Here is a 41,267-nt window from a genome sequence, read left to right on the forward strand (position 1 = left end):
AGTGCGCGGCCGTGGTAACGGCCAGTCACTGTCCATATCCATTGCAGCCTCGAGTCTGACAAAAAATATGTGTGGCCAAAACCATACCACAAGGGCTGTCGGCAAACGGATCTTTATGACGGTTTGATGAAATAATTAAAATCTGGCAAGGTGACGGCCATCGTGCTTTCAGCAGGTTGAACTTCTGACTTTCTGTATTACGATGCTTAGCTAAGTCAGCCGATGCAATGCTGATGTTTCGTGAGGCGCCCCCCAGGAACGAAGTGGGAGTTCGAGTTGAAGAAACGGGCCACCGTGATTTGTCGCAGAGGTAAGCGAATTCTCCTGGTAGCACGCAGTCAGTCGAAGTGGGCACTACCGGGCGGCATATTGAAGCGCGGCGAACATCTGATGGAAACCGCGCTACGAGAACTCAGGGAGGAGACCCGGCTCTCCGGTAAGGCAGCCAGGTATCTGTTCGACATTCGCGGCAAGCAGAAACACCATCACGTGTTCTCCTGCGAAATTCCCAGGCAGGCCAAGGCGCGGCCGAGCAGCGAGATCGCCAGATGCCGCTGGGTCCATCTCGACGACATCCCGCGCCTCGCAACGAGTGGGCCAACGAGCGATATTCTGCGGCTCGTCAACCAGCGGCGCAGGAAGTAACGCCACAGCTTTCGCCGCGAGGAATTGAGCGCTCACAGCGCTCAATTCAAGTGCATCTGTCTTCCATCGGCGCGGCCCGCGCCCCTCACCCACGCTTCGCGCGTATCAAGCGTTGTCGTCGCCTTTGGCCGGACGGCCTGTCTTCACGGTTTCAAGCGCGGCGATGGCGGCCAGTAGTCGCTTCTGTGGGGCCGATTCCAGCAATTGCAGGCCCGCGCGCAGTATCTCGCTCTTTTTCACCGCAACCCCGGCGTCGAGGCACTTGCGCTTGAGGAGGGCGATGCGCTGATAGTCCGCCTTGGGCATGGTGAAACTGTCGCGCACGACTTTTTCTTTCTTCACGCGCTTGGTCTTGACCTTTTCGGCAGCTGCAGGAGCCGCTGCCTCTGCTGGGGCGCTCGCGGGTGTCGCCGCTTTGGATGCGGATTTTTTGCGGCTGGGCTTGCTCGTTTGTGCTGCCTCAACCAGCATGGCCGCGCCGTTCTGTTCCTCCCCGGTCGCGGGTGATTTCGGGAAGTGGAACGCCTTTTTTGTGGGCTTGCGCGTGGTCGCTGTAGTCATGTCGGTCTCTCCGGTCTGAAAACTGTATAAACAGTATATACGGTTTATTCCGGCATTCCACTCATGCCGTAACGCGCACGCGAACGTCTTCCGGGAGCCCTCGCTAACACGTCCTCTGAATGGTCGCGTCGCCATCCATAAGTCCGCTACTGCGATCGACTCCAGTGTCACCCAATCGTCACATTGCGATCGTAAGGTCCAGCGCATCGATAACGATTTTAAGGAGTCCGGGATGAAACTCAGTCTGTATGCGATTGTCGTTCTCGCGCTGGGCGCGAGCGTGGCCCATGCCGCGGATATTACCGGCGCGGGCAGTACCTTCGCGGCGCCGATCTACACGAAATGGGCCGACGCCTATCAGAAGTCGGGTGGCGGCAAGGTGAATTACCAGGGCATTGGTTCGTCGGGCGGCATCAAGCAGATTCAGGCCAAGACCGTCGACTTCGCGGGCTCCGACGCGCCGCTGAAGGACGATCAGCTGGCCAAGGACGGATTGTTCCAGTTCCCGACGGTGGTCGGCGGCGTCGTGCCGGCGATCAACGTGCCAGGCGTGAAGGCCGGCGAAATCACGCTGTCGGGCCCGGTGCTCGGCGACATCTACCTCGGCAAGATCAAGAAGTGGAACGATCCGGCTATCGCCGCGCTGAACCCGAAGGTCAAGCTGCCTGACCTCGACATCGCCGTGGTCCGCCGCGCCGACGGTTCGGGCACCAGCTTCATCTGGACGAACTACCTCTCGAAGGTCAACCCCGAGTGGAAGAGCAAGGTCGGCGAAGGCACGACCGTGAACTGGCCGACGGGCACGGGCGGCAAGGGCAACGACGGCGTCGCCGCCTTCGTGCAGCGCCTGCCGGGCGCGATCGGCTACGTCGAGTGGGCGTACGCCAAGCAAAACCACATGGTTTATGCCGCGATGAAGAACGAAGCGGGCGCGGTCGTTCAGCCGGGCACCGAAACGTTCAAGGCCGCCGCCGCCGGCGCGGACTGGAAGAAGTCGTTCTACCAGATCCTCACGAACGAGCCGGGCAAGGACGCATGGCCGGTTGTCGGCGCGACCTTCGTGCTGCTGCACACGGCACAGGACAAGCCGGACCAGGGCAAGGAAACGCTCAAGTTCTTCGACTGGGCTTTCAAGAACGGTGCTTCGGCAGCCGATAGCCTCGACTACATTTCGCTGCCGGATTCGGTCGTCGCCGAAATCAAGTCGCAGTGGAAGGACAAGGTCAAGGACGCGAGCGGCAAGCCGATCGCGCCATAACGCGAAATGCAATGCAGGCGCGCGTATGGCGCACGCGCGCCTGCATTCAGCCACGTTTTTAATCTTACGCAGTTACCCAACGTCAGTCGCCCGCAGGCGCGATCTCCAGACGATAACCCACACCGTAGATCGATCGAATCATGTCCTGGTCGGGCCGGATCGACTGGATCTTGCGCCGCAGGTTCTTGACGTGCGAATCGATCGTGCGGTCGGCGACCACACGGTGATCGTCGTAGAGCGCGCGCAGCAGAAAGTCCCGTGCGTAAATGCGGCCAGGGCCGGAATGCAGTAGCGCAAGCAGACGAAATTCGATGGGCGTGAGGTGCAGATCCCGGCCGTCCAGGCGCGCGGCGTGTTGCGCGACGTCGATCGAAAACGGCGACGGCACAGTGCCTTCCGCTTCCTGGTGCGCTCGCGCCAGCAACTCGGCGCGCCGCAGGATCGCCTTGACGCGCGCCACCACTTCCCGCGGGCTGAACGGCTTGCACACGTAGTCGTCGGCACCGAGTTCGAGCCCGAGCAAACGGTCGATTTCGTCCACGCGCGCCGTGATGATCATCACGGGAACGGCGGAGAACGTGCGCAGTTCGCGGCACACGTCGAGGCCGCTGCGTCCGGGCAGCATCAGGTCGAGCAGCACCATCGACGGTTGATGCTCGCGCACGTAGGGCACGACCTCCCGGCCGTCCGCAATGATCGTCGTGGCGAAATCCTCCTTCGCGAGGTAGTCGGCGAGCAGGGCTGCGAGCTTCGGCTCGTCTTCGACGACGAGGATGGATGGCCGCATGGTCGGATCAATCATGATGCGTGTTCAGGCGAGGAAGTTGAACGAGGATGCGCAGCCCGCCAAGCGGGGAGCGTGATGCCTCGATGGTGCCGCCGTGTTGCTCCACGATGTGCTTGCACAATGCGAGTCCGAGACCCGCGCCGCCACTTTGCCGGCTGCGCGATGGATCGACGCGGAAGAACCGGTCGAACAGATGGGGCAGCAGCGGCGCGGGAACCGGCGGGAACGAGTCCTGGACATCGACATAAATATGGTTGTCGTTCGACGTGACCGAGATCCGCACGCGGCCGCCCTCATTGGTGTAGCGCAGCGCGTTTTCCAGCAGGTTTTTCCACAGCTGCGTGAGGCGATAGGGATCGCCCGAGAGCGTCGCGCGAGCATCGTCGCAATCGAAGTCCAGCGTGATTCGCTTCGCTGCGAGCCGCTCGCGAAAGACGTCGCATGCGGCTTCCACGATCGGTACGAGATCGAGCGGCACTTTCTCGAACGAGAGCTGGCCGATGTCCGCTAGCGAGAGTTCGTAGAGATCGTCGATCAACTGGCTGAGCATCGCTACTTCGGACTGCAGAGAAGCGATGGTCGCGGCGTCGGGCCGGCGCACGCCGTCTTCGATCGCTTCGAGTTCGCCGCGCAGCACCGAAAGCGGTGTGCGCAACTCGTGCGAAATATCGGCGATAAAGTCGCGCCGGTCGCTTTCGGCTTTTTCGAGCGACGCCGCGAGCCGGTTGAAATCGCTCGCGAGCATTTGCAGTTCGTCGCGGCCCGTGGCTGGCACGCGCGTGGCGTAGTCACCGCCCGCGAGGCGATGCGTGGCGGTGACGATCCGCTTGATCGGCGTGAGCAGCGTGCGCGCGAGGATGATCGACACGGCAGCGCAGAGCAAGGTGGTAAAGCCTACGATGATCCACGTCGCCTGCGTCTGGCGGTCCTTGAAGCGCTGTTCCGCCTGATTGATGAGCGACGTGGGTCCCGCCACCGCGATCCAGCCCACCGTTTGACCCCTGACGCGCAGCGGATGGCGGACGGCCTCGGGCGGCGGGGGTGGCCCCTCGCTCGCGACGACCTTCATGTCCGCGTCGTAGAGCATGTAGGGCGGTCGAAACGTCCGCGAGTGCTCGGCAAAGCCTGGGGTGAAGGGGCCATCCTTACCGCCTTCGTCGTGGAAGCCGCCCGGCGCATCGGGCGGACGGGCGTCGCGCGGCGGCTCGCCCGGCGGCGGGCCGCCATCGAATGGGGGCCGGCCTCGCGTGCGAGCGCGAACGAAATCCCAATTGCCGTGCTGCGCATACGAGGCTTCCAGCTCCTGTTCGAGCGCCGCCAGATCGTTCGCGCCTTGCTCCTGCAGAAAATCCACGAAGCCATATTCGAAACTCGTCCGGACCGCGATGCCCATGGCCACGGCGGCGAGCACGCAAGCCGAAAGAATCGCGAGGAAGAGTTTGGAGGTGACGCTGACTTTCATGACGGATTCAGCAGAAGGCAATAAACGTGAGTGCGCGCAAATTCGGCACTATTTTCGCCTGAAGCGTACCGTAAGGTGGGCGTGGCCCGTCCGAATCCTTATTTTCTCCAGATTTCCCTTCTTTTTCCTGCACGGTTGTTCCGTATGATCCGCTGCAGATCGAAGCGCTTGCATGCCGCTCGTGCGCGCGATCTGGCTGGAATGACGTGCATGACACAGGAAGGGACAGATCGATGGACATACACGTGCTGCTTGTCGAACCCGATCAGGCATATCGGGACGACCTGCGTACCTATTTGCAGCGTCAGCAGATCGCCGTGTCAGTGCTGTATGGCGTCGAGCGACTGGAACAGCGTCTCGCGCGAGAAACGCCTTCGCTCATCATCCTTCGGCATGACGCGCTGAAGATCGACGGCATTGCAACGCTACGCGCGCTGCGCGAGCGAGGGTGGCTCACGCCTGCGATCATCGTGAGCGAATCCGGCGACGTGGCCGACAAGGTGCTCGCGTTCGAATTCGGCGCCAACGACTATATGGTCGATCCGTTCGATCCTCGCGAACTGCTCGCGCGCATGCACCACGCGTTGCGCTGCAGGATCGATTACCCAGCGTCGCCGCGCAGGGAAACGAAATACGTCTTCGACGGCTTCGAACTCGACGCCATCGACAATCAACTGTTCAGGGACGGCCGCAAGATCCCGGCTCCGCCCCTCGTGCTCGCCGTGCTCGCGGTGTTCGCCGCGAATCGGCTGCGGCCGCTGTCGCGCGAGCGCATTGTGAACATGATCGATCGCAATTCGTCGCTTCATGCGCGCAGCGTCGACGTGGTCGTTTTCCGCCTGCGCAAGCTGCTCGGGCTGTCGCCGTGCGGCCGCCAATATATTCAAACGCGTTACAGGGACGGCTATGTTTTCTGCCCCGACGACGCGCTTCCCGACCAGGACCTGGCGGCTGCCCGCGGATGAAAAAAAACCCGGCGTTTTCGCCGGGTATGCAAAGAGTTGGAGGTATAGCACCCTTCATCCACGGTTGAGGCATACCGCGCAATGTCAGGTGAGACCAGCGTAGCAGATGATTTCGCATTTTCGAACTTCAGAACCATTGCTATTTCTTAACGTGTAACCGGTCCTGTAACGTTCGCGCACGCTGGCGTGGCGTGGAAGAAATGTACGGAAAAATCCTGTAACCCGGAACCGGCGCCACGGTGGCAACATGCGTGTCCATAGCCTTAACCCGCAGAAACCCTGCCGAACCCCGATCAGACACGCAACGATGCAACACCTCGACCGTGAGAGCCACGCCCAGCACGACGCAACGTGTCCCTCCCTGGCGCGCGAGCAAGCACGCAGCGCGGCGTTTGTGATGTCGCCGGCGCTTGGGGATTCGCTGAATCTGTTGCTCATTGCGCACAATCTCGTGCTCGCGGGCTGGCAGGTGGAAATATTCGGTAATCACGCGTGGTCGCTTGCCCGCTGGTTCCCGCACTTGTCGATGAAGCCGGCGCTCGGCGAGGAAGAAGCACGCGATCGGCTAGCGGATTTCGGCGTCGTCGTGCAGATGCACCGCGACCGGCCGCTCAAGCAACTACGCGCATGGCATCCGGGCTTCGTCGATCTGCACGATGTCGAATACGCGGACGACGGCCGCTGTATAGCGCACCGCTTCGCGGCGTTCGCGGCGCGTCACTTCGGATTGCCAACCGTCGAGATTTCGAACGGTATGCGCGCGCCGCCGGAGCTTCAGCACCGCCGCCACGCCCAACGCGTAGCGGTGCACCCGGAGGCCAGCACAGCGGACAAGCGCTGGCTGGCGCGCCGTTTCATTGGCCTCGCCCAGCGTTTGAGCGGGGAAGGTTTTGCGCCTGAGTTCGTCGTTGCCGACGGCGAGCGCTCGCGCTGGCTGCCGCTTGCCAGCACCGCACCGCCGTTGTGTTCGTTTCGCGAGACGGCTGACCTTGCAGCGTGGCTTTACGAATCGGGCTGGTTTATCGGCAACGATTCGGGCCTGGGCCATCTCGCTTCGGCACTCGGCATCCCGACGCTGACCGTGTTTCGTCGGCGACGCGTCGCGCAGCGCTGGCGCCCTGGATTTCAGTGCGGCGAGATCGTGCTGCCGCCGTGGTGGGTGCCGACCGCTGGCCTCAAGGAAAAGTGGTGGCGCGAAGCGATCTCGGTGCGACGCGTGCACCGCGCCTTTCGGGTACTGCGCGAACGGGTGGCGTTGCCGGCCTGAAATTGCCTTCGCGGTAACGCATATCGGCGATCGAGGCAAGCATCGAATCAATGATTAGTGTTACTAACGTTTACCGCGCCGGAATCTTCCGGCCCACCTTCGCATGGACATGAAATTCCAGATCCAGGGCAGTGTTGCGGTGGCGTTGCCGCCGCCAATCGGCGACAGCCTTATTGGGCTCGTTCTCGTCAACAACCTCATTCGAAACGGCTACCGGCCCATCGTGTTCGGCTGGGTGGCCGAGCAGCTCGCGGCCTGGTTTCCCCACATGACGGTGGGGTATCAGGCGGCGTATGCCGGCGCGTTCGACACGGTCATCGAACTGCGCCGCACCGAGTTCGGGCCGATGCTGAGCCGCTCGGGCAAGACGCTTTGTCTGGCCGAACTGCCCGAATATGGCGGCGGGAAGCACATGGTCGACCGCGTGGTCGACATTGCCGTGAATGTGCTCGCGTTACGCGATGTGACGCATTCGAACGGCCTCGTCGTGCCGCCCGGCGTGCAGCGCGGCCGCTTCGCGGATCGTGTCGTGATCCATCCCACCGGCAGCCACCGCGAAAAAATGTGGAGCCGCGAGAAGTTTCTCGCGCTCGCCCACGAACTCAGCCGTGCGCACCTGCATCCGAGCTTTCTCGTCGCGCCCGGGGAGTTTGCGGCCTGGCGGGAGAGCCAGGCGCAAGGGCACGAGGTTCACTCACTGCCGCGACTCGAGGACGTGGCGACCTGGATCGCCGAGTCCGCGTGGTTCATCGGCAACGACTCGGGGCTCGGTCATCTCGCTTCGTCGATCGGAGTCCCCACGCTCACGCTTTTCATGCGGCGCGGACTGGCGCGCACGTGGCGCCCGCGCTGGGGGCCTGGCCACATCGTATTGCCGCCCAACGTCATACCGTTCGGCAATCTCAAGGAGCTTCTGTGGACAAAGCTGCTCAGCGTGGGTCGTGTCATGGCGCACTTTCAGGCGCTGCAGTCGCGTTCATGAGCGCGAGCCATCAAACGCGGCGGTTTTGAAGTATTGGATCGATCAACTGTAGAGGAGGGGATGCCATGAAACTCGGCGTTTCCTGCAACGTGATGAAGCATAGCGGCGGCATGGAGCGCTACGCGAGAGACCTTGCGCGCGGCATTGCCGAGCGCGGCTTTCGCCCCGCCTATTTCGCGCGCAGCCTCGACCATGCGCTGCCCGAGTACGCGATGGTCGAGCCGCATCGCATCAACGTGTCGTTTTTGCCAGGCAAACTGCGCGATGCCTGGTTCTCCTGGCGATTGCGCCGCGCGAAGCGTGTAGCCGCCGTGGACATCATGATCGGCTGCAACCGTGTCGACAGTTCGGATATCGCCGTGTGTGGCGGCACCCATCGTGGCTTCCTGCGCGCAACGGGCCGCAGAACCAAGCTTACCGACCGTTGGCAGATTGCACTGGAGGAACGCCTGTACGCCAACGCGGCGATCATTCTGGCGCATTCGCCTTTGATGCGTGACGAACTGATCGAACTGTACGGAATCGACGAGGCCAAGGTGCGCATTCTGCGTCCCCCCGTCGACACAGCGCGCTTCACGCCTGTCGATACCGCTGCGCGCGCATCGCTGCGCAAGCGGCTCGGCTTTCAGGACAACGAGTGCGTGTTGCTGTTTCCTTCGAGCAGTCACATGCGCAAGGGCCTGCCGCTCATCGAGGCAGCCGCGCGGGACCTCAAGGAACCCGTCGTCGTCGCAGTAGCGGGGCGGCCGGTGGGCAGCCTCTCGCCGCACGTGCGTTACATCGGCTTTCAGCGCGAAATCGAGGACTGTTATCGCGCTGCCGACTTCACGATCCTGGCTTCCGCTTACGAGCCTTTCGGGTTGGTGGGTATCGAATCGGTGATGTGCGGCACGCCTGTGATCATTCCTTCGACGATGGGTTGCGGCGATGTGATCGCCACACAAGCGAAGCACGTCTTCGAGCGAGGAGACGTGCGATCGCTGCGCGAGGCGATCAGGCGCGCAATTGCCAGCCAACCCGCCGAGATGGAGAAAGGCAAAGCCGTGCTCTACGACGCCAGCGTGGCCGGGCACGTCGATTCACTGCTTTCGTTAGCCAGCCAGGTGCATACAGGTTGGGGTATCAGCGCCGTTGGCGCCCAGCGCGGCGCCGCTTCGGCGCTGGGTCTGAACGCGACGGTCAGTCCGCGTTCACACTGACCGCCACGTCCACCCGATGCTCGCCGCCGCCAAGAATGACGCCGCGCAGCAGCGACACGTCGGTGTAGTCGCGGCCGATGGCGAGCGTAACGTGGCCTTGATCGGCGAGCACGTCGTTGGTCGGATCGAGATCGATCCAGCCTGCCGGGGGCGCAGAGAGTGCGGACGGCGCCGGGGGTACGTAGAGCGACACCCACGCATGCGAGGCGTCCGCGCCGATCATCGGCGGCGCGCCTTCGGGCGGGTCGTTGCGCAGATAGCCGCTCACGTAGCGCGCGGCGAGCCCGATCGAGCGCAGGCAGCCGATCATCACCTGGGCGAAGTCCTGGCACACGCCATGGCGCAGTTCGAACGCGCGCGCTGCGGGTGTGTCGAACGCCGTTGCCGAGGGCAGGTACTCGAAGTCGGCATGGATGCGATGCATCAGGTCAATCGCCCCGGCCAGTACCGGGGTGCCGGGCGTGAAGCTTTCCAGCGCGTAGGCTCGCAATCCGGGCTGCAGGGCGATATTCGGCGAAGCGAAGCAAAACTCCGACTCCGCGTAAAACGCGCCGCCCGCCGTGTAGCGCAGCATGCGCTCGACGTCTTCCCAGGCCGGTGTCGCGGCGACATCGAGCGATGCGTAGCGAGGCGTGAGCAGCACGCTCGTCTCGCTCGTCATTTGCAGGTAGTCGTGTGGCGCGTCGAACGAGAAGTAGAGGACCTCGTTGCCGAAGGCGTCGCAGCGGCTGGTTTGATACGACGGCGCGGGTTCGATGCGTTCGCGGTGCGTGAGCACGCGCTGCCACGGCAGGTCGAGCGGACGGATCGTCGCGAGATGCTGCGCGGTCTCGACGAGCGTCGAATAGCGGTAGGTCGTGCGGTGCGTGACCGCGAGGCGCGTGCCGCTCATGACCACACCTGCGCGGCGAGCGGCACGGCGTGGCTGAACCAGCGTGCGCTGATCTCGTTCGACATCGCGGCCATGCGCTCGGCGAAACTGTCGCACAGCGCGGTGAGCGCAGGGTAGCGGCCGTCGTCGCCGGGCTCGCAAAGCACTTCCAGTGTGGGCAGCGCCTCGACGGGCGCGAGGTGTGAGGCGAACGGCTCACGCTTCGGACCGCGTGAAGCCTGGGCGATTTCGTCGAGCCGCGCGCGCAGCCGCGCATAGACGCCGTAGAGCCCGCGCGGATTGGTCGGGTCGGTCACGATCACGTCGAGCAGCGCGGGCACTTCGAGGCGCCCCGGGTAGAGCGAGCGATACGTGAGCGTGCTGTCGAACAGTTGCAGCAGCACGTCGAAGCCCGCGGGCGTGGCGAGCGTGCGTTCGTGCGCGGCGATCCGCAGCATGGTGGCGAGTGCGGACACGCGTTCGATATGGCGTCCCGCGAACAACAGGCGCCAGGCTTCGTCGCGGGTCATGCGGTCGCCCTGGCAGCCGCTGATGGCGCTTAGCTGCGTGGCGAGCGTGTCGAGCGCGCCCATCAGCGCGATGCGGTCGTACGGCGTGGGACGCCTGAATTCGAGGGTGGTGCCGTTGCGCGGCGCCGCTGGCACGAGCGAGAGCGCGTGCAGCGCGTCGCGGAAGTCGTTGCGCGAGGCAAGCACGGTGCGCCAATGGTCGTTCGAAAGCCGGCCGCGAATCTCGCCGCAGGCGTACGCCTGGCTCGCGAGCGTGCGGCCGATTCCCGTTGCGCCCGCGTTCTCGTGCAGATTGGCGACGAGCGCGCGCTCGAAGTCGTCGAGGCTGCGCCGCGCTTCATGGCCCGTGGCGGGCACGAGCCCATTGGCGGCCGCCAGTTCGATGAAGGTGCCGAACAATTCTTCGGCGTCGCTGCCTTCGAGCGAGCCGAGAATCAACCGGCACAGGCGCACGCCGTTTTCGGCGCGCTCGCCGTAACGGCCCGCCCAGAACAGGTTCTCCGCCGAGCGGCTCGGCACGCGGCGGCGCTCGCGGTGCAGCTCGCCGGGCTTGATCGGGCTCGGCAGGAGCGTAAAGGTCGAACCGGGCTGGCTCGACAGCACCCAGGTATCCACGCTGCTGCCGCCCATCTGCATCGATACGGATTCCTGATGTTCTGCCGCCAGGCGCGTGAAGCCGCCAGGCAGCACACGCCAGCCGCATTCGTGGTCGGCAATCGCGTAGACGCGCAGGACGGCCGGCCGCGCGCCGAGCATGCCCGCGCCGTTTTCATAGCGCGGCGTATAGCTGTAGCGCAGCGGCTGCTGCACCGTGAAGGCGTCGGGCAATTGCTCGATGCGCTCGCGCCAGTCGGCGAGCGTTTGCAGGCCGGCGGCGAGCCCGGGCGCGGAAGACGCGCTCGCCGCGCCGGGCCACGTCGGCACGAGCAGCGCCTCGGGCACCTGCGCGAGCGCGTCGTGCCAGGCCGCGTCTTCGCCGCACCACCAGGTCGCGCTGCTCGGCAGCGCAAGCTCCTCGCCGAGCAGCGCCTGCGCAATGCCCGGCATGAAGCCGTGCAGCGCGGGCGATTCGACGAAGCCGGCGCCCGGCACGTTCGAGACCATCACGTTGCCCGCCCGCATGACCTGCAGCAGGCCCGGCACGCCGATGGTCGAGTCGGCGCGCAGCTCGACCGGGTCGCAGAACGTGTCGTCGAGGCGGCGCAGCACCGCGTGCACGCGCTCGAGGCCATCGAGCGTCTTGAGGTACAGCATGTCGTCGCGCACCGTGAGGTCCTTGCCCTCGACGAGCGTGAGGCCGAGGTAGCGCGCAAGGAACACGTGCTCGAAGTAGGTCTCGCTGAACGGTCCCGGCGTGAGCAGCACGATATGCGCAGACGCGCCGCTCGCGCTGCGCTCGTCGGCGCTCATGATCTCGCGCGCGGCCGCGGCGAGCGTGGCGACGAGCTGCGAATAGGAAGGCGCGAGACGGTGCACCCGCATGGTGCGAAACGGCTCGGCAAAGAGGCTCGAGACGATAAGCCGGTTCTCGAGCAGATAGCCGAGGCCCGAGGGCGCTTCCGTGCGGTGCGAGACGACGGTCCACTGGCCTTCGGGCGAGCGCGCGAGGTCGAGGGCGACGATCTGCAGATACTGGCGGCCCGGCGGCACGAAGCCTTTCACGGCGCGCAGGTAGCCCGGGTGGCCGAACACCAGCGCGGGCGGCAGCAGGCCGCGCGCGAGCAGCGTTTGCGGCCCGTAGATATCGGCGACGATCTCGTTGAGCAGGCGCGCGCGCTGCGCGGCGCCGCGCTCGATCTGCGCCCATTCGGCTTCGTCGATGATGAACGGCAGCACGTCGAGCGCCCACGGGCGCGGCCCGCCCGCGTCGGCGTAGACGTTGTAGGTGATGTCGTTCTCGCGCACCTGGCGCTCGACCGAGGCCGCCGCGCTGTCGAATCCCGCCACCCCCGGCTTGCCGAGCAGGCCGAAGAACTGCCGCCACGGCTCGCGCAGCTCGCCTTCTGCCGTTTGCAGCTCGTCCCAGTGTCCGGCGCGCACCGGCAGCGTGCGCAGCGGCGCGAGCGCCTCGTCGTCGCTGGCGGAGGAATCGAACGGCAGGGTGGATTGAGTCGGCAAGATCGTGATTCGTGGCAGCGCGCCTCGCTCGCGAGGCGCGCCTTCGGTTAGGGCTATTGACGGGTTATCGGCCGCAATTAGCCGCGGCGTAGATCCAGTGTGAACGGAAATTCGAGGCTGCGCTCAGGCGGCGCCACTTCCACCGGCCCCGGCGTGTGGCCGGTCGTGAAGAAGCGCGCGCGGCGGCGGCTTTCGGCCTCGTAGGCGTTGACCGGAAACGTCTGATAATTGCGTCCGCCAGGATGCGCAACATGATACTGGCATCCGCCAATCGCGCGGGCATTCCAGGTGTCGACGATATCGATCGTGAGCGGCGCGTGCACGCCGATGGTCGGATGCAGCGCGGCCGACTGCTGCCACGCGCGAAAGCGCACACCCGCCACGCTCTCGCTCACGCGCCCAGTGGGCTGAAGCGGCAACGCGCGGCCGTTCACGCTGACGATATGGCGGTTTTCGTTGATGCCGAGCACGCGCACTTCGAGCCGCTCCACCGACGAATCGACGTAACGCACCGTGGTGCCGGCCCCGCCTTCCTCGCCCATCACGTGCCACGGTTCGAGCGCATGGCGCACCGAGAGCGCGATGCCGCCCGTCTGCACCTCGCCCACCAGCGGGAAGCGGAATTCGAAGTGCGGCGCGAACCACGCGGCGTCGAGCGCGAAGCCCGCCTGGGTCGTTTCGGCGAGCACGTCGTCGAAGTCCATCTGCACGAAGGTCGAGAGCATGAAGCGGTCGTGCAGCTCGGTGCCCCAGCGCGTGAGGCGCTGCGTGTACGGCGTTTTCCAGAAGCGCGCGACGAGCGCGCGCAGCAGCAGCTGCTGCGCGAGGCTCATGCGCGCGTGCGGCGGCATTTCGAAGCCGCGCAGCTCGAGCAGGCCCAGGCGCCCGGTCGGGCCGTCGGGCGAATAGAGCTTGTCGATGCAGAACTCGGCGCGATGGGTGTTGCCGGTCACGTCGATGAGGATGTTGCGCAGCGTGCGGTCGATGAGCCACGGCGGCACGCGCGGGCCGTTGTCGAAGGGGCTGCCGAAACCGCGCAGCAGATCGACTTGGCGCTGGATCTCGGCGAACGCGACTTCCAGTTCGTAGACCTGATCGTTGCGCGCTTCGTCCACGCGCGGCGCCTGGCTCGTCGGCCCGATGAACAGGCCCGAAAACAGATACGAAAGCGACGGGTGGTTGTGCCAGTAGGCGACGAGGCTCGCGAGCAGGTCGGGGCGGCGCAGGAACGGGCTGTCGGCGGGCGTGGCGCCGCCGAGCACGAGGTGATTGCCGCCGCCGGTGCCGGTGTGGCGGCCGTCGAGCATGAACTTTTCGGTGGAGAGCAGCGTTTCGTGCGCGGCCTGATAGAGGAATTCGGTGCGCTCGACCAGCTCGTCCCAGTTCGACGACGGGTGGATGTTCACTTCGATCACACCGGGGTCGGGCGTGACCTGGAGCATTTTCAGGCGCGGGTCGCGCGGCGGCGGATAGCCTTCGATCACGACCGGCAGCGCGAGGTCGGCGGCGGTGGCCTCGACGGCGGCGAGCAGGTCGAGGTAGTCGTCGAGTTCGGCGAGCGGCGGCATGAAGACGTGCAACTGGCCCTGCGCGCGGCCGAACGTTGCGGCTTCGGCTTTCGGTCCCGCGGCGCGCGCCGGGTCGCGCGCTTCGACGCACAGCGCGGTGCGATGGATCCAGGCGGCCGACTCGCCGCGTTCGGGGTAGCGATGTGAAGCAGAGGGCACGCCGGTGCCTCCCGCGCCTTCGGCGTAGGCGGCGCTTCCCGCACTTCCCGCGCTTCCCGCGCTTCCAGCGCGTTCTCCGCTACGCAATTGCGCAGCGGCATCAAAGTTCGCCTCGTACTGCATGCGCAGCTCGGCCGCGCTGCGCAGCGGCGCCGGCGCGGCGAACGGATCGCGCGTGTGCTGCCACGGGTAGTCGGCCTCCGCGACCCACGGCAGCGAATCGAGCGGCAACCGGTAGCCCATTGGCGAGTCGCCGGGAATGAGATACATGCGCTCGTCACGGAAGAACCATGGGCCGCTGATCCAGCGCGGGCCCTGCAGCGCGGGTTGCCCCGCTCCAGGCTCGCCGCGCTCGCAGGCGAGCGGCAGCACGTAGCCCGTCACGGTGTCGAGGCCCGAGTCGAAGATACGGCGCAACCGCATGCGCTCCATCTCGTCGTCGAGGCGCGAGTCGAACGGATCGACGTTGACGGGCAGACGGCGCTCGCGCCACAGGTAATACCAGGTGTCTTCGTAAGCGGGCTGTACGTGCTCGGGATCAACTGCGAGCTTGGTAGCGAGATGTGCAATGAAGCGCTGCGCATCCTCGGCCGTGTGGTGCGTGAGCGAGCGCTCGTCGGCGAACAGCGCGGGGTCGCGCCAGCACGGTTCGCCGTCCGTGCGCCAGAAAAGCGACAGCGCCCAGCGTGGCAACTGCTCACCCGGATACCACTTGCCCTGGCCGATATGCAAAAAGCCCAGCGCGCCATAGTGCGCGCGCAACTTGTCCATGAGTGCGATGGCGTAGCGGCGCTTGGTCGGGCCGAGCGCGTCGGTGTTCCATTCGGGCGCGTCGCGGTCGCCCGCCGCCACGAAGGTCGGCTCGCCGCCCATCGTGAGGCGCACGTCCTGGCCGGCGAGCGCGGCGTCCACCTCGATGCCTACCGCGTGCATGCCGGCCCATTGCGCTTCGGTGTAGGGCTTCGTCACGCGGGGCGTTTCGAGCACGCGCGAGATCGACATCGAATGCGAGAACTCGACTTCGCATTCGTCGAGCGCGCCCGAGATCGGCGCGGCGCTGCCGGGCTCCGGGGTGCACGCCACCGGAATATGGCCTTCGCCCGCAAGCAGCCCCGAGGTCGGATCGAGCCCGATCCAGCCCGCGCCCGGCAGATAGACCTCGCACCACGCGTGCAGGTCGGTGAAGTCGGCTTCGGCGCCGCGCGGGCCGTCGATCGCCTTGACGTCGGGTGTGAGCTGCAGCAGGTAGCCCGAGACGAAGCGCGCGGCGAGCCCGAGCTGGCGCAGCGTCTGCACGAGCAGCCAGCCCGTGTCGCGGCACGAGCCGGAGCCATTTTCCAGCGTTTCCTCGGGCGTCTGCACGCCCGGCTCCATGCGGATCAGGTAGCCGATCTCGTGCTGCAGGCGCTGGTTCAGATCGACGAGGAAGTCGATGGTCACGCGCGGCGTGCGGTCGATCGACTCGACGAACGCGGCGAAGCGCGGCGTGGGCTCGGTGCGCACGAGATACGGGGCGAGTTCGGCGGCCAGCTCGGGCGCGTAGGTGAACGGAAAACGCTCGGCGCTCGGCTCGAGAAAGAAGTCGAACGGGTTGTAGACCGCCATTTCCGCGACCAGGTCGATCGTGACGCGGAACTCGCGCGTCGGCTCGGGAAACGCGAGCCGCGCCTGATAGTTGGCGAACGGGTCCTGCTGCCAGTTGACGAAATGATCGGCGGGCTCCACGCGCATCGAATACGAGAGGATGGGCGTGCGGCAGTGGGGCGCCGGGCGCAGGCGCACCACGTGCGGCGCGAGGCGCACGAGCCGGTCATAGCGATACTGCGTGACATGGTTTAACGCGACACGGATGGACACACCCGACTCCTCGATCGACTTGGTTGGAACGGCGCAAAACGGATAAGCGGCGCACGGCGCAGCGTGCGTATGATGCAGTCGGCGCGAGTGCGGGATGTGACAGCCGCGGCGGCAACCGGGGCAAAAGCGCCGCCCGCGCGCGTGCGAGGCACGCCGCGTGCTGCGTGAGGCGCTGCGGCCCGCGCGGCCATCACAGGAATGCGGCCATGAAGACCTTTCACTGCGACCACTGCAATCAGCTGGTGTTTTTCGAAAACGAGCGCTGCGAGCGATGCGAGGCGCGCTTGGGCTATGTGCCGCAGACGGGCGAGATGCACGCTTTCGAAGACGCGGGCGAAGGCCGCTGGCGCAGCCTGAATGCCAAGGCCGCCGGCGCGCTCTTTCGCCAGTGCCACAACTACGCGGTCGAAAACGTCTGCAACGGCATGATTCCGGCCGATTCCGGGGACACGCTGTGCCGCGCCTGCCAGTTCACGCGCACGATCCCCAACCTCTCGCGAGCCGAGAACCGCCTGTACTGGTATCGCCTCGAAACGGCCAAGCGGCGCCTGCTCTATACGCTGGGTGCGCTCGGCCTGCCGCTCGTCACGCGCGCCGAAGACCCGGAACACGGCCTGCAATTCGAGTTTCTCGAGGCAACCGACGATGGCGAGCCGGTCATGACGGGCCACGATCATGGCCTCATCACGATGAACATCGCCGAGGCCGACGACGCGCATCGCGAGCGCACGCGCGTCTCGCTGCACGAACCGTATCGCACCTTGCTGGGGCATTTCCGCCACGAGGTCGGCCATTACTATTTCGACCGTCTCATCGCGCAGGAGCCAACCGGGCGCTGGCTCGAACCGTTTCGCCGCTGCTTCGGCGACGAGCGCGCCGACTATGCCGAAGCGCTCGCCGCGCATTACGCCGAAGGCCCCGCGCCGGACTGGGCCGAACGCCATGTGAGCGCGTATGCGTCGGTGCATGCGTGGGAGGACTGGGCCGAGACGTGGGCGCATTACCTGCATATCGTCGATACGCTCGACACAGCCACGGCCTGCGGCCTCGCGCTGCTGCCCGAAAGCCGCGACGAGCCTGTGCTGGTCGACCAGACGCCGGTGGACGAGGCGAGCTTCGACAGCCTCATGGCGCGCTGGTTTCCGCTCACCTACGCGCTCAATAGCCTGAACCGCAGCCTCGGCATGCCGGACGGCTATCCGTTCGCGCTGGCAACGCCTGTCATCGACAAATTGCGCTTCGTTCATCGCGTGATCTCGGCTTCGTCTTCCCGGTCGTGAACGTCCACGCGCCGCTTGCGTTTTTGCGCTCTTGTGTTCGCCAACGCGCCGGCTCAGCGCTCGAGCACCCAGGTGTCCTTCGTGCCGCCGCCCTGCGAGGAATTGACCACGAGCGAGCCTTCGCGCAGCGCGACGCGCGTGAGCCCGCCCGGCACCATACGCACTTCCTTGCCCGAGAGCACGAACGGGCGCAGGTCGATGTGGCGCGGCGCAACGCCCGCTTCGACCCACGTCGGGCACGTGGAGAGCGACAGCGTAGGCTGCGCGATGTACTTGTCGGGGTTCGCGGCGAGCACCGCGCGGAATTCCTCGATCTCGGCGCGCGTGGCGGCCGGGCCGATCAGCATGCCGTAGCCGCCGGCGCCGTGCGTTTCCTTCACGACCAGTTCCGGCAGATGGTCGAGCACGTACTGCAGGTCGTCGGCCTTGCGGCACATCCACGTGGGCACGTTCTTGAGCAGCGGTTCCTCGCCCAGATAGAAGCGCACCATGTCGGGCACGTAGGGGTAGATCGACTTGTCGTCGGCCACGCCCGTGCCCACCGCATTGCAGAGCGTCACGTTGCCCTTGCGGTAGACGTTCATGAGGCCCGCCGCGCCGAGCGTCGAGTCGGAGCGGAAGACGTGCGGATCGAGAAAGTCGTCGTCCACACGCCGGTAGATCACGTCCACGCGCTGCGGGCCCTTTGTGGTGCGCATATAGAGGTGATCGTTCTCGACGAAGAGGTCCTGGCCTTCCACGAGTTCGACGCCCATTTGCTGCGCGAGAAACGCGTGCTCGAAGTACGCCGAGTTGTACATGCCCGGCGTGAGCAGCACGACCGTCGGGTTGTCGGTGCCGGAAGGGGCGGCGGCGCGCAGCGTGTCGAGCAGCAGGTCGGGGTAGTGCGCGACCGGCGCCACGCGGTTGCGCACGAACAGGTCGGGAAAGAGCCGCATCATCATCTTGCGGTTTTCCAGCATGTACGACACGCCGGAGGGCACGCGCAGGTTGTCCTCCAGCACATAGAACTCGCCCTCGCCGGCGCGCACGATATCGATGCCCGCGATATGCGCATAGATGTCGTGCGCGACATTCACGCCCTGCATCTCGGGGCGGTACTGCGCGTTGCGCAGGATCTGGTCGGCGGGCACGATGCCGCGCTTGACGATCTCCTGCTCGTGGTAGATGTCGTGGATGAAGCGGTTCAGCGCATTCACGCGCTGGCGCAAGCCGCGCTCGAGCGTGTTCCACTCCTGGCGCTGGAAGATGCGCGGGATCACGTCGAAGGGAATCGTGCGCTCGGTGCCCGCGCCCGTGACGTCCTTTTCACCGTAGACGGCGAACGTGATGCCCACGCGCCGGAAGATGGCGTCGGCTTCGGCGCGCTTCTTGAGCATTTGCTGCTCGCTCTGGCTGCGCATCCATGTGAAGAATTCGCGGTAATGGGCGCGCGGCTCGCCGGCCTGCGCGAACGCCGCGGCGGAGAGGCCGCGAACGTCGAATTCCCCGTACTCGAACATCTCGTTGAAGAATGTTTGCTTCATGTTCGTTTTTCCGTCCGCTGCTTTTCTGCGCTGTTGCTTCGCGCTTCTTCATACAGTTCGATAATCGGGCTGCATGGGGTCATGCAACTTCCATGCCGATGCCGGGCGGGGGCGTGTCGCGCCCGTTGTTGGTGCACGGTGACGATCAGAACTCCATATCGAGTTCGTCGATGTCCTCGGTTTCCGACTGGGCCGCCGCGATCCATTCAGCAACGTAAGGCTGCTTGAGTATGCGCATGCAGTAGTCGCCGATGTCGGGGTCGATCGGCACGTCATAGGTTAGCAGGCGTGTGACGACGGGCGCATACATCGCGTCCGCCGCGCCGATCTCGCCGAACAGCCAGGGCCCGCCATACTTTTGCAGACATTCGCGCCAGATCGTCACGATACGCCCGATATCGTCCTGCGCGCGCGACCAGACGCGAAAGTTCGGGAAGTGGCCGCGCAGGTTCATGGGCAGCGCCGAGCGCAATGCGCTGAAGCCCGAATGCATCTCCCCGCATACGGAGCGGCAGTGCGCGCGCGCCGTGCGGTCCGCGGGCAGCAATTGCGCTCGCGGCTGGATCTCGTTGAGGTATTCGCAGATCGCGAGCGTGTCCCAGACCGTGATGCCGTCGTGACGCAGGCAGGGCACGAGAATGGAGGGCGAAAGCAGCAGCAACTCGGCACGCGCGGCGGCGTCGTCGAGCGGCACGGTTACCGTTTCGAATTCGAGTCCAGCGAGTTTGGCCAGCAGCCAGCCGCGCATGGACCACGACGAATAGTTCCGGCTGCTGATCGTCAGGGTCGTATTCGTCTGATTCATGGGTGCTCCAGAACGGTAAGGAAACGGTGGGCAGGTGCGGGAAGGAAGCCGCATGCACCGAATGCGCGCATCGCTTCAGCATGCACCTTTCGCGCCAGGCGGCCGCACTACATTGCGGCATGCAGGACGGCGCAGCCGGCGCGCTGTGCGAGGCGTTCGCGCCCCGCTGTCGCGGCGCGGCGCGCAGGCCGCGCCACGCCGAAAAGGTGCAAACACTGTGCCAATGAACGCTTCTGGCATATGTATTGCCTGCTTCACTTCGCGTTCAAGACAATTGAGACCCGTGCCCATGAACCTGCTTGCCTACCTGGCCTACCAGACGTTCGCGGACGCGACGAGGTTCGGGCGTGCCGCCGCGTCGTTTTCCCGTGCGGCGATCGCGGCCTGGCCCACGCTCGCATCCGGATTCGACGCGCGCTATCTCGATGCATGGTGGGAGCAGATCGAGCTTGCCGGGCTTTCGCACGCGCGGCCGCCGTTTGGAATCGATTTCGTGGAGGTCGATGGCGTGCGCACGCCGGTGACCGAAAGCGTCGTCAAGCGCACGCCGTTCGCCTCGCTGCTCCACTTTCGCAAGGACGTGGCCGTGCCGCAGCCGCGCGTGCTGCTCGTCGCTCCCATGTCGGGGCACTTCGCGACCCTGCTGCGCGGCACCGTGCGCACCATGCTGGCCGACCACGACGTCTATATCACCGACTGGCACAACCCGCGCGACGTGCCCTTGGCGGCGGGCCGCTTCGGCTTTGACGAATACGTCGAGCACGTCATGTCCTTCATTCGGCGCATCGGGCCCGATGCGCACCTGGTGGCGATCTGCCAGCCGACGGTCGCGGCGCTGGCGGCCGTCTCGTTGATGGCCGCCGACAACGATCCCGCGCAGCCCGCGAGCATGACGCTGATGGCGGGGCCGATCGATTGCCGGGTGAATCCCACCAAGGTCAACGAACTCGCCAACAGCAAGCCGATCACGTGGTTCGAGCGCAATCTCATCAGCGCGGTGCCAGGCGGCTTTCCCGGCGCGCAACGGCGCGTGTACCCGGGCTTCGTGCAACTCAGCGCGTTCATGTCGATGAATCTGGAGCGTCATCTCGCGTCATTCGAGGAGATGCGCCACGAACGGGCGAAGGGCGACCCCGCGAGAGCCGATGCGCTCAACGTGTTCTATCGCGAGTACTTCGCCACCTCCGATCTCACCGCGGAGTTTTATCTGGAAACGGTCAGCTCGGTGTTTCAGGAGTACCAACTGCCGCTCGGCAAGCTCAAGGTGGGCGAGCGCCTTGTCGAGCCGCACGCGATCCGCCGTACGGCGCTGCTCACGATCGAAGGCGAGAAGGACGATATCTGCGCGGTGGGGCAGACCGTGGCCGCCCACGATCTGTGCCGGGGGCTGCGCCCCTATATGAAGACGCATCATGTGCAGACGGGCGTGGGCCACTACGGCGTATTCAATGGCCGCCGCTGGGACACGCAGATTTATCCGCTCGTGCGCTCGACCATTCACGACCACGAGCCGCGCGCGCGACGCATTGCGGCGCCGGAGGCGGTAGGCGGCGATCAGGTGACCCTGCGCGCGCTGCTCGACGCCGACGCACATGCGGCATCGGCGATCAGCCGCGCGGCCGAAACGCAGCCCAAATAGGACGGACGGCGCGCCTTAGGTCGCGTTACTTCACGTTACGTCGCGGCGCTCGTTTGCCATGGCGTCGGCGCCGGCACGGCGCACGGCGCTTCCACATCGATCGACTTGAAGTCGGCGGGGCTCACGATTTCGAGGTACTCCATGTCGGGCGAGTAATCGAAGAGGTAATGCGCGATGCCCGGCGCCTGATGCACGCAGTCCCCCGCTTCGACGAGGGTTTCCTTGTCGCCGTACATGAAGCGCGCCCAGCCCTTGAGCATGATGACAATGTGAAATTCTGCCTCATGCCGGTGCCAGCCCGTGCCCAATTCCGGCGCAAGATTTGCCCTGACGAGTTGCGCGACCACCTTGCCGTGCGTCGCATCGGCGATTCCCAGGTCTCGATAGACGAAGAAGTCGCGCAGCCCTCCGCCCGTAAATGACGTGTCCTGCGGCTTGACGTGCGAAAAGTCCGTGGCGAGTGCGGTTTGCATGACAGGTCTCCCGAGCGCGAAGGTTGAAGGGGCAACGGGTTCGACAAGCACGACGCGTTCCAGCGTGAGGCCATGAACATTCGGGTTCTTCTATGACGCCGTGGCCGGTTATATCGATTCTGTTATTCATCACATAATGAATCGAAATTTCGGCCTTAATTTTGACTGACCAATATTTTCGCTAACGTGACGTTATCCGGCGGACAACTGTCGAATAGCGTCGCATCCTTCCCAATCCTGTTTCGGAGACCTCATGGCAACAAAATTCGCTTGCGCGGCGGTGCGCTCACTGCGCTTCGCGGCGACGGTCGTCGCCACGCTCGGCGCCTGTGCCGCGCTAAGCCCCGCGGCTACCGCCGCGGCCCCGATCGGCGTTGCGTTCGTCTATCTCGGCAACCCCGGCGACGCAGGCTGGACCTATGCGCACGAGCAGGGCGTGAAGGCGATCGAAGCGAAGTTCGGCGACAAGATCAAGGTCACGCGCGTGGAGAACGTGCCCGAATCGGCCGACTCCGAGCGCGTGTTTCGCGATCTCGCAAGCAAGGGCAACAAGATCATCGTCGGCTCGAGTTTTGGTTTTCAGGACTTCGAACTGAAGACCGCAAAGGATTACCCGGACGTGGTATTCGAGCACGCAACGGGCTACAAGAAGGCCGCGAACTTCGCGACCTATGACGTGCGCACGTACCAGAGCGCGTATCTTGCCGGGCTCGTCGGCGGCTATACGACGAAGACGAATACGCTCGGCTTCGTCGCCTCGGTGCCGGTGCCGGAAGTGGTGCGCAACATCAACGCCTTCACGATGGGCGCGCGCTCGGTCAATCCGAATGCGAAGGTCAAGGTCATCTGGATCAATAGCTGGTTCGATCCGGGCAAGGAGAAGCAGGCGGCCGAAACGCTGATCGGCCAGGGCGCGGACGTGCTGATTCAGAACACCGATTCGACGGCGACGATGCAGACGGCCGAGCAGAAGAAGGTGCACGCGTTCGGTTGGGACTCCGATATGAAGAAGTTCGGCCCGAATGCTCAATTGGGCGCATGCGTGAGCTACTGGGGCGTGTATTACTCTCACCTGGTCGAACAGGTGCAGGCGGGAACGTGGACCAATGCGCCAACGTGGTGGGGCCTCAAGGAAAAAGCCATCGACCTTGCCGACATCAATACGGCAACCGTTTCGCCTGCCGCGCAAAAGGCGCTCGCGCAAAAACGCGACGATATCATTGCCGGCAAGTTCGATCCGTTCGCGGGACCGATCAAGGATCAGAGCGGCGCGATCAAGGTGGCCGCCGGCACGTCGCTGCCCGATGCCGAGTTGCAGCGGCTAAACTGGTTCGTGCAAGGCGTAGACGGCGCATTGCCGAAGTAACACCGCCGACGTAACGCCACCGACGTAACACGACAACAAGGAGGAGACATAGTTTGAGCCTGACCCATTTGCCGCAACAAAGCGCGTCGGCGTTTCCCGAACAAGGGCTCGCGCCGACGCGCGAACAGATCGTGCGCCATTTGCGTCACGCGAGCCTTGTCGCGGAGCGTGCGACGCTCCTGGGTCACCACCCGTTTGGCGCCATTCTCGTCGGACCCGATCAAGAGTCGGTGCTCATCGAACAGGGCAATGTCGATACCGTCAATCATGCGGAGGCGGTGCTCGCGCGTACCGCTGCGCTGAACTTTACGCCGCAATACTTGTGGAGTTGCACGCTGTATACGACGGTTGAGCCGTGTTGCATGTGCGCGGGCACGGCCTATTGGGCGAACATTGGGCGCGTGGTGTTCGGCATGACGGAAGAGCGGCTGCTGCAATGCACGGGCGACCATGCGGAGAATCCGACGATGAGTGTGTCGTCGCGCTATGTGTTCGACCATTGCCAGAAGCGCGTAGAGCTGATCGGGCCGGTGCCCGAGGTCGAGGAAGAAGTGATGGACGTGCAGCGCAGGTTTTGGGGGCGTCGTTGAGCGGCGTCGCGGGGGCGTAATTGGGCGTAATCACGCGCAATTGCGCTTTAAGTCATCTGACCTATGCTTAACGCACCGGCTTCGTTTGAACAGGAGGAAAGCAAATGAAAGCTCGACGCGTGTTTGCAGCCCTGCTGGCTGTATCGCTTGTCCTCGCGCTTCCGGCAACCGCGAGTTACGCATGCGACGGTAGTGGTTATAACCAGCCAAACGGCCCGGGAAAATGAAGCGGTCATATAACTAGCCGCTGGCCGGGAAAACCGCCACCAAAAAACTTTTCTGCACCGCCGCATCGGGTATGCTCATCCCCATCCGTCTCATTGCATTGACGAGAAACAGGGGAGCGAAGACATGCGGCGTGTGGTATTCAATCAGAAGGGTGGCGTAGGCAAGTCAACGATTGTTTGTAATCTCGCCGCAATCAGCGCGAATGAGGGTCAGCGTACGCTCGTGATCGACCTCGACGCGCAGGCAAATTCGAGCCAGTACCTGCTCGGGGCCGCTTCCGCCGATGCGAAGCCCAACGTCGCCGACTTCTTCGAAACCGCGCTGACTTTCAGCTTCAGGCCCATCGACGTCACGTCGTTCATTCATTCGACACCGTTCGAGAATCTGGACGTGATGCCCGCGCATGCGGACCTCGACACGCTGCACGGGAAGCTCGAGTCGCGCTACAAAATCTACAAGTTGCGCGACGCGCTCAAAGAACTCGACATGTACGATGCGATTTACATCGACACGCCGCCTGCGCTGAACTTCTACACGCGCTCCGCGCTAATCGCGGTCGAGCGCTGCCTCATTCCATTCGACTGCGACGACTTCTCGCGCCGCGCGCTCTACACGCTGCTCGAGAACGTGAAGGAGATTCAGCAGGATCACAATGCCGCGCTCACGGTCGAAGGCATCGTCATCAACCAGTTCCAGCCGCGCGCGAGCCTGCCGCAGAAGCTCGTCGACGAACTCGTCGATGAAGGGTTGCCGGTGCTGTCGTCGCGGCTGTCGTCGTCGGTGAAGATTCGTGAATCGCATCAGCAGGCCAAGCCTGTCGTGCACCTCGACCCGGCGCACAAACTCACACGCGAGTTTGTCGCGCTACACCAGGAATTGAGCGGAGCCTGAAGAGCAAGAGCGGACATCACCGGTTTACGCCCCCGGCGGAGTGTGCAAGTATCCCTCGCAGCGAGTAGCACCGATACTCTTGCTCTCTTGCGAGGTGCACAATGGACTGGAGGTTCTGGAAGACCGAGAAGCGCCAGGAAGAAGAGGCGCGCAACTGGCCGACCGATACGCATGAATCCATACGCCAACTCCTGGGCATGTACCAGGGCGTTGGCACGCCGCCGTTCGCGAACTGGGCCGCGCCCGGCATCGCGTTCACCCCCGAAGTCGAAACGACCGCCCAAAATGGGGTCAAGGGCTATCAGCTTGCCCTGTGGTTCTGGCTGTTTGCCGAGAAGCACGGCACCATCGCGGCGCGAATGGCGCGCGAAACGTTTTGCCTGCTAGCCGATGCCGCGCAGCCGTCGTCGGGAGACGCGATCGATGCACTGCTCGACCAGGAAAATCGCCTGGCGCGTGCTGTCGAAGCGATTTCCGCCGAACAGCGCGCGTTCGCGGTGGAAGGCATGCGTGTTGAACTGCCGATGGAATTCTTTCTCGCCACCGGCACCCTGAGGCTTCGGCCCGAGTCGCCTTATGCGGGGGAGGCGGGCGCTTCCCTGCAAGGCAACGACTACAAGCTGGCGGACTGCTTTCGCCACGCCACTGACGAAGCGCTCGCCGTTTTCCGGCCGATGATCGAGGCCGTCGAATTCGACGCGAAGTCGCTGCCCAACTGGAAATGGAGCGCCCGGCCCGGCGCGGCGGAGCGCCACTTGCAGCGGCGCTACAGCAATCCGCTTTTCCCTCTGCACCGGCAGATGGTGACGGCCCACGACGTGCATGAAGCGCGGCTCGCCGACAATCAGGCGCTGCAGGACATTCGCAACGAACTCAATGAAGTGAGGCGCGCATTCTTCGAAAAGCCGGAGCTGCCGCTGAACTGGCTGGCCTACCTCGAAAGCTATCGGGACGAAGTCGACCGGCTCGATGAACGCCGCCTCGTAGCGGGCGGGCAAAACGCTGCGCTCGGCGAAGCGATCGCGGCGCTACGTGCTGACGTGCTTGCGCCGTGGCGCGCCGAGATCCAGAAGAGCCGCCCCAGCCTCGCCGCGCTCGAGCAGGACGAAGCGCGCAGGGCCGAACGGCGCGCGCTGCTGTACGGGTGCGACTGGACGGCGCAACTGCTGAGTCACGGCTCGCTGATCCCGCCGGAGGAAGTCGTGCCCGCACTGCTGAGCGAATCGCCGCCTGAGCTGGAGCGGGCGGTGACGGGGCTGCAGTCCGAGCCGCGTTTGCATGAGACGCTGGCGCACTGCCGGGCCGTTGGGCATCGGATCGTCAATGAGCTTCGCGCCGCGGGTCACAGCTTTCCCGATATGACCGACAAGCTTCGTATTCTGGACGGCTCATTCGACGGCCCGCTGAACCGTCCCCAGGACGGACCGCACGACAGCGCAACGGGGCAGGTGCCCGCGTGAAGAGGCGGGCATCCGGCTGATTCGCTAACGTCAGGTCTTCAGCCGGTAGCCCGTTTTGAAGATCCACGCCGTAATCACGAGGAACAGCGCGAGAAAGGCGGCTGTCATGCCGAGACTCACGCCGACGTCGACGTCCGCGAGCCCGTAGAAGCTCCAGCGAAAACCGCTGATGAGATAGACGATCGGGTTGAACAGCGTGATCACCTTCCATGCGGTGGGCAGCATGTCGACCGAGTAGAACGCGCCGCCAAGGAAGGTGAGCGGCGTGATGACCAGCAGCGGCACGATCTGCAACTTCTCGAAGTTGTCCGCCCAGATGCCGATGATGAAGCCGAGCAGGCTGAACGTGACCGCCGTTAGCAGCAGGAACAGCACCATCCACACGGGATGCTGGATCTGGATTGGCACGAACAGCGCCGCGGTCGCGAGGATGATGAGCCCGAGCACGACCGACTTGGTCGCCGCCGCGCCGACATAGCTGATCACGATTTCGAGGTAGGACACGGGCGCCGAGAGCAGTTCGTAAATCGTGCCCGTGAAGCGCGGGAAGTAGATGCCGAACGACGCGTTCGAAATGCTCTGCGACAAGAGCGACAACATGATGAGGCCCGGCACGATGAACGCGCCGTAGCTCACACCGTTGACTTCCTTGATGCGCGAGCCGATCGCGGAGCCGAATACGATGAAGTAGAGCGAGGTGGAAATCACCGGCGCAACGATGCTTTGCATCAGCGTGCGCCGGGTGCGCGCCATTTCGAAGCGGTAGATGGCGCGAATTGCGTAATGGTTCATCGCGAGGTTACCTGTCCTTTTACCTGTGCTTTGCCATCTTCCTCGACCGCAGGCGCGGCGAATGGCGCAGCGGCCGCCGGGTCCTGATGGACGAGACTCACGAAGATGTCCTCCAGCGAACTCTGGCTCGTTTTCAGGTCCGTGAAGCCAATGCCGGCATCGCTCAGGTCTTTCAGCAGCGCAATGATGTCGTTGCGCTCGTTTTCGCTGTCGTAGGTGTAGATGAGTTCGGCGCCGCTGCCGGCCAGTTCCAGCCCCCAGGCGGCGAGCCCTTCCGGAATGGCGCGCAACGGGGCTTCGAGCTGCAACGTCAGTTGCTTGCGGCCCAGCTTGCGCATGAGTACGTCCTTGTGCTCGACGAGCATGATCTTGCCTGCGTTGATCACGCCGATCCGGTCGGCCATCTCTTCGGCCTCGTCGATGTAGTGGGTCGTGAGAATGATCGTCACGCCGTTCGCCTTGAGCCCGCGCACGAGTTCCCACATGTCGCGGCGCAATTCGACGTCCACACCCGCAGTCGGTTCGTCCAGAAACAGGACCTGCGGCTCGTGCGCGAGCGCCTTCGCGATCAGCACGCGGCGCTTCATGCCGCCCGAGAGCGTCATGATCTTGTTGTTGCGCTTCTCCCACAGCGACAGGTCGCGCAGCACGCGTTCGACATACGCGGGGTTGGCTGGCTTGCCGAACAGGCCGCGGCTGAACGACACCGTGGCCCAGACCGTTTCGAATGCGTCGGTGGTGAGCTCCTGCGGCACGAGGCCGATCAGCGAGCGCGCGGCGCGGTAGTCGGCGAGGATATCGTGACCGGCCACGCGCACGCTGCCTTCGCTCGCGTTGACGATGCCGCAGATGATGCTGATGAGCGTCGTCTTGCCCGCGCCATTCGGCCCCAACAGCGCGAAGATTTCGCCGCGCTGGATGTCGAGGTTGATGTTCGTGAGCGCGTGGAGCCCCGATGCATAGACTTTCGAGAGATTCTCGATGGAGAGGATCGTTTGCATGTGCGTGACATTACCAGAAGCGGGTAAAACACACCGCGCGGACCACGCGGGACCGCTCCAGGGAAAACCCTCGCATCTCATTCCCATTCGCTGGGAATCGTATTTTTGATTTCTGGGAGTGACGTGGCATGCTGACTGCATCCATTCAGCCTTCGTCCTCCAGGTGAAACACGAACCCGGTGTTACTGGCGCAGAGCGCCTGCTACTGGTGCTTTCGGCACTCGCGAGCCGCGGCAAGGCAATGTCCGCGAAGGACATGCTCGCGGCAACGGGTCTCGCGCAGAGCACACTCTACCGCCAGGTCGCGGTGCTCAAGCGCTGGGGCTTCGTGACCGAAGACGCCGGCTATTACGCGCCGGGCCCCATCAGTCTGCAGCTTGCGCTCGGCTTCGACGTCAATTCGCTGCTCGTCGAATCGAGCCGCGAAGGCATGCTGCAACTCGCGCGGACCTCGCAGGAGAGCGTCGGACTCGTCGTTGCCGTGAACGACCAGGTGGTCTGCCTCGAAATGGTCGAGAGCACGCATTCGCTGCGCTGCTCATTCGAGAAGGGGCGCGCGGTTGCACTCAAGGCCGGCGCGTCGGCCAAGTCATTGCTCGCGTTCATGCAAGAAAAAGCGCGCGGCGAGGCGCTCGATCGCCTCTTCGCCGGCGACGCAGCGGGCCGCGCCGCGATCGAAGCGGAACTGGCGCAGATTCGCGCACGCGGCTACGCGGTGAGCGAAAGCGAAGTCGACCCCGGCGTATGGGGCGTGAGCGCGCCGGTGTTCCGGCGCGTTGCGCGCGGCGCGCTCGCCAACGCGTCGATCACCTTGATGGCGCCGTCCTCGCGCGTGGCGGGCCGCGAGCTTCAACTCGCCGACTGGACCTTGCGCACTGCGCACGCCATTTCCGCCCGCCTGCAAACCGAATGAATGCGAACGAATGCGAACGAATGCGATTGCATTTCGATAGACCGCAACGAAAGAAGTCAACAACCGTAGCGTCCCGATCAACCACACACCGGAGTCCAACCATGAAACTGCACAAACTGCTGTCCGCCACGTGCGTCGCATTCGCGATGTTCGCCGCCGCCGCTCCCGGCACCGCGAGCGCGCAAGCGCAGAACGTTCTCCAGGTCGCGACCGACGCGACGTTCCCGCCGATGGAGTTCACGGAAAACGGCCAGCGCACCGGCTTCGACGTCGACCTCATGAATGCGCTCGCCAAGGCCATGGGCAAGCAGGTCCAGTGGACCGACATCGACTTCAAGGGGCTGATTCCGGGGCTCATCGCGCACCGCTTCGACGCCGCGATCTCCGGCATCTACATCACGCCTGAACGCAGCCAGGTGGTGGACTTCACGCAGCCGTATTTCGCGGGCGGCCTCGTCGCGCTCGTGAAGGCCGACTCGCCGATCAAGACGCTCGCCGATCTCGAGGGCAAGAAGGTCTCCGTGCAGGTCGGCACGAAGTCGGTGAACTTCCTGCGCGACAATTACCCGAAGGTCACGCGCGTCGAGGTCGAGAAGAACCAGGAAATGTTCGACCTCGTCGGCATTGGCCGCGCCGACGCCGCCGTTACCGGCAAGCCCGCTGCGTATCAGTTCGCACGCACGCGCCCCGGATTTCGCGTGCTCGACACGGAGCTGACGAAGGAGGCCTATGGCATTGCGGTGCGCAAGGACGAACCGCAATTGCGCGATTCGCTGAACGCAGCGCTTGCGAAGATCAAGGCGGACGGCACCTACGCCCAGATCGTGAACAAGTGGTTCGGCGCCGGTTCGAAGTAATGCGGCGGATCTGATCCATGCAACTCGACTTCTCTCCGGCCATAGCCGGTTGGGCCGACATCGCACACGGCGCGCTGGTCACGGTGGAGGTGACCGCCGCGGCGCTCGTGCTCAGCTGCCTGCTCGGCCTTTTGATCGGCATCGGCCGGCTCGCGCCGCAACGGCGGCTCATTTACGGCTTCTGCACCGGCTACCTTGTCTTCTTTCGCGGCACGCCGCTGCTCGTGCAGTTGTTCCTGCTGTTCTTCGGGCTGCCGCAGTTCAACATTCTGCTGCCGGCGTTCGTTTGCGGCATGTTGGGGCTCGGGCTCTATTCGGCGGCTTATGTTTCGGAGATCGTGCGCGGCGCGATTCAGTCCGTCGATCGCGGGCAGATGGAAGCTGCGCGTTCGATCGGCATGTCGGCGGGGCAGGCCATGCGCGCGATCATTCTCCCGCAGGCCGTTGTTCGCATGATTCCGCCGCTTGGCAACGAATTCATCGCGCTCATCAAGAATTCCGCGCTGGTCTCGCTGCTGACGATCGACGACCTCATGCATGAAGGCCAGAAGATCATCAGCGTTTCGTATCGCTCGCTGGAGGTGTACCTCGTGGTCGCGCTCGTCTACCTCGTGCTCACGCAGACGACCAACTATGCGCTGCATCGCGTCGAGCGCCGCTTGCGCGCAGGAGGGATGGTGCAATGAGCACGCAACCGGATCCGATCGTCAGCATTCGCGGACTCAAGAAGTCGTTTGGCTCGCACCTCGTGCTCAACGGCATCGACTTCGATATTCAGCCGCAACAAGTGGTCGTGGTGATCGGCCCGAGCGGTTCGGGCAAGAGCACGTTCCTGCGCTGTTGCAACGGCCTCGAGCAGCCCGAGGGCGGCACGGTCGATATCTGCGGTCATCGCCTCGTGGAAAACGGCGCGATGCTCAAGGACCGCGCGCTCAACGCGCTGCGTACCGAAGTCGGCATGGTGTTCCAGTCGTTCAACCTGTTCCCGCACCTCTCGGTACTGCACAACATCACGGTTGGGCCGCGCATGTTGCGCGGCGCTTCGAAGGCGCAGGCCGAGTCCGCCGCGCTTGCCCTGCTCGAGAAAGTCGGGCTCGCGCACAAGGCGCATGTGATGCCGGCCAGCCTTTCGGGCGGACAGAAGCAGCGTGTCGCGATTGCGCGCGCGCTCGCCATGCAGCCGCGCGTGATGCTGTTCGACGAGCCGACTTCGGCGCTCGACCCGGAGCTGGTGGGCGAGGTGTTGCAGGTCATGAAGCTGCTGGCTTCCGAGGGCATGACCATGGTGGTCGTCACGCACGAAATGGGCTTCGCGAAGGAAGTGGCCGACGTCGTGGTGGTGATGGACGGCGGCGAGATCGTCGAGGCGGGGCCGCCTTCGACGATCTTCACCGCGCCGGCGCAGCCGCGCACGCGCAGCTTCCTGCAAGCGGTGCTTTCACGAGCATGAGCCGCTCGTCCGTAGCAACGGTGACGCTGCTGCGCGGCGTCGATCTTGCGCCCGCACCCTGGAAGAATGGCGGCGGGGTGACGCGCGAAATCGCGGCGGGTGGCGCGGCGCTCGCGCCGCCCGATGCGTTCGCCTGGCGCGTGAGTCTCGCGGATATCGCGCAGGCCGGGCCATTTTCGCGTTTCGATGGCGTCGACCGTACGCTCGTATTGTTCGAAGGCGCGGGCTTGCAGCTGGACGAAGTGCGCGCTGCCGCAGAGATGCCCCACGCAACGCACAGGCTGGAAAGCGCGCTGGACATCGCCCGCTTTGCCGGTGAATCCACGATCGATGCGCGGATTGCCGCAGGGCCCGTGCGCGTGTTCAACCTGATGGTGCGCCGTGGCGTCGCGCATGGCGCGCTCGAAGTGTGGCGAGAAGCAGGGCGGCGCACGGTATGTGCGCAGACCGTGTTGCTGCATGCCGTGCAACGCGAGGTTGCGGTGAGCGTGGCCGGAGAGGGTTTCATCGCGCTCGCGCCAGGCGACACGTTGCGCGTGGACGCCGGGCAGGCAATGAACCTCAAAGCGCGCGGCGAAGGCACGCTGCTGGCCGTCACACTCGATATTGCGCGAACCTGATTTCATGAGCACCGTTATTCCTCCGCTTTCCATCGTGAACGCGCTTTTCGCAGACCATGCATACCTGCCAGGCGGTTGGCGCCGCAACGTGCTGCTCGAATGGGACGCAACGGGCACGCTGCGCGGCGTGACGCCCGATCTCGCGCACGCGCCCCAGGGCGTCGTATGCGCGGCCGGTCCGCTCATCCCTGGCATGCCTAATCTTCATTCGCATGCGTTCCAGCGCGCGATGGCTGGCCTCACCGAATACCGCGCGAATCCCACCGACAGCTTCTGGAGCTGGCGCGACCTGATGTACCGTTTCGCTGCGCGCATCACGCCCGAGGATCTTGAGGCCGTTGCGAGCTGGCTTTACGTCGAAATGCTCAAAGCGGGCTATACGTCCGTGTGCGAGTTCCACTATGTGCATCACGCGCAGGACGGCCAGCATTATGCGAGTCCCGCCGAGCTGGCGCAGCGTGTGGTTAGGGCGGCAGAAGTCAGCGGCATCGGCATGACCATGCTGCCGGTGCTTTACCAGTACAGCGGCTTCGGCCAGCTACCGCCGCGCGACGACCAGCGGCGCTTCATCAACACGCCCGACCAGTTGCTCGCCATCGTCGACTCGTTGCAACGCTTACGGCCGCAACACGGCGCGTTGCGCTATGGCGTCGCGCCGCATTCGCTGCGCGCGGTGTCGCAGGACGCGTTACGCGCGCTGCTGGAAGGACTCGATGCCGCGCTACCGAACGCGCCTGTGCATATCCATATTGCCGAGCAGACCGCCGAAGTGGACGCGTGCCTTGCAACCGAGGGCGCGCGGCCCGTTCAATGGCTGCTCGATCGCTTCGACGTGAACGCGCGGTGGTGTCTCGTGCACGCGACGCACATCGACACGAACGAGACGCAGGCGCTCGCAAGGAGCGGCGCGGTGGCGGGCTTGTGCCTCACGACGGAGGCGAATCTCGGCGACGGCTTTTTCCCGGCCCATGACTACCTCGCGGCGCAGGGCACGTTCGGCATCGGCTCCGATAGCCATATCGGCGTGGACTGGCGCGCCGAGTTGCGCCTGCTCGAATACGGGCAGCGGCTCACGCGGCGCGAACGCAATGTGCTCGCATCGCACGAGACGGCGCAGGTGGCCGACCGTCTGTTCGACGCGGCGCTCGCTGGCGGCGCGCGCGCAACCGGACGCGCGGTGGGCGCGTTGCAGGAGGGCGCCCGCGCCGACTGGCTCGTGCTCGACGCGCAGCACCCGAACCTCGCGCAGCAAACGCCACAAAGCTGGCTTTCCTCCGTGGTGTTCTGCGAGCACGGCGAAACGCCGGTGCGCGACGTGTACGTGGGCGGCGAGCCAGTCGTCGCGCACCGGCGCCACCGCGACGAAACGCGCCTGTACGCCGGCTATCGCAAGGCGCTGAACCATCTCCTCGCCAGCGCTTGAGTGCGTGGCCAACCGAACGGAGCCCACATGACCGACCTCTATTTGCTCGAACGCGGCACGGCGCCGCTGCTGATTTCGATTCCCCACCTCGGCACGCAGATACCCGAGCCGCTGCGCGACGCCTATACGGACATTGCGCTCACGGTTGCCGATACCGACTGGCATCTCGACCGGCTCTATGCGTTTGCGCAGTCATTGGGCGCGACGATATTGGGTGCGCGCGTGTCGCGCTATGTGATCGATCTGAACCGGCCGCCCAATGACGAAAGCCTGTATCCGGGGCAGACGACGACTTCGCTGTGCCCGACCGAAACGTTTCGCGGCGCGGCGCTCTATCGCGAGGGCCGTGCGCCCGATGCGCAAGAACGGCAACGCCGCGTCGCCGCCTACTGGCAGCCGTATCACGACGCGCTGCGCGCCGAGTTGCAGCGCTTGCGCACGCAACACGCCAACGTGCTGCTGTGGGAAGCGCACTCGATTGCGAGCGTGCTGCCGCGGCTATTCGATGGCAAGCTGCCTGATCTGAACATCGGCACGCAGGACGGCCGCACGGCGGCGCCGGCGGTCCAGGCGGCAGTCGAGCGCGCGGCTTCGGCAAGCGGCTTCACATGGATCGCGAACGGCCGTTTCAAGGGCGGCTACAACACGCGCCACTACGGCGCGCCGCAAGACGGCGTGCATGCCGTGCAGCTCGAAATGTGCCAGTCGACGTATATGAGCGAGGCAGCGCCGTTCGACTACGCGCCGTCGCTCGCGCAGAAAATCGAGCCGGCGGTGAGCGCGATGGTGGGCGGCGCGCTCGAGGCCGTGAAGGCGATGAACGCCTCGGCGGGCTGATAGCGCGGCGCTTCGGCTATTCGGGTTTGCCCCGTCCTGGATGCCGCTTGAGCGCGGGAAAGTACTCAGTTGCGCGGGCTACGATGGCGCTGCCGATCGTAGTATTCTCTAGCGACGCGGCCTCGGGGGGGCGCTGATGTGCCATCGCGAAGCAGTCCAGACATCCAGATAAAGAGGAGAGGTTGAATGAAGTTGAAGAAGCTCCTGTTCACAAGCGCGCTTGCGGTATCGGCACTGGGATTCACCGCCATTTCCGCCCATGCGGAGGATCTGCTCGATTCCGTCAAACAGGCCGGGGTGCTGAAAATCGGTCTGGAGGGCACCTATCCCCCGTTCGATTCCCGTGACAGCAGCGGCCAGCTCGTCGGCTTCGATGTGGACGTCGCGAAGGCGGTGGCGGCCAAGCTCGGGGTCAAGCCCGAGTTCATTCCCACCGAATGGAGCGGCATTATCGCGGCGCTGCAGGCCGGCAAGTTCGACGTGATCGTCAATCAGGTGACCATCACGCCGCAACGCCAGCAGGCGCTCGACTTCAGCCAGCCGTACACGTATTCGGCGGCCCAGCTGATCCAGCGCGCCGACGACAAGCGCGAATTCAAGACACTCGCCGAATTCAAGGGCGACAAGAAGCTCGGCGTGACGCTCGGCACCAACTATGACCAGATGGCGCGCGCCGTGCCGGGCATCAACGTGCAGACGTATCCCGGCGCGCCGGAGAAGCTGCGCGACCTGGCCGCGAAGCGCATCGACGCAACGATGGACGACCGCCTGATGCTGCCGTACATCATCAAGACGTCGAACCTGCCGCTGCGTCCGGGCGCCGTGTTGCCGGGCGCCGATCAGGAAATGGCCATTCCGTTCCGCAAGGGCAATCCGAAGTTCGAGAAGGCGATCAACGACGCGCTCACCTCGCTCAAGCAGGATGGCACGCTCAAGAAGATCTCCATGCAGTGGTTCGGCCAGGACGTGACGCAACCGCTCGCTCACTAACGCGACACCTTGCTTCACTCGCGCCGGCCGCATTCACGGCCGGCGCGATCGCTTCAACACTCCTTTTTAGCGCGCCGCCTGCGTCCTCGTGCGCATCTTCGCCACTTCTGCCGCGCCCACCGCACCCGCCTTGTTGTTCCACCCCGCGCGCACGAACGTGAGCACGTCGGCAATCTGCTTGTCGCTTAGGACATCTGCATAAGCGGGCATGGGGTACGGCGCGGGCATGCCCTGAATCACGAGATCGCCGGTGCCGTTGAGCGTGACGTTGATGAGCGACGACGCGTCCTTCTCCAGCACGTTGGGATTGCCCGCGAGCGGCGCGAACATCGGCGCGAAGCCGCGCCCGTCGGCGCCGTGGCAATGCATGCAATACGCCGTGTAGACGCGCGCGCCCGCATCGTTGGCCGGGCGCGAGAGCGATACCTTCGTCGCCTGCGGGTCATACGCATACGCCGGTCCACCATCGCCGCCCTTCGCCGGCAGCGACTTCAGGTAGACGGCGATCGCGTTCACGTCCGCGTCGTTCATGGCCTGGGTGCTCTTGTTGACCACGTCGGTCATCGCGCCGAACGCCGAGGCGTGCTGGTTCGCACCCGTCTTCAGGAACTGCGCGAGGTCCGCTTCGCTCCAGCGCCCGAGGCCCGTGTTGTGCTCTCCCGTCAGGTTCGAGGCGAACCAGCCGTCGAGTGCGGCGCCCGTGAGCCAGGCGTCGCCGCTTTCGTCGAGCGCCTTCTCGTTGAAGCCGACGCCGCGCGGCGTGTGGCACGAGCCGCAGTGGCCGAGGCCCTGCACGAGGTACGCGCCGCGGTTCCATGCCGCGTCTTTGCCCGCTTTGTCCTGGTACGCGCCTTTCTCGAGAAAGACGGCGTTCCAGAGCTTGAGCGGCCAGCGCATGTTCATCGGCCATTTGATGTCGGCGTCGCGGTTGCTCTGCCTGACCGGTTGCACGCCCTGCATGAAGTACGCGTAGAGCGCGGCGACGTCTTCGTCGCGCACCTTCGCGTACGAGGGATAGGGCATTGCCGGATAGAGGTTGTGGCCGTCTTTTGCCACACCCTCGCGCATGGCGCGCGCAAAGTCCGCCTGCGTGTAGTTGCCGATGCCGGTGTCGGGGTCGGGCGTGATGTTGGTCGTGTAGATGCGTCCGAGCGGCGTGTTCATCGGCAGGCCGCCTGCAAACGGCTTGCCGTGCGGCGCCGTGTGGCACGCCGCGCAGTCGCCCACGGTGGCGAGATACGCGCCGCGCTGGATTGTGGCGGCGTCCGCTGCGGCCGCTGCAAAAGCGGGGCGCGCACCGGCACACGCGAAGGCCGCGAGGGCGAGCGCGAGTTTTGCACCGCGGCCGGCGGCGCGGCGCAGGCCGCGGGCTCGTTGGGATGCCTTGATCGTTTTCGTCATGGTTCGCTCCCTCACGCCGACTGTGCGGATGCGCCCGCGTTCGCGAGCTGGCGGCCCACGGGCAAATGCCGCAGACGCTTTCCGGTGGCCGCATAGATCGCATTCGCCACGGCCGGAATGACCGCCGCGGTACCGGGCTCGCCGATCCCGCCAGGCGCTTCGGCGCTCTTCACCATATGCACTTCGATCACCGGCATCTGGTCGATGCGCATGATCCGGTAGTCGGTGAAGTTGGTTTGCGTCACACGTCCGCGCTCGATCGTGATTTCCCCCCACAACGCGGCGGTGATGCCGAACGCAATGCCGCCCTGGATCTGCGCCTCGATAGTCTCGGGATTCACGACCATGCCGCAATCCACGGCGCACACCACGCGGTTCACGCGCACCTCGCCGTCGTCCACGGTGACGTCGGCGACCATGCTGAGGAAGCTGCCGAACGCGTGCATCACCGAAACGCCGCGCCCCTGGCCCTTCGGCATCGGCGGTCCCCAGTTGGCGGCGCGCGTGGCCACGTCGAGCACGCCCAGCGCGCGCGGCGACTTGCCGAGCAGATTGCGGCGATAGCTGACCGGATCGGTTTTCGCGGCCACGGCCAGCTCGTCGATGAAGCTCTCCACCACGAACGTGCCGCGCGTCGGTCCCACGCCGCGCCAGAACGCGGTAGGCACCGCATGCGGCTCCTGGCGCACGTATTCGATCAACTGGTTCGGCAGGTCATAGGGCAGGTCGGCGGCGACTTCCACGGCGTCGGGGTCCACGCCGTGCTGGAAGGCGGGTGGCGCAAAGCGCGCCATGATCGAAGACCCCGCAATGCGGTGTTGCCACGCCACGGGTTTGCCGTTCGCGTCGAGCGCGGCCGAGATGCGGTCGTAGTAGTACGGCCGGTACATGTCGTGCTGAATGTCCTCCTCGCGCGTGTAGAACACCTTCACCGGCACATTCAGCTGCTTGCCGATCTTGAGCGCCTGGGTGATCGCGTCGACTTCGAGCCGCCGCCCAAAGCCGCCGCCGAGCAGGTGGTTGTGCACCGTGATCTGCTCGGGCTTGAGACCGGTGACGGCCACGGCCGTATCCACGGCGCGCGTGGGCACCTGGGTGCCCACCCAGATGTCGCAGCCGTCGGGCTGCACGTGCACCGTGCAGTTGATCGGCTCCATCGTTGCGTGCGCAAGGAACGGCTGCTGATACACCGCGTCGATGCGCGTTTTCGCGTTGCCGAACCCCTGCTGCACGTCGCCGTCCTTGCGCGCAACGGCGCCCTCTCGTTGCGAGGCGCTCGCCAGATCGGCGACGATCTGCTGCATCGACACGCTCGCGCCCGCGCCTTCGTTCCACTGAACGACGAGCGCCGCCGCGCCGCGTTTCGCGGCCCACGTGTGCGCGCCGATCACGGCCACGGCGTTGTCGATCTTCACGATCTGCGTGACGCCGGGAACCTGCTTCGCGCGCGTGTCGTCGACCTGCGCGAGCGTGCCGCCGAACACGGGGCAGTTCACGATGGCGGCGTAGACCATGCCGGGCAGGCGCACGTCGAGGCCGAATTGCGCCGAGCCGTCCACCTTCTCCGGCGAGTCGAGGCGCCGGGTGGGCTTGCCGACCAGCGTGAAGTCTTTCGGGTCCTTGAGCGCCACCTTCTGCGGCACGCTCAGGTGCGCGGCCGCATCGACGAGCTGGCCATAGGCAATGCGCCGGCCGCTCGCGTCGTGCAGCACCTCGCCTGCCCTGGCATGGCAACTGGCGGGGTCGACCTGCCACTGCTGCGCCGCCGCCTGAATCAGAACGGTGCGCGCGGCGGCGCCCGCTTCGCGCATGGGCTGCCACGCAAAACGGATCGACGTGGAGCCGCCCGTGAGCTGGCCGCCGAGCAGCGGGTCGGTGAAGAGCTTCTCGTTGGGCGGCGCGTGGTCGACCGTGACGCTATCGAGCGGCACTTCGAGTTCTTCCGCGATCAGCATGGGAATCGACGTGTACACGCCTTGCCCCATTTCGACCTTCGGGATGATGAGCGTGACCTTGCCCGAGCGGTCGATCTGCACGAACGCATTGGGCTCGAACACGCCGTCTTGCGGCGCTTCGTTGCCGTCGCCGCCGATGATCGACTTGCGCGTCTGGCTGTCGCCTTGGGCGCCTGCGGAAAAGCTGATGCCGAGCAGCAGCCCGCCGCCTGCTGCCGCACCGAGCTTGAGGAACGTGCGGCGCGAGAGTTGACCGCCGCCGTCGTGTTGCGGCTTGCGTCGCGGCGCGCCGTTCTGCGCATCGAGGAGACCCTGTGACATGTCAGGCCTCCTTCGCGGCTTGCTTGATGGCGGCGCGAATTCGCGCATAGGTGCCACAGCGGCAAATGTTGCCCGCCATTGCAGCGTCGATATCCGCGTCGCTTGGGTTCGGATTCGCGGCAATGAGCGCTGCCGCCGACATGACCTGCCCCGATTGACAGTAGCCGCACTGCACGACGTCGATCTCGCGCCAGGCCTTCTGCACCTTCTGCCCCGCAGGCGTCGTGCCGATCGCCTCGATGGTCGTGATCTTGCGGCCCGCTACGGCCGCGACGGGCAGCACGCACGAGCGCGCCGCCTCACCGTCGAGATGCACCGTGCATGCGCCGCACTGCGCAATGCCGCAGCCGAACTTCGTGCCGGTGAGGCCGACGATGTCGCGCAGGACCCAGAGCAGCGGCATCTCGGGTGGCGCGTCGACTGTATGAGTTTCTCCGTTGATGATCAGCGTCGTCATGAAGCGGCTCTCCGGGAGTGGGGATTTGTCGATATTGATCGCGCAATCGAAGTGTCCGCGCGCCGGCTGTTCCGCTTTGCCCGCCTAATGGGGGGCAAAGCACAGGCACATGAGCACGGCCTTTCGACAACCGGTTGAGTGTAGCGCCGCCTTTAAATACGTGCAGAAAACGGTCCGTTATGGTGGCTTGCAAACGAAAGCTGTCCTGGCCCGGCAATCAAAGTTGTCCAGGGTGTGGCCTCGCGCAAATGCCATGAGCCGCGGTGCAACCGGGGGGCGGAACCGGCGCCGCGCACGAATTGATTTCTCCGCAACGATTGATTGCCCTTTGCTGAGTGCTTGTGCTGGAAGTGCCGTTTGCTGTCGACAGAACCAAGTAGCCTTTAAACGTGTGCTTCATGGCATGGCGTGGCTGTGAATTTTCTCGGGTTCGAAAATTCAATTTGGATTACTTATCGTATTCATCGCCGGCGGTTGCCTCTCTGTGCTGCCGCAATTCGATCGCGTGTGCGCTTGCGCACATTCGGGCGTAAATTTTCAGGAAAACTGAGATGCAGCTTTCTAATGTTCGGGCATAAGTCCAGCCCCTTCTGCAGGACCTCCAATGGCAACGTGTGTCGCGTAGCCGCCGACTTGATGGCCTTCGACAAATCCTTACGGAAACTTGTCATTCGTGTCGCGGGAACCGATGAATGTAGCGTCTTCCGGAAAACTACGATGACGGTCCATTCGTTTGCAATTGAGTATGACGCTCGACTACTGCGTTTCACGAAAAAACAGAATGGTCCCGTGAAAGCAGCACGAAATTGATCGGTGGCTCGATCGGGATGCGGTGCGTGAGAATAACTGAATAGTGAGGAAATCATGGCTCAACCTCGCGCTGTCAACGCGCAAACCATTGAACTCGTCAAAAAGGCTGAGGGGATTCCTGGTATTACGACTGGCGATATTTATCCTTACATGGATCCGATAGGCATCTGGACGATCGGATGGGGGCACGCCATTGGAGTCGATGGTCGTTTCCTGCGCGGCAATGCCGATCTCGACAAGGTCAAGGCACTCTATCCGGACGGAATCAGCGAGGCGCAGGCAGAAATTTTCCTGCAGGCCGACTTGATGCATGCCGGAAGCGGCGTACTCTCAGTCGTCACGGTTGCGCTCAATGACAACCAGTACGGCGCACTCACGAGTTTCACGCTCAATCTCGGCTTGGGCAATCTGCGTTCTTCGACGCTCCTCAAGCTATTGAACGCGAGAGACTTCGACGATGCGGCGAAGCAGTTCCCGCGCTGGAGTTTCGCCAACGGAAAACAGCTGCCGGGCTTGCTCAAGCGAAGAGAAGCAGAGCAAACACTCTTCCTGAACTGAGAAGGGGACAATCGTGAAGGCGATACACGGCCTGCTGGCCATGCTCTTTCTTGTGGCCGCATCTTTGGTGAATGCGGCGGACGCGCCGGGCGCAACGGACACATCGACAAAGCCGGCCACGTTGTACAGGCCAAGGCCGGTCGCCCTGGGTGACATTGTCGCCGTGACGCTCAAGAAGCAGCCGTGTCAGTCACTTGCGGTCGTCCAGAAGTACAGGCTTCTCGTGAATGGCGCGTATACCGGCATCGCCGCGCAAGGATGCCAGAACGTGGCACTGCCGGACGGGAGCACGGCGGGACAGATACAGTTTCTCCTGCGAAAGGATTCGGACCCGCCCGCGCCTGAAACCGCCGCCGCGTGGCGTACGCTGATTGGCGAACCGTGGCAGGGGCAGG

Annotated in this window: 36 protein-coding genes and 1 pseudogene (1 of these 37 only partly in view); 22 read left to right on the forward strand and 15 right to left on the reverse strand. The window is 64.6% G+C overall.

The genetic code is table 11. From position 1 onward, the window contains the following. Positions 1-42 carry the beginning of a CHAD domain-containing protein gene (locus U5A57_RS04285; protein WP_321908481.1) on the reverse strand. The gene continues 870 nt to the left of window position 1, outside the view, so the window shows 42 of its 912 coding nt (coding positions 1-42); it begins with the start codon at positions 40-42; its stop codon lies beyond the left edge, outside the window. A 234-nt stretch (positions 43-276) separates the two neighbouring features. Here U5A57_RS04285 and U5A57_RS04290 point away from each other — a divergent pair, with 234 nt between their 5' ends. Further along, complete coding sequence (locus U5A57_RS04290; protein WP_321908483.1) at positions 277-645, forward strand: NUDIX hydrolase; 369 nt, start codon at positions 277-279, stop codon at positions 643-645. A 105-nt stretch (positions 646-750) separates the two neighbouring features. Here the strand turns inward: U5A57_RS04290 and U5A57_RS04295 are convergent, their stop codons facing one another. Continuing rightward, a complete protein-coding gene (locus U5A57_RS04295; RefSeq protein ID WP_321908491.1) occupies positions 751-1,206 on the reverse strand; it encodes a hypothetical protein in 456 nt (151 codons plus the stop codon). Positions 1,207-1,438: 232 nt separating this feature from the next. Here U5A57_RS04295 and pstS point away from each other — a divergent pair, with 232 nt between their 5' ends. Next, positions 1,439-2,464, forward strand: coding sequence for a phosphate ABC transporter substrate-binding protein PstS (gene pstS, locus U5A57_RS04300; protein WP_321908493.1), 1,026 nt, complete (start codon positions 1,439-1,441; stop codon positions 2,462-2,464). 82 nt (positions 2,465-2,546) lie between these two features. Here pstS and U5A57_RS04305 read toward each other — a convergent pair whose 3' ends face one another. Both U5A57_RS04305 and U5A57_RS04310 read right to left on the reverse strand, forming a co-directional pair. After that, on the reverse strand, positions 2,547-3,266 hold the full coding sequence (locus U5A57_RS04305; RefSeq protein ID WP_321908497.1) for a response regulator: 720 nt from the start codon (positions 3,264-3,266) through the stop codon (positions 2,547-2,549). Beyond that, complete coding sequence (locus U5A57_RS04310) at positions 3,259-4,713, reverse strand: ATP-binding protein (RefSeq protein ID WP_321908499.1); 1,455 nt, start codon at positions 4,711-4,713, stop codon at positions 3,259-3,261. Before U5A57_RS04310 ends, U5A57_RS04305 begins: the two co-directional genes overlap by 8 nt. A gap of 233 nt (positions 4,714-4,946) precedes the next feature. On the opposite strand from U5A57_RS04310, the gene U5A57_RS04315 reads away from it, so the two are divergent. From U5A57_RS04315 to U5A57_RS04330, 4 genes and pseudogenes are all read left to right on the forward strand, one after another. Next, entirely contained in the window at positions 4,947-5,678 is a 732-nt protein-coding gene (locus U5A57_RS04315) for a response regulator transcription factor (RefSeq protein ID WP_321908505.1), read from the forward strand. A 307-nt stretch (positions 5,679-5,985) separates the two neighbouring features. Next, positions 5,986-6,945 carry a glycosyltransferase family 9 protein gene (locus U5A57_RS04320; RefSeq protein WP_321908507.1) on the forward strand — a complete coding sequence of 320 codons (960 nt, stop codon included), beginning with the start codon at positions 5,986-5,988 and terminating at the stop codon, positions 6,943-6,945. 109 nt (positions 6,946-7,054) lie between these two features. Next, positions 7,055-7,927, forward strand: a complete 873-nt coding sequence (locus U5A57_RS04325; protein WP_321908509.1) for a glycosyltransferase family 9 protein — start codon at positions 7,055-7,057, stop codon at positions 7,925-7,927. Positions 7,928-7,992: 65 nt separating this feature from the next. Continuing rightward, a pseudogene (locus U5A57_RS04330) lies at positions 7,993-9,030 on the forward strand (glycosyltransferase family 4 protein); the annotation flags it as partial. Between the two features lie 76 nt (positions 9,031-9,106). On the opposite strand, the gene U5A57_RS04335 reads toward U5A57_RS04330, so the two are convergent. From U5A57_RS04335 to U5A57_RS04345, 3 genes are all read right to left on the reverse strand, one after another. Next, the gene (locus U5A57_RS04335; protein ID WP_321908513.1) at positions 9,107-10,018 is read right to left on the reverse strand and encodes a transglutaminase family protein; all 912 of its coding nucleotides are present in this window, start codon (positions 10,016-10,018) and stop codon (positions 9,107-9,109) included. After that, positions 10,015-12,645 (reverse strand): circularly permuted type 2 ATP-grasp protein, encoded by a 2,631-nt coding sequence (locus tag U5A57_RS04340; protein WP_321908515.1) that lies wholly within the window; start codon positions 12,643-12,645, stop codon positions 10,015-10,017. The genes U5A57_RS04335 and U5A57_RS04340 overlap by 4 nt, the downstream gene beginning before the upstream one ends. Positions 12,646-12,722: 77 nt before the next feature. Then, entirely contained in the window at positions 12,723-16,229 is a 3,507-nt protein-coding gene (locus U5A57_RS04345; RefSeq protein WP_321908517.1) for a transglutaminase family protein, read from the reverse strand. Positions 16,230-16,435: 206 nt separating this feature from the next. Between U5A57_RS04345 and U5A57_RS04350 the strand changes: the two genes are divergently transcribed. Next, positions 16,436-17,509, forward strand: a complete 1,074-nt coding sequence (locus tag U5A57_RS04350; protein ID WP_321908519.1) for a putative zinc-binding metallopeptidase — start codon at positions 16,436-16,438, stop codon at positions 17,507-17,509. A gap of 53 nt (positions 17,510-17,562) precedes the next feature. On the opposite strand, the gene U5A57_RS04355 is transcribed toward U5A57_RS04350, so the two are convergent. Continuing rightward, positions 17,563-19,035 carry a circularly permuted type 2 ATP-grasp protein gene (locus U5A57_RS04355; protein ID WP_321908521.1) on the reverse strand — a complete coding sequence of 491 codons (1,473 nt, stop codon included), beginning with the start codon at positions 19,033-19,035 and terminating at the stop codon, positions 17,563-17,565. A gap of 145 nt (positions 19,036-19,180) precedes the next feature. Then, on the reverse strand, positions 19,181-19,840 hold the full coding sequence (locus U5A57_RS04360) for a glutathione S-transferase family protein (protein ID WP_321908522.1): 660 nt from the start codon (positions 19,838-19,840) through the stop codon (positions 19,181-19,183). A 289-nt stretch (positions 19,841-20,129) separates the two neighbouring features. Here U5A57_RS04360 and U5A57_RS04365 point away from each other — a divergent pair, with 289 nt between their 5' ends. Beyond that, entirely contained in the window at positions 20,130-21,479 is a 1,350-nt protein-coding gene (locus U5A57_RS04365; RefSeq protein WP_321908524.1) for a polyhydroxyalkanoate depolymerase, read from the forward strand. Between the two features lie 35 nt (positions 21,480-21,514). Here the strand turns inward: U5A57_RS04365 and U5A57_RS04370 are convergent, their stop codons facing one another. Further along, entirely contained in the window at positions 21,515-21,952 is a 438-nt protein-coding gene (locus U5A57_RS04370) for a cupin domain-containing protein (protein ID WP_321908526.1), read from the reverse strand. Positions 21,953-22,205: 253 nt separating this feature from the next. Here U5A57_RS04370 and U5A57_RS04375 point away from each other — a divergent pair, with 253 nt between their 5' ends. The 4 genes from U5A57_RS04375 to U5A57_RS04390 all read left to right on the forward strand — a co-directional run bounded on the left by U5A57_RS04375 (position 22,206) and on the right by U5A57_RS04390 (position 26,487). Further along, on the forward strand, positions 22,206-23,318 hold the full coding sequence (locus U5A57_RS04375; RefSeq protein ID WP_321908528.1) for a BMP family ABC transporter substrate-binding protein: 1,113 nt from the start codon (positions 22,206-22,208) through the stop codon (positions 23,316-23,318). Positions 23,319-23,371: 53 nt separating this feature from the next. Then, positions 23,372-23,908: a nucleoside deaminase gene (locus tag U5A57_RS04380; RefSeq protein WP_321908529.1), complete on the forward strand. Its 537-nt coding sequence runs from the start codon at positions 23,372-23,374 to the stop codon at positions 23,906-23,908. 351 nt (positions 23,909-24,259) lie between these two features. Then, the gene (locus tag U5A57_RS04385; RefSeq protein WP_158761326.1) at positions 24,260-25,027 is read left to right on the forward strand and encodes a ParA family protein; all 768 of its coding nucleotides are present in this window, start codon (positions 24,260-24,262) and stop codon (positions 25,025-25,027) included. A gap of 101 nt (positions 25,028-25,128) precedes the next feature. Then, positions 25,129-26,487 carry a tryptophan leader peptide gene (locus tag U5A57_RS04390; protein WP_321908531.1) on the forward strand — a complete coding sequence of 453 codons (1,359 nt, stop codon included), beginning with the start codon at positions 25,129-25,131 and terminating at the stop codon, positions 26,485-26,487. Between the two features lie 30 nt (positions 26,488-26,517). Here the strand turns inward: U5A57_RS04390 and U5A57_RS04395 are convergent, their stop codons facing one another. Then, complete coding sequence (locus U5A57_RS04395; RefSeq protein WP_321908532.1) at positions 26,518-27,279, reverse strand: ABC transporter permease; 762 nt, start codon at positions 27,277-27,279, stop codon at positions 26,518-26,520. After that, on the reverse strand, positions 27,276-28,280 hold the full coding sequence (locus U5A57_RS04400) for an ABC transporter ATP-binding protein (protein WP_321908533.1): 1,005 nt from the start codon (positions 28,278-28,280) through the stop codon (positions 27,276-27,278). Before U5A57_RS04400 ends, U5A57_RS04395 begins: the two co-directional genes overlap by 4 nt. Before the next feature lie 163 nt (positions 28,281-28,443). On the opposite strand from U5A57_RS04400, the gene U5A57_RS04405 reads away from it, so the two are divergent. From U5A57_RS04405 to U5A57_RS04440, 8 genes are all read left to right on the forward strand, one after another. Then, the gene (locus tag U5A57_RS04405) at positions 28,444-29,193 is read left to right on the forward strand and encodes an IclR family transcriptional regulator (RefSeq protein ID WP_321908535.1); all 750 of its coding nucleotides are present in this window, start codon (positions 28,444-28,446) and stop codon (positions 29,191-29,193) included. A gap of 101 nt (positions 29,194-29,294) precedes the next feature. After that, positions 29,295-30,050, forward strand: a complete 756-nt coding sequence (locus U5A57_RS04410) for a transporter substrate-binding domain-containing protein (RefSeq protein ID WP_321908537.1) — start codon at positions 29,295-29,297, stop codon at positions 30,048-30,050. 17 nt (positions 30,051-30,067) lie between these two features. Then, entirely contained in the window at positions 30,068-30,736 is a 669-nt protein-coding gene (locus U5A57_RS04415) for an amino acid ABC transporter permease (protein WP_321908538.1), read from the forward strand. Beyond that, positions 30,733-31,500 carry an amino acid ABC transporter ATP-binding protein gene (locus U5A57_RS04420; protein ID WP_321908540.1) on the forward strand — a complete coding sequence of 256 codons (768 nt, stop codon included), beginning with the start codon at positions 30,733-30,735 and terminating at the stop codon, positions 31,498-31,500. The genes U5A57_RS04415 and U5A57_RS04420 overlap by 4 nt, the downstream gene beginning before the upstream one ends. Next, positions 31,497-32,120: a HutD family protein gene (locus U5A57_RS04425; RefSeq protein WP_321908542.1), complete on the forward strand. Its 624-nt coding sequence runs from the start codon at positions 31,497-31,499 to the stop codon at positions 32,118-32,120. Before U5A57_RS04420 ends, U5A57_RS04425 begins: the two co-directional genes overlap by 4 nt. A gap of 4 nt (positions 32,121-32,124) precedes the next feature. Continuing rightward, positions 32,125-33,543, forward strand: coding sequence for a formimidoylglutamate deiminase (locus U5A57_RS04430; protein WP_321908543.1), 1,419 nt, complete (start codon positions 32,125-32,127; stop codon positions 33,541-33,543). A gap of 27 nt (positions 33,544-33,570) precedes the next feature. Beyond that, positions 33,571-34,380: an N-formylglutamate deformylase gene (gene hutG, locus U5A57_RS04435; protein ID WP_321908545.1), complete on the forward strand. Its 810-nt coding sequence runs from the start codon at positions 33,571-33,573 to the stop codon at positions 34,378-34,380. Between the two features lie 186 nt (positions 34,381-34,566). Next, positions 34,567-35,370 carry a transporter substrate-binding domain-containing protein gene (locus tag U5A57_RS04440; protein ID WP_321908547.1) on the forward strand — a complete coding sequence of 268 codons (804 nt, stop codon included), beginning with the start codon at positions 34,567-34,569 and terminating at the stop codon, positions 35,368-35,370. Positions 35,371-35,436: 66 nt separating this feature from the next. On the opposite strand, the gene U5A57_RS04445 is transcribed toward U5A57_RS04440, so the two are convergent. From U5A57_RS04445 to U5A57_RS04455, 3 genes are read right to left on the reverse strand one after another with little or no spacing between them, the layout of a single operon-like run. After that, positions 35,437-36,771: a cytochrome c gene (locus U5A57_RS04445; RefSeq protein WP_321908549.1), complete on the reverse strand. Its 1,335-nt coding sequence runs from the start codon at positions 36,769-36,771 to the stop codon at positions 35,437-35,439. Between the two features lie 11 nt (positions 36,772-36,782). After that, positions 36,783-39,047 (reverse strand): xanthine dehydrogenase family protein molybdopterin-binding subunit, encoded by a 2,265-nt coding sequence (locus U5A57_RS04450; RefSeq protein ID WP_321908550.1) that lies wholly within the window; start codon positions 39,045-39,047, stop codon positions 36,783-36,785. A gap of 1 nt (position 39,048) precedes the next feature. Beyond that, the gene (locus tag U5A57_RS04455) at positions 39,049-39,504 is read right to left on the reverse strand and encodes a (2Fe-2S)-binding protein (protein WP_321908553.1); all 456 of its coding nucleotides are present in this window, start codon (positions 39,502-39,504) and stop codon (positions 39,049-39,051) included. 864 nt (positions 39,505-40,368) lie between these two features. Here U5A57_RS04455 and U5A57_RS04460 point away from each other — a divergent pair. Together U5A57_RS04460 and U5A57_RS04465 are read left to right on the forward strand one after the other, a co-directional pair. Further along, positions 40,369-40,872 carry a lysozyme gene (locus U5A57_RS04460; protein WP_321908555.1) on the forward strand — a complete coding sequence of 168 codons (504 nt, stop codon included), beginning with the start codon at positions 40,369-40,371 and terminating at the stop codon, positions 40,870-40,872. 13 nt (positions 40,873-40,885) lie between these two features. Next, positions 40,886-41,267 (forward strand): hypothetical protein (locus tag U5A57_RS04465; protein WP_321908556.1); only part of this gene is annotated, 382 nt, incomplete at its 3' end.

The sequence above is a fragment of the Paraburkholderia sp. J11-2 genome, from assembly GCF_905220185.1.
Taxonomy (GTDB): domain Bacteria; phylum Pseudomonadota; class Gammaproteobacteria; order Burkholderiales; family Burkholderiaceae; genus Paraburkholderia.

Bases quoted from the DNA above. Each gene is read 5' to 3' on its own strand.
- U5A57_RS04370 (WP_321908526.1), bottom strand. From the start codon at position 21,952: ATGCAAACCGCACTCGCCACGGACTTTTCGCACGTCAAGCCGCAGGAC.
- U5A57_RS04350 (WP_321908519.1), top strand. From the start codon at position 16,436: ATGAAGACCTTTCACTGCGACCACTGCAATCAGCTGGTGTTTTTCGAA.
- U5A57_RS04455 (WP_321908553.1), bottom strand. From the start codon at position 39,504: ATGACGACGCTGATCATCAACGGAGAAACTCATACAGTCGACGCGCCA.
- U5A57_RS04360 (WP_321908522.1), bottom strand. From the start codon at position 19,840: ATGAATCAGACGAATACGACCCTGACGATCAGCAGCCGGAACTATTCG.
- U5A57_RS04440 (WP_321908547.1), top strand. From the start codon at position 34,567: ATGAAGTTGAAGAAGCTCCTGTTCACAAGCGCGCTTGCGGTATCGGCA.
- U5A57_RS04400 (WP_321908533.1), bottom strand. From the start codon at position 28,280: ATGCAAACGATCCTCTCCATCGAGAATCTCTCGAAAGTCTATGCATCG.
- U5A57_RS04375 (WP_321908528.1), top strand. From the start codon at position 22,206: ATGGCAACAAAATTCGCTTGCGCGGCGGTGCGCTCACTGCGCTTCGCG.
- U5A57_RS04325 (WP_321908509.1), top strand. From the start codon at position 7,055: ATGAAATTCCAGATCCAGGGCAGTGTTGCGGTGGCGTTGCCGCCGCCA.
- U5A57_RS04365 (WP_321908524.1), top strand. From the start codon at position 20,130: ATGAACCTGCTTGCCTACCTGGCCTACCAGACGTTCGCGGACGCGACG.
- U5A57_RS04385 (WP_158761326.1), top strand. From the start codon at position 24,260: ATGCGGCGTGTGGTATTCAATCAGAAGGGTGGCGTAGGCAAGTCAACG.
- U5A57_RS04315 (WP_321908505.1), top strand. From the start codon at position 4,947: ATGGACATACACGTGCTGCTTGTCGAACCCGATCAGGCATATCGGGAC.
- U5A57_RS04390 (WP_321908531.1), top strand. From the start codon at position 25,129: ATGGACTGGAGGTTCTGGAAGACCGAGAAGCGCCAGGAAGAAGAGGCG.
- U5A57_RS04335 (WP_321908513.1), bottom strand. From the start codon at position 10,018: ATGAGCGGCACGCGCCTCGCGGTCACGCACCGCACGACCTACCGCTAT.
- U5A57_RS04450 (WP_321908550.1), bottom strand. From the start codon at position 39,047: ATGTCACAGGGTCTCCTCGATGCGCAGAACGGCGCGCCGCGACGCAAG.
- U5A57_RS04355 (WP_321908521.1), bottom strand. From the start codon at position 19,035: ATGAAGCAAACATTCTTCAACGAGATGTTCGAGTACGGGGAATTCGAC.
- U5A57_RS04310 (WP_321908499.1), bottom strand. From the start codon at position 4,713: ATGAAAGTCAGCGTCACCTCCAAACTCTTCCTCGCGATTCTTTCGGCT.
- pstS (WP_321908493.1), top strand. From the start codon at position 1,439: ATGAAACTCAGTCTGTATGCGATTGTCGTTCTCGCGCTGGGCGCGAGC.
- U5A57_RS04425 (WP_321908542.1), top strand. From the start codon at position 31,497: ATGAGCCGCTCGTCCGTAGCAACGGTGACGCTGCTGCGCGGCGTCGAT.
- U5A57_RS04295 (WP_321908491.1), bottom strand. From the start codon at position 1,206: ATGACTACAGCGACCACGCGCAAGCCCACAAAAAAGGCGTTCCACTTC.
- U5A57_RS04320 (WP_321908507.1), top strand. From the start codon at position 5,986: ATGCAACACCTCGACCGTGAGAGCCACGCCCAGCACGACGCAACGTGT.
- U5A57_RS04415 (WP_321908538.1), top strand. From the start codon at position 30,068: ATGCAACTCGACTTCTCTCCGGCCATAGCCGGTTGGGCCGACATCGCA.
- U5A57_RS04430 (WP_321908543.1), top strand. From the start codon at position 32,125: ATGAGCACCGTTATTCCTCCGCTTTCCATCGTGAACGCGCTTTTCGCA.
- U5A57_RS04410 (WP_321908537.1), top strand. From the start codon at position 29,295: ATGAAACTGCACAAACTGCTGTCCGCCACGTGCGTCGCATTCGCGATG.
- U5A57_RS04395 (WP_321908532.1), bottom strand. From the start codon at position 27,279: ATGAACCATTACGCAATTCGCGCCATCTACCGCTTCGAAATGGCGCGC.
- U5A57_RS04460 (WP_321908555.1), top strand. From the start codon at position 40,369: ATGGCTCAACCTCGCGCTGTCAACGCGCAAACCATTGAACTCGTCAAA.
- U5A57_RS04420 (WP_321908540.1), top strand. From the start codon at position 30,733: ATGAGCACGCAACCGGATCCGATCGTCAGCATTCGCGGACTCAAGAAG.
- hutG (WP_321908545.1), top strand. From the start codon at position 33,571: ATGACCGACCTCTATTTGCTCGAACGCGGCACGGCGCCGCTGCTGATT.
- U5A57_RS04305 (WP_321908497.1), bottom strand. From the start codon at position 3,266: ATGATTGATCCGACCATGCGGCCATCCATCCTCGTCGTCGAAGACGAG.
- U5A57_RS04445 (WP_321908549.1), bottom strand. From the start codon at position 36,771: ATGACGAAAACGATCAAGGCATCCCAACGAGCCCGCGGCCTGCGCCGC.